Source organism: Neobacillus niacini (genome assembly GCF_036961885.1).
In the GTDB taxonomy this organism is placed as follows: Bacteria; Bacillota; Bacilli; order Bacillales; family Cytobacillaceae; genus Neobacillus; species Neobacillus niacini_H.
On the sequence record NZ_JBALNQ010000014.1, the window covers coordinates 8382 to 66052 of the forward strand.

58 protein-coding genes, 2 pseudogenes and 1 riboswitch (1 of these 61 only partly in view) are annotated in these 57671 nt (G+C 39.3%); of the genes and pseudogenes, 32 read left to right on the plus strand and 28 right to left on the minus strand.

Translation table 11 applies throughout. The features are described from left to right. The 3 genes from V7124_RS07755 to V7124_RS07765 form a co-directional block, all read left to right on the plus strand. A partial coding sequence (locus V7124_RS07755; RefSeq protein ID WP_335487706.1) for a hypothetical protein occupies positions 1 to 319 on the plus strand: 319 nt, incomplete at its 5' end. Positions 320 to 513: 194 nt separating this feature from the next. Then, the gene (gene zupT / locus V7124_RS07760) at positions 514 to 1326 is read left to right on the plus strand and encodes a zinc transporter ZupT (RefSeq protein WP_335411962.1); all 813 of its coding nucleotides are present in this window, start codon (positions 514 to 516) and stop codon (positions 1324 to 1326) included. A gap of 189 nt (positions 1327 to 1515) precedes the next feature. After that, positions 1516 to 2892 (plus strand): S1C family serine protease, encoded by a 1377-nt coding sequence (locus tag V7124_RS07765; protein WP_335487916.1) that lies wholly within the window; start codon positions 1516 to 1518, stop codon positions 2890 to 2892. A gap of 408 nt (positions 2893 to 3300) precedes the next feature. Here V7124_RS07765 and V7124_RS07770 read toward each other — a convergent pair. The 5 genes and pseudogenes from V7124_RS07770 to V7124_RS07785 all read right to left on the minus strand — a co-directional run bounded on the left by V7124_RS07770 (position 3301) and on the right by V7124_RS07785 (position 7915). Then, positions 3301 to 4459 (minus strand): annotated as a pseudogene (locus V7124_RS07770) (IS3 family transposase). Between the two features lie 72 nt (positions 4460 to 4531). Then, on the minus strand, positions 4532 to 4750 hold the full coding sequence (locus V7124_RS07775; RefSeq protein WP_335487929.1) for a hypothetical protein: 219 nt from the start codon (positions 4748 to 4750) through the stop codon (positions 4532 to 4534). Positions 4751 to 4978: 228 nt separating this feature from the next. Next, entirely contained in the window at positions 4979 to 5071 is a 93-nt protein-coding gene (locus V7124_RS26260; protein ID WP_420489508.1) for a transposase, read from the minus strand. A gap of 64 nt (positions 5072 to 5135) precedes the next feature. Continuing rightward, a complete protein-coding gene (locus tag V7124_RS07780) occupies positions 5136 to 6602 on the minus strand; it encodes an alginate O-acetyltransferase AlgX-related protein (RefSeq protein WP_335487709.1) in 1467 nt (488 codons plus the stop codon). A 17-nt stretch (positions 6603 to 6619) separates the two neighbouring features. Continuing rightward, on the minus strand, positions 6620 to 7915 hold the full coding sequence (locus tag V7124_RS07785) for an MBOAT family O-acyltransferase (RefSeq protein ID WP_335487712.1): 1296 nt from the start codon (positions 7913 to 7915) through the stop codon (positions 6620 to 6622). 482 nt (positions 7916 to 8397) lie between these two features. Here V7124_RS07785 and V7124_RS07790 point away from each other — a divergent pair, with 482 nt between their 5' ends. The 6 genes and pseudogenes from V7124_RS07790 to V7124_RS07815 all read left to right on the plus strand — a co-directional run bounded on the left by V7124_RS07790 (position 8398) and on the right by V7124_RS07815 (position 12202). Further along, entirely contained in the window at positions 8398 to 8556 is a 159-nt protein-coding gene (locus V7124_RS07790; RefSeq protein ID WP_335487715.1) for a hypothetical protein, read from the plus strand. Further along, positions 8520 to 8858, plus strand: a pseudogene (locus V7124_RS07795) (transposase); the annotation flags it as partial. The gene V7124_RS07790 and the pseudogene V7124_RS07795, both read left to right, overlap by 37 nt. A 174-nt stretch (positions 8859 to 9032) precedes the next feature. Next, complete coding sequence (locus V7124_RS07800; protein ID WP_335487717.1) at positions 9033 to 9620, plus strand: glycerol-3-phosphate acyltransferase; 588 nt, start codon at positions 9033 to 9035, stop codon at positions 9618 to 9620. Then, complete coding sequence (locus V7124_RS07805) at positions 9613 to 11217, plus strand: aminotransferase class V-fold PLP-dependent enzyme (protein ID WP_335487720.1); 1605 nt, start codon at positions 9613 to 9615, stop codon at positions 11215 to 11217. Before V7124_RS07800 ends, V7124_RS07805 begins: the two co-directional genes overlap by 8 nt. Positions 11218 to 11411: 194 nt before the next feature. After that, a complete protein-coding gene (locus V7124_RS07810; RefSeq protein ID WP_335487722.1) occupies positions 11412 to 11858 on the plus strand; it encodes a DUF6376 family protein in 447 nt (148 codons plus the stop codon). Positions 11859 to 11890: 32 nt separating this feature from the next. Next, complete coding sequence (locus V7124_RS07815; protein ID WP_335487726.1) at positions 11891 to 12202, plus strand: DUF3221 domain-containing protein; 312 nt, start codon at positions 11891 to 11893, stop codon at positions 12200 to 12202. A 77-nt stretch (positions 12203 to 12279) separates the two neighbouring features. Here the strand turns inward: V7124_RS07815 and V7124_RS07820 are convergent, their stop codons facing one another. The 9 genes from V7124_RS07820 to V7124_RS07855 all read right to left on the minus strand — a co-directional run bounded on the left by V7124_RS07820 (position 12280) and on the right by V7124_RS07855 (position 19348). Further along, positions 12280 to 13059 carry an energy-coupling factor transporter transmembrane component T family protein gene (locus V7124_RS07820; RefSeq protein WP_335487729.1) on the minus strand — a complete coding sequence of 260 codons (780 nt, stop codon included), beginning with the start codon at positions 13057 to 13059 and terminating at the stop codon, positions 12280 to 12282. Further along, complete coding sequence (locus V7124_RS07825) at positions 13046 to 14662, minus strand: ABC transporter ATP-binding protein (RefSeq protein WP_335487732.1); 1617 nt, start codon at positions 14660 to 14662, stop codon at positions 13046 to 13048. Before V7124_RS07825 ends, V7124_RS07820 begins: the two co-directional genes overlap by 14 nt. Further along, positions 14649 to 15230: an ECF transporter S component gene (locus tag V7124_RS07830; RefSeq protein ID WP_335487735.1), complete on the minus strand. Its 582-nt coding sequence runs from the start codon at positions 15228 to 15230 to the stop codon at positions 14649 to 14651. Before V7124_RS07830 ends, V7124_RS07825 begins: the two co-directional genes overlap by 14 nt. Continuing rightward, positions 15231 to 15830, minus strand: coding sequence for a YkoF family thiamine/hydroxymethylpyrimidine-binding protein (locus tag V7124_RS07835; protein WP_335487738.1), 600 nt, complete (start codon positions 15828 to 15830; stop codon positions 15231 to 15233). A 90-nt stretch (positions 15831 to 15920) separates the two neighbouring features. Then, positions 15921 to 16017: riboswitch (TPP riboswitch) on the minus strand. A gap of 149 nt (positions 16018 to 16166) precedes the next feature. After that, on the minus strand, positions 16167 to 16640 hold the full coding sequence (locus tag V7124_RS07840; RefSeq protein WP_335487741.1) for a hypothetical protein: 474 nt from the start codon (positions 16638 to 16640) through the stop codon (positions 16167 to 16169). Between the two features lie 146 nt (positions 16641 to 16786). Continuing rightward, positions 16787 to 17308 carry a DUF6241 domain-containing protein gene (locus V7124_RS07845; RefSeq protein WP_335487745.1) on the minus strand — a complete coding sequence of 174 codons (522 nt, stop codon included), beginning with the start codon at positions 17306 to 17308 and terminating at the stop codon, positions 16787 to 16789. 166 nt (positions 17309 to 17474) lie between these two features. Next, complete coding sequence (locus V7124_RS26265; protein ID WP_420490511.1) at positions 17475 to 17771, minus strand: DUF5658 family protein; 297 nt, start codon at positions 17769 to 17771, stop codon at positions 17475 to 17477. A 212-nt stretch (positions 17772 to 17983) separates the two neighbouring features. After that, on the minus strand, positions 17984 to 18277 hold the full coding sequence (locus tag V7124_RS07850) for a hypothetical protein (protein WP_335412008.1): 294 nt from the start codon (positions 18275 to 18277) through the stop codon (positions 17984 to 17986). A gap of 177 nt (positions 18278 to 18454) precedes the next feature. Further along, entirely contained in the window at positions 18455 to 19348 is an 894-nt protein-coding gene (locus tag V7124_RS07855; protein ID WP_335487748.1) for a GNAT family N-acetyltransferase, read from the minus strand. Positions 19349 to 19598: 250 nt separating this feature from the next. Between V7124_RS07855 and V7124_RS07860 the strand changes: the two genes are divergently transcribed. The 11 genes from V7124_RS07860 (at position 19599) to V7124_RS07910 (ending at position 26954) form a co-directional block, all read left to right on the plus strand. Further along, complete coding sequence (locus V7124_RS07860; RefSeq protein ID WP_335412014.1) at positions 19599 to 20102, plus strand: Lrp/AsnC family transcriptional regulator; 504 nt, start codon at positions 19599 to 19601, stop codon at positions 20100 to 20102. Then, positions 20099 to 21310 (plus strand): aminotransferase, encoded by a 1212-nt coding sequence (locus V7124_RS07865; RefSeq protein ID WP_420490512.1) that lies wholly within the window; start codon positions 20099 to 20101, stop codon positions 21308 to 21310. Before V7124_RS07860 ends, V7124_RS07865 begins: the two co-directional genes overlap by 4 nt. Positions 21311 to 21434: 124 nt before the next feature. Next, positions 21435 to 22343 (plus strand): DMT family transporter, encoded by a 909-nt coding sequence (locus tag V7124_RS07870; RefSeq protein WP_335412016.1) that lies wholly within the window; start codon positions 21435 to 21437, stop codon positions 22341 to 22343. Between the two features lie 105 nt (positions 22344 to 22448). Continuing rightward, positions 22449 to 22721 carry an SPOR domain-containing protein gene (locus V7124_RS07875; protein ID WP_335487751.1) on the plus strand — a complete coding sequence of 91 codons (273 nt, stop codon included), beginning with the start codon at positions 22449 to 22451 and terminating at the stop codon, positions 22719 to 22721. 43 nt (positions 22722 to 22764) lie between these two features. Continuing rightward, positions 22765 to 23202 carry a glucosaminidase domain-containing protein gene (locus V7124_RS07880; RefSeq protein ID WP_335487754.1) on the plus strand — a complete coding sequence of 146 codons (438 nt, stop codon included), beginning with the start codon at positions 22765 to 22767 and terminating at the stop codon, positions 23200 to 23202. A gap of 154 nt (positions 23203 to 23356) precedes the next feature. Continuing rightward, positions 23357 to 24586, plus strand: coding sequence for an ATP-binding protein (locus tag V7124_RS07885; protein WP_335487757.1), 1230 nt, complete (start codon positions 23357 to 23359; stop codon positions 24584 to 24586). A gap of 32 nt (positions 24587 to 24618) precedes the next feature. Then, positions 24619 to 25272, plus strand: coding sequence for an MOSC domain-containing protein (locus V7124_RS07890; protein ID WP_335487760.1), 654 nt, complete (start codon positions 24619 to 24621; stop codon positions 25270 to 25272). A 230-nt stretch (positions 25273 to 25502) separates the two neighbouring features. Beyond that, entirely contained in the window at positions 25503 to 25799 is a 297-nt protein-coding gene (locus V7124_RS07895; RefSeq protein WP_335487763.1) for a c-type cytochrome, read from the plus strand. 304 nt (positions 25800 to 26103) lie between these two features. Then, the gene (locus tag V7124_RS07900) at positions 26104 to 26364 is read left to right on the plus strand and encodes a CGCGG family putative rSAM-modified RiPP protein (protein ID WP_335487766.1); all 261 of its coding nucleotides are present in this window, start codon (positions 26104 to 26106) and stop codon (positions 26362 to 26364) included. After that, entirely contained in the window at positions 26349 to 26627 is a 279-nt protein-coding gene (locus V7124_RS07905; protein ID WP_335487769.1) for a hypothetical protein, read from the plus strand. The genes V7124_RS07900 and V7124_RS07905 overlap by 16 nt, the downstream gene beginning before the upstream one ends. 99 nt (positions 26628 to 26726) lie before the next feature. Continuing rightward, positions 26727 to 26954 carry a hypothetical protein gene (locus V7124_RS07910; RefSeq protein ID WP_335487772.1) on the plus strand — a complete coding sequence of 76 codons (228 nt, stop codon included), beginning with the start codon at positions 26727 to 26729 and terminating at the stop codon, positions 26952 to 26954. 66 nt (positions 26955 to 27020) lie between these two features. On the opposite strand, the gene V7124_RS07915 is transcribed toward V7124_RS07910, so the two are convergent. Beyond that, a complete protein-coding gene (locus V7124_RS07915) occupies positions 27021 to 27356 on the minus strand; it encodes a zinc ribbon domain-containing protein YjdM (RefSeq protein WP_335412038.1) in 336 nt (111 codons plus the stop codon). Positions 27357 to 27647: 291 nt separating this feature from the next. On the opposite strand from V7124_RS07915, the gene V7124_RS07920 reads away from it, so the two are divergent. The 5 genes from V7124_RS07920 (at position 27648) to V7124_RS07940 (ending at position 33453) form a co-directional block, all read left to right on the plus strand. Next, complete coding sequence (locus V7124_RS07920; protein WP_335412041.1) at positions 27648 to 28247, plus strand: NADPH-dependent FMN reductase; 600 nt, start codon at positions 27648 to 27650, stop codon at positions 28245 to 28247. A 283-nt stretch (positions 28248 to 28530) separates the two neighbouring features. Next, positions 28531 to 29859, plus strand: coding sequence for a gluconate:H+ symporter (locus tag V7124_RS07925; RefSeq protein WP_335412044.1), 1329 nt, complete (start codon positions 28531 to 28533; stop codon positions 29857 to 29859). 131 nt (positions 29860 to 29990) lie between these two features. After that, complete coding sequence (locus V7124_RS07930; protein ID WP_335487775.1) at positions 29991 to 31055, plus strand: glycosyltransferase; 1065 nt, start codon at positions 29991 to 29993, stop codon at positions 31053 to 31055. Then, positions 31052 to 32449 (plus strand): hypothetical protein, encoded by a 1398-nt coding sequence (locus tag V7124_RS07935; protein WP_335487778.1) that lies wholly within the window; start codon positions 31052 to 31054, stop codon positions 32447 to 32449. Before V7124_RS07930 ends, V7124_RS07935 begins: the two co-directional genes overlap by 4 nt. Further along, the gene (locus tag V7124_RS07940) at positions 32446 to 33453 is read left to right on the plus strand and encodes an NAD-dependent epimerase (protein WP_335487781.1); all 1008 of its coding nucleotides are present in this window, start codon (positions 32446 to 32448) and stop codon (positions 33451 to 33453) included. The genes V7124_RS07935 and V7124_RS07940 overlap by 4 nt, the downstream gene beginning before the upstream one ends. A gap of 51 nt (positions 33454 to 33504) precedes the next feature. Here V7124_RS07940 and purU read toward each other — a convergent pair whose 3' ends face one another. Continuing rightward, on the minus strand, positions 33505 to 34404 hold the full coding sequence (gene purU / locus V7124_RS07945) for a formyltetrahydrofolate deformylase (RefSeq protein ID WP_335412056.1): 900 nt from the start codon (positions 34402 to 34404) through the stop codon (positions 33505 to 33507). A gap of 142 nt (positions 34405 to 34546) precedes the next feature. Between purU and V7124_RS07950 the strand changes: the two genes are divergently transcribed. Next, the gene (locus tag V7124_RS07950) at positions 34547 to 35026 is read left to right on the plus strand and encodes a GNAT family N-acetyltransferase (protein WP_335487784.1); all 480 of its coding nucleotides are present in this window, start codon (positions 34547 to 34549) and stop codon (positions 35024 to 35026) included. 49 nt (positions 35027 to 35075) lie between these two features. On the opposite strand, the gene V7124_RS07955 is transcribed toward V7124_RS07950, so the two are convergent. Together V7124_RS07955 and galE are read right to left on the minus strand one after the other, a co-directional pair. After that, complete coding sequence (locus tag V7124_RS07955; RefSeq protein WP_335487787.1) at positions 35076 to 37169, minus strand: sensor domain-containing protein; 2094 nt, start codon at positions 37167 to 37169, stop codon at positions 35076 to 35078. Between the two features lie 283 nt (positions 37170 to 37452). After that, the gene (gene galE, locus V7124_RS07960; RefSeq protein ID WP_335412062.1) at positions 37453 to 38424 is read right to left on the minus strand and encodes a UDP-glucose 4-epimerase GalE; all 972 of its coding nucleotides are present in this window, start codon (positions 38422 to 38424) and stop codon (positions 37453 to 37455) included. A gap of 219 nt (positions 38425 to 38643) precedes the next feature. On the opposite strand from galE, the gene V7124_RS07965 reads away from it, so the two are divergent. Then, entirely contained in the window at positions 38644 to 40776 is a 2133-nt protein-coding gene (locus V7124_RS07965) for an ABC transporter permease subunit (protein WP_335487790.1), read from the plus strand. 221 nt (positions 40777 to 40997) lie between these two features. On the opposite strand, the gene V7124_RS07970 is transcribed toward V7124_RS07965, so the two are convergent. Then, the gene (locus tag V7124_RS07970) at positions 40998 to 42218 is read right to left on the minus strand and encodes a helix-turn-helix transcriptional regulator (RefSeq protein ID WP_335412069.1); all 1221 of its coding nucleotides are present in this window, start codon (positions 42216 to 42218) and stop codon (positions 40998 to 41000) included. A gap of 314 nt (positions 42219 to 42532) precedes the next feature. Between V7124_RS07970 and V7124_RS07975 the strand changes: the two genes are divergently transcribed. After that, the gene (locus V7124_RS07975; protein WP_335487794.1) at positions 42533 to 43816 is read left to right on the plus strand and encodes an MFS transporter; all 1284 of its coding nucleotides are present in this window, start codon (positions 42533 to 42535) and stop codon (positions 43814 to 43816) included. A gap of 92 nt (positions 43817 to 43908) precedes the next feature. Here the strand turns inward: V7124_RS07975 and V7124_RS07980 are convergent, their stop codons facing one another. Genes V7124_RS07980 through V7124_RS08005 form a run of 6 tightly spaced genes read right to left on the minus strand, consistent with a single transcriptional unit; the run spans position 43909 to position 50922 of the window. Continuing rightward, complete coding sequence (locus tag V7124_RS07980; RefSeq protein ID WP_335487797.1) at positions 43909 to 44826, minus strand: 4Fe-4S dicluster domain-containing protein; 918 nt, start codon at positions 44824 to 44826, stop codon at positions 43909 to 43911. A gap of 31 nt (positions 44827 to 44857) precedes the next feature. Then, on the minus strand, positions 44858 to 45691 hold the full coding sequence (locus tag V7124_RS07985; RefSeq protein ID WP_335487800.1) for a dimethyl sulfoxide reductase anchor subunit family protein: 834 nt from the start codon (positions 45689 to 45691) through the stop codon (positions 44858 to 44860). A gap of 19 nt (positions 45692 to 45710) precedes the next feature. Further along, complete coding sequence (locus tag V7124_RS07990) at positions 45711 to 46253, minus strand: DMSO/selenate family reductase complex B subunit (RefSeq protein WP_335487804.1); 543 nt, start codon at positions 46251 to 46253, stop codon at positions 45711 to 45713. Positions 46254 to 46272: 19 nt separating this feature from the next. Continuing rightward, a complete protein-coding gene (locus V7124_RS07995; protein WP_335487807.1) occupies positions 46273 to 48843 on the minus strand; it encodes a molybdopterin-dependent oxidoreductase in 2571 nt (856 codons plus the stop codon). An 18-nt stretch (positions 48844 to 48861) separates the two neighbouring features. Further along, positions 48862 to 49578, minus strand: coding sequence for a TorD/DmsD family molecular chaperone (locus V7124_RS08000; RefSeq protein ID WP_335487810.1), 717 nt, complete (start codon positions 49576 to 49578; stop codon positions 48862 to 48864). A gap of 24 nt (positions 49579 to 49602) precedes the next feature. Beyond that, positions 49603 to 50922, minus strand: a complete 1320-nt coding sequence (locus tag V7124_RS08005; protein WP_335487813.1) for a radical SAM protein — start codon at positions 50920 to 50922, stop codon at positions 49603 to 49605. A gap of 222 nt (positions 50923 to 51144) precedes the next feature. On the opposite strand from V7124_RS08005, the gene V7124_RS08010 reads away from it, so the two are divergent. The 4 genes from V7124_RS08010 (at position 51145) to V7124_RS08025 (ending at position 55504) form a co-directional block, all read left to right on the plus strand. After that, complete coding sequence (locus V7124_RS08010) at positions 51145 to 52362, plus strand: PucR family transcriptional regulator (RefSeq protein ID WP_335487815.1); 1218 nt, start codon at positions 51145 to 51147, stop codon at positions 52360 to 52362. Positions 52363 to 52380: 18 nt separating this feature from the next. Beyond that, on the plus strand, positions 52381 to 54372 hold the full coding sequence (locus V7124_RS08015) for a molybdopterin-dependent oxidoreductase (RefSeq protein ID WP_335487817.1): 1992 nt from the start codon (positions 52381 to 52383) through the stop codon (positions 54370 to 54372). Positions 54373 to 54615: 243 nt separating this feature from the next. Next, positions 54616 to 55155: a 4Fe-4S dicluster domain-containing protein gene (locus V7124_RS08020; protein ID WP_335487819.1), complete on the plus strand. Its 540-nt coding sequence runs from the start codon at positions 54616 to 54618 to the stop codon at positions 55153 to 55155. Between the two features lie 148 nt (positions 55156 to 55303). Continuing rightward, complete coding sequence (locus V7124_RS08025) at positions 55304 to 55504, plus strand: hypothetical protein (protein WP_335487822.1); 201 nt, start codon at positions 55304 to 55306, stop codon at positions 55502 to 55504. A 36-nt stretch (positions 55505 to 55540) separates the two neighbouring features. Here V7124_RS08025 and V7124_RS08030 read toward each other — a convergent pair whose 3' ends face one another. The 3 genes in view from V7124_RS08030 to V7124_RS08040 are tightly spaced (at most 21 nt apart) and all read right to left on the minus strand, a layout consistent with a single transcriptional unit that may run on beyond the window. Then, positions 55541 to 56542 carry a LacI family DNA-binding transcriptional regulator gene (locus V7124_RS08030; protein ID WP_335487825.1) on the minus strand — a complete coding sequence of 334 codons (1002 nt, stop codon included), beginning with the start codon at positions 56540 to 56542 and terminating at the stop codon, positions 55541 to 55543. A 21-nt stretch (positions 56543 to 56563) separates the two neighbouring features. Further along, positions 56564 to 57394 carry a carbohydrate ABC transporter permease gene (locus tag V7124_RS08035; protein WP_335487828.1) on the minus strand — a complete coding sequence of 277 codons (831 nt, stop codon included), beginning with the start codon at positions 57392 to 57394 and terminating at the stop codon, positions 56564 to 56566. Then, positions 57391 to 57671, minus strand: partial view of a carbohydrate ABC transporter permease gene (locus V7124_RS08040; protein ID WP_335412111.1) — the 3' end only. Its footprint extends 640 nt past the window's final position; only the last 281 of its 921 coding nucleotides appear in the window; its start codon lies beyond the right edge, outside the window; the stop codon is at positions 57391 to 57393. The genes V7124_RS08035 and V7124_RS08040 overlap by 4 nt, the downstream gene beginning before the upstream one ends.

The following is a 57671-nucleotide window of genomic DNA, read 5'->3' on the forward strand; positions in this document are numbered from 1 at the left end:
GCATAGCGGTGGGCACCTCGGTGGCGGACAGCATGGCGGCGGTCATCACGGTGGCGGTCAATACGGCGGCGGACAGCATGGCGGTCCCCACGGTGGCTTTAATTTAGGGAATGTTGGAGCAGGATTGCTTGGTCTTGGATTAGGTTATTTAGGCTCAAGTCTTGGTGGTTACAATCCTGGATTTGGCGGATATGGGTCTGGATATGGGCCAGGATACGGTGGATATGGGCACGGGTATGGTCCAGGATACGGTGTGCATGGACCTGGCACGGGTGGTTACGGTGGCGGGTATGGCGGCGGCTTCGGCCCTGGTTACTAATAATACAATTAAACAAAGCGCGAAAGTACTTGAAAACATTCAAGAAACTTCGCGCATTTTCTTTTTTTGAGATATTTTTACTGTTTTTTTGTTTCGTTAGGTGTAAAATGTTTCTCGAAGGAAACATTTCTGTGTTCACGCATATATAATACTATTCTAAACTTACAACTAAGATAACAAAGGGAGAAGATACTATGACGGAGAATCTGCTATTAGCATTTGGTCTGACTTTATTTGCCGGCCTTGCGACAGGCATAGGTAGTCTACTCGCATTTTTTACATCACATACAAATACAAAATTTTTATCCGTTACCCTCGGTTTTTCAGCCGGTGTAATGATTTATGTCTCGATGGTAGAGATTTTTGTAAAAGCAAAGATAGCGCTTGTGGATGCCATGGGTGTGGTTCCTGGAAATTGGTTAACGGTTGCTGGTTTTTTCGGTGGTATGCTCCTAATAGCTGCCATCGACAAATTTATCCCGAAGCAATCAAACCCGCATGAATTGAAAACCGTTGAGGATATGAAACAGCCACCTACGATCGATGGGAAAAAGCCCGACCTTTTAAAAATGGGGACATTTACGGCACTAGCTATTGGTATCCATAACTTTCCAGAGGGAATTGCAACCTTTACTTCTGCATTACAAGACCCTGCACTAGGGATAGCCATCGCTGTCGCGGTTGCCATTCATAACATCCCAGAAGGTATTGCCGTTTCCGTACCCGTCTATTTTGCAACTGGGGATAAGAAAAAGGCTTTTAAACTATCATTCTTGTCAGGCTTAGCTGAACCGGTTGGTGCACTTGTCGCTTATCTATTCTTAATGCCTTTTTTAAATGATATCATGTTCGGAGTTATCTTTGCTGCAGTTGCAGGGATTATGGTGTTCATCTCCCTTGATGAATTACTACCCGCAGCCAAAAGATATGACGAAACCCATCTATCCATCTATGGACTTATTGCCGGTATGGCCGTGATGGCACTTAGCCTTCTACTATTCATCTAAATAGCAACAAATTCAAAAAAGCCAGCTGCTGCTGGCTTTTTTTTATGGTTTCATTCCAACCACTGTCCGCCTGGGGTGGAATGTATCCACCAGCGGTGATGTCACCCTGGTGACAGGCACCATCAAAAACCTAAGGACATATAGTAAATGGATATTTCTAAAATTTATGGAAGAGGGTGAATTTATTTGATGAAAAGGGCCCTATTTACTATTCCGCTTTGTTTGATACTTATCGGTATGATTGTTACTTCTTTTGTTCTATTGGGTATTAAACCAAGTTCTTCGAATATTCCTCAAGCTCAGAAGCTAGCAGAATACTCAAAGCCTGCGGTTGTCAGGATTCTTGGCTACTCTGTTGTTGGATGGCAGTTTAACAATCCATATGACCCGGAAGTAGAATCCATACTAAGTCAATTAAACTACCAAACTGTTGTGGGGGGCTCTGGTTCCGGTGCAATTATTAGCTCTGACGGCTATATCGTCACCAATGCCCATGTTGTAGAGGCTGCCCAAATGGAAGATGAAGATATTGCCATTGCAGCATTCGATCAACTCGTAACCATTATGGCAGACTATTTTCGGTTAGACTATGATACCGTGTATGATTATATGTTAACGTACACCCAATATACCGGGATTCAAAAAGTTATTAAAGTCATTTTACCAAGCGGAGATACTTTTGAAGGTGATGTTAAAAGCTATGGTGCACCTGTCAATGAGGGTAAAGATGTAGCGGTACTAAAGATTGAAGGAAAAAACCTCCCTACATTGAAGCTTGGAAATTCTGATAATATCCAAAACCAGGATAATATTTGGGTAAGCGGCTATCCAGCTGCTGCCGATTCCAATTTACTTTCACCAGACTCCTCTCTTGTATCTTCCATGAATGCTGGTCAAATTTCTGCTATAGATAAGAAAACGGAGCAAGGTAGCCCTGTTATTCAAATTAATGCAGCTGCCACACATGGTAATAGCGGTGGACCTGTGATCAATGACAAAGGGGAAATCATTGGCTTACTAACCTTTAGAGGTGATACCGTTAATGGTCAAGAGGTTCAAGGTTTTAACTTTTCCGTTCCGGTTAATATCGTAAAGGAATTTACAAACCAAGCTGGAGCAAAAAATACGGCAAGTAACACAGATAAACTTTATAAGGAAGGATTGGAGCTTTATTGGGGCGGCTATTATGAAAATGCGCTTGAAAAATTCGAGGCCGTTCAAAGACTCTATCCAAACCACTCTGAAATCAAAAAGTTCATCATAAATTCTGAGCAAAGAGCTGGAGACAGTAAAACATTGTGGTCCGATTATAAAACCATTTTTTATGTCGTAGGTGGTACAGCAGCCTTATTGATCATTCTACTGTTATTGTACACATTTGCCTTTAAAGCAAAAAAACGCGCCGTAACGGCAGCTTTGGCAGCACACCAGGTACCACCTGCTCCGCCTCCTACACCTCAAAACACCATTCCAGACTTAAACAATGATTGGAAAATTGACGTCCAAGACATCATCCTAGCCCTGCAAGAACAACAAAAGAAACAACAGAAAAAAGACGACGGATAATGCTTGGTTATCATCAAATTATACAAAAATAGCTGTATATATGAAGGAAAATGAATAAATGGTGACAGGCACCCATATCTATTACTAATGGTAATTTTGAAGGGGGTATGTCGTCTGAGGGGTATATTACGATTGGTTGGTTTCCTCATTTTTATTTTTGGGGTATATCTGATTTTTGCTGAACAATTTTTCTTTGGGGTTCTATCCATTATAATAGCGTTTTTAATTTTCCCCAATCGCAGTACTAGCAAAAGTCACCATTATAATCATGACAATGACTTTAGTAACGATCATGCCTTCAGCTCTGACAGCGACTCGGATGGTGGCGACTCGGGTGGTCGTGGGGACTAATAAAAAACATCCTAATAGACTGTCCTAGGCGTTTGAGACAGAGATAAAACACCCTCATTAGGCTGCCATGCTCCCAAATTCAATTGGGGTTTGGTAGCCTAATCTTTCTTGAATACATTCTTCATTATAATGTTTAATATAATCTTTTACATGATTACACACTTCATTTAAGCTCAAGGAATTGAACTTAATAAATTGAAACCCCTCTGATTTCAAGTTTGAGTGAAATAACTCAATAACTGCATTATCCCAGCCATTTCCCCGTCTTGACATACTACTGATTAGGTTATTTTCTTTTAAAAACTTCTGAAAGGATATGATGTATATACACTTCCTTGATCAGAATGCAGAATCACACCAGATTGGTTTCCCCGTGAAATTAAGGCTGTTTCTAGTGTGTCCCTCACTAGCGATGTCCGTTGATGATCACAGACTTTATATGCAACAATTTGGTTGTTAAACAAGTCCTAATGTAGACAAATACAATGTAGATGGACCGTATTGAAGGTACACAATATCAGTGACCCACTTTTGATTTGAAGCAGTGGCCGTGAACTCTCATTCTAAATATTTGGTGCAACGACAACGGACTCTCCTTGCGATTTCCACTTTCGTTTTGGCTTTACACGGCATTGTAAATAATGTTTTTGCATAATACGTTGAACCGTATTGCAATTCAATTTGATCTGATGTTTACAGTATAATAACGCCTTGATTTTACGATGTCCGTACCGACATTATGTCTCCTGGCATAAAGTAATAAATTATTTCTTCCTCTTTGGTCAATACGTATGTACCCACTTTGCCCATCGGTAGTAGGTAGCACGTGGCACCGATAGGGCAGATAAAATTGCCTTAACAGTTTACTTTGTTCGGAACTTCTAAACGATTTGTAGAACTACTTGTTTTTCAACTTCTTTACCATCTCCAAATACTTTTTTAAGATTTCGTTCTCCTGTTTTAAGTGATTATATTTGTGTTCCTTTTTTTCCTTTTCACGCAGGTGGCCTGGTCCAAGCCCATACGTATATTGTTTACCGATTGGCTGATCAAAACGATGTATCTCATTCTCTCGATACCATTTCATCCATGTCTTAATTTGGGAACATTTTTTAATTCCGTACTTCTCCATAATCTCTTGATTGGTTAACTCACCTGACATCTTAGCTTTCACAACCGCCCATTTTGTTTCACTAGAATATACGTTTTTGTCCATGCAAAACACCTCCGATATTAGTACTTAATTTCAGTGTACCATTTCGAAGGTGTTTTATCGTGTCTCATTTAACTAGGTTAGTCTATCCTTTACATCGTTTTTTGTAGAAGAATTATCATCTAATTCTTTTGTCTGTTTTACATGTGCAGGATTAACTACCACGACTTTAATAACTTTTTCCTTTAACTTTATAGACAGGTTGAGTCTCACCAACTCTCTTCCTGTTTGGTAGTCTTCAAACCAAAAGTGAGCCATCTTATCATCGTATTTTAGGTTTGGGATATTCTGCAATTGCAAGTCTAACTTAATATATTCCTGTATTTTTTAGCTACTTTTGCATCCCTCATTCTTTGTTCTGCATTCACGTAAAAACCTTTTGGTATTGCTGATATAGGTCATTAATAAGATTGATATTAGAGCGATTATTTTAAAACCAAGATTTTCAATAAATCGTACAGGACCTTTTGCCAGGTCTTTCATAAATATTCATATGGAATAAACTCGGAAGGAACCTACTCATTATGGACCTTTCGTTTCTAAGACATGAATATGGGGATTAAATTTCGTATCCCGTCCAAATGTTTGAATGACTGTAATTATGCCAACCTGCAGACCACGTTTCTTACTTTTAAGTTGAAAGTAAAATTGGAAGAATTTAGCTACTTTTTTACTTAGTTCATTTGACTATTAATTTCTGAATGATTTTGTTCTCCTCGTTTTCTGGTATAAAAACGATTTCTGCTTCGTGGGTTAGATTCTCGGTAGGTACAGTAACTTGAGCGGAAATAGAACCCTTATCAACTAGAATTTTCATATCGTAGATTCTATCTTTCATCAAGAGGTACCCCGCTTTAGGTTTTTCCGGCATATTAAGCTTCACTGTAACATTTTGCAGTTGTTTATCCTCATCAGGATGATATTCAATTGCTTTATCTGAAGCCTGTATACTCTTAAGATTCTCATAATTGCTATATGCAGGTTGTAAATTTGCAGCTGCCATTTGAGTTACTGGAAACCTACTATCAGTTGTTGCATATTCTGCTGATGTCAATATGACAATCTCAGGATTAGCAATATTAAAGTAATAATCAAAGTTCGTAACATTGATATAATTATGGATAGACATTGTCTCAGCAAAACTATTTACAACAAACTTATCTCTATCTTCCCTATAATAACTTCCATGAAAGAACAATAACTTTGGTGCATTGCTCTGTAAACTTTTATTTACGAAATGTCTATAATGGCGATTCTGTAAATCCAACTGGATTTCTTCAGCATATTTCTGATCATTAACATAATCGCTATCCTTGTGTGTAAATAACGGTACATATTCATTAATTTCAAAATTAGAAACAGGCAGGGAAGTTTCAAGCTTCTGAGTAATTTCATAATCATCCCGCTTTGCAAATTTAATGTCAGGATAATATTCCTTTATTCTATCAAATAATAACGAGGTCGAATAATGTGCACCATACTCATTCCAATGTCCCGCATCATATTGAACATTAAACACTTCCTCTGTCTTTCGTCTTTCAATAAGCGGATCCGCTGTATATAGGTAGTTTACTTCCAATCGATTTAGTTCCTGTATAAGCAACTCGATCCTAGAATTATCATAAGCAAAACCACTTGGCAGTTTATCCTCATAAACTGTTGTTTTAGACGGTATTAGCATGTAAATAAACGGTACATTCCGTTCTTCACAGTAGTCCTGTAATTCACGTAGGAATTTTGCAAATGATTTCATAAAGTCATAATCCTTCGCTGCTCTTCCTAACTTGGTGAAAACATAACCGTCCTGTCCATACATGTATGTAGGATGAACCATTTCATTAAAAATTATATTGTTGAATTTTGAATATGTGTTAATAATCTCATTACGATAACCCAAACGGTCACTGTAAAAGTTTGAAAGGTTTGGAAGAAAACTTTCATCACGCTTAGGAAATTCAGTTAACATACGATTATCAATTTCAGAAACCGCATTCTTTTGTAAATTTAACTTTAAATTTGGAATTAACAAAATTAAGGCAAATAGAAGGATAAACAGTATATTGAGAATACTTAATGTTTTTTTCACTTTCTTCTCATCATCTATTTGTTTTTTACTCTGTTTTGAAAGTCTAAAATTATTGTTCACTTTAAGCCTCCGTGTTATCAAAACTGAAAATAAATAAATGGACTGTATGTACTATTTACCATATATAAAACACCAATAATTAGCATTGCAAGAGCAAAAATATTCTGTACTGCTGTACTTAAAACATCAGCATTCTTATATATACTTCCAAATCTCTCCTTTATCAAAGGAATAACAGGAAAACTCAACACTATTGCAATTAATGTAGTAAACATTATTTTACTTGTAATAAAAAATGACGTGCTCATTTCTGTTGATATGGAATCCTTCTGTCCAAACATAATCGCCATATAATCAATAAAGAATGAGAATGTTGGTGAACGGAAAAGCAGCCATCCAATGCCAATAATGAAAGTGGTTACTAGCCATTTAAGAATAACAGGTGTCTTTTGATAGATTGGCTTATCGCTCATATATTTTTCAAAGATATTACAGATACCATGAATAATTCCCCATACAATAAATGTCCAACTTGCTCCATGCCAGATACCTGTTGCGAGAAAAACAATCATTACATTTACATAGACATTACCTCGTCGGTTTCCTCCTAAAGGTATATACAGATAATCCCTAAACCAGGTGGATAAAGAAATATGCCAACGTCTCCAAAACTCAGTGATGGAGGTTGAAATATATGGATAATTAAAATTCTTGCCTAATTCGAAACCAAAACATAAAGCAATTCCAATAGCCATAACTGAGTACCCAAGAAAATCAAAGTATATTTGAAGAGAATAAAGCAATACGCCGGTCCACGCGGTTGAAGTAGTTATTCCAAATTCCACCTGGGTAAAAATTTCATTTACAACTGCACCTAGTGGGTCAGCAATTATTACCTTCAAAGCGAAACCATAGCAAAAGCGTACCAAGCCATTTCTTACCTTTTCTAAAGTTATTACCCTATTGGATATCTGATCGTAGAAATTTGAGAATAACGTAATAGGTCCCATAATAAGTTTAGGAAAAAAACTGATATAAAGTGCCGTATCAATCAGCCCGGGTTTGAGCTTCCCTTTTTGACGGTAAATATCAATTAAATAAGAAACACTTGAAAAAATAAAAAATGAAATTCCCGGTGGAATGGGTAAATCTAAAGTTCTATAGCTTGAAAAATACCGATCTGGAATAAAACTCATTGCAAAATCATAATACTTATAAACTCCCAGCATCCCAATCAGGAAAATAATACCTACTGCGAGCGATGTCCTTCGATATTTGGATTTTCTAACAAGAATTCCAAAAATATATGTAAAAATAATACTAACTAATAAAATGCCGGTAAGATCCAATGCTCCCCACGAATAAAAAAACAAACTGGCTAAAATAAGATATATGTTTTTTAACTTTCGTGGAAATACAAGATACAAAATAAAACTCAATGGAAGAAACAAAAAAATAAAAACTGTCGAATTAAAAACCATAGCTGTATTCCTTTCCTAGAGGCAGAACTCATTATGAATTTCTTGATTTACGGTTTTCAAATGTACAACCAAAGTTGCCTCCTTCCTTTTTTACCCATTAACCCTGAAGTTTATCAAAAATAACAAAAAAATCCCCTCTAAAACCCATACACAAAAATGCGTGTAAATTTTAAAGGAGTTTCCTTATACCTTTGGGTATTAACACCATTATTATATTACTAATATTTTTACAGCTCTGCAAGTACGATATTTTTTTGTACCTGTCTGCAGCTTTCCGATAGTTTAACTCGCCTCCCTAACTTTCAGCGAATCACCTTGGACGGTGGTTAAAAAAACCAGCTACTGGGGCTGTTGACAAACTAATAGGATTTTTTATGGTGGGTCGTAAAGATGAATATCAAAGTAAGTTAGAGTTTATTGATTTAAATGTATTTGTTCCTTCAAATCATATTCTCCTTCAAATAAATGGAAAAATTGATTTTTCCTTTATATATGAAAAGCCATTGAACGCCTTCATCCAGGTGATCAAGTGATTCTTCATTCAGATAAAGGTTAGCATTATCAAATGGGACAATATCAAAAAATATTAAAACAGCACCAGATTACACAGAGTATATCTCGAAAATCTAACTGTTTAGATAACGCATTTATGGAAAATTTCTTTGGCTTATTTTAAAGTCTGAATTACTCTACTTACAAGAATTTGAGAGTAGAGAGCATTTTGAACGGGAATTAGACGATTATATTTATTACTACAATTTCACAAACGAATGAAGGCAAAATTAAATGACCTAGCCCATTTGAATACCGAACTCAGATCTTGGAAGCTGCTTAAATCTTTTTTTGTCTAACTTAATTGGGTCAGATCAACAAGGGGATGTATTTCTTTGAATTCAAAAAGAGTCAGGCTCTCTTTTATCATTTCAAACGCTGTTTTGACAAATTTTATGTAAAAAAAGAAGAATACATATTATAATGGAAACAAATTCATTTTTTGCACCGACAAGAATTGACAAAGGTTGTGTTCGCAATGATTTGGTTTTATTTTATTTTTTCCTATTTAATTGGAAGTATCATGTTTGGCTTTCTAATCACAAAGATTTTTTATCGGAAGGATATCCGAGTTCAGGGTAGTGGTAATGTCGGTGCAAGAAATGCCGGCCGCCTACATGGCAAAACTGCCTTTGTGTTGATTTTTCTCGGGGACGCACTAAAAGGAGTCCTTGTGATTTTAGCTGCACGTTACTTACACTTTTCTGAAACAATTCAACTAGTGGGGCTGGCCCTAGCGATTATGGGTCATATAAAGCCAATTACTCTGAAATTTAAAGGCGGCAAAGGGATTTCAACCTTTATCGGTGGGATCATTGTCTTTGAACCCCTGATGGTTCCGGTCATCATTCTTGGTTTTTCCATCTTCTACACTTTTATAAAGAGCTTTACATTAGCCGGCTTAGGAGCATTTCTTTTTATCCCAGTAGTTCTTTTTATCATAAATAATGATTGGCTAAGTTGCCTCATAGCATTAGGTATAATAGCAATGCTTTACGCAGCACATGCAGAAAATCTTAAGGGAAGGCTGAAACCTAATGAGTAAGCACGAATTCTTTTTCAAAATTGCAACCTCTGCAGATGAATTTGAACAAATTCATCGCTTAAATTATCAAACCTTTTCAGAGGAAATACCACAGCATCAAAAGAATGAAGAACAAAAGCTAGTGGACCAGTTCCATGCTGAAAATACATATATTATTTGTGTAAAAGAAAATGAAGTAATTGGCATGACTGCGATTCGGGATAATCGTCCATTTTCACTCGATAAAAAAATTGGTCCGGTAGAACAGTCACTACCCTTTCCAGTTCAATCACCATGTGAAGTCAGACTGCTATCGGTCAAAAAAGAATATCGTCATGGACGAGTCTTTTTAGGTCTCGCACAGTTTTTAATAAAATATTGTTTAAAAAAAGGCTACGACATCGCCTTTATCTCAGGCACAGTTCGCCAATTGAAGCTTTATGGACAGTTAGGATTTCAACCATTTGCTAATTTAACTGGCACAGATGAAGCACGCTTCCAGCCTATGTATCTAACGAAGAAAACGTTCGACGAGTCGATTGCTGGCAGGATTCTTCCACCGACCCTTCCATTTTTGCCGGGGCCAGTTCAAGTTTCAGAAAAAGTCATGAACGCATTAGGCAAGGCTCCGATTTCTCACAGGTCGGACCATTATAAAGAAAAACTTGAAAAGGCAAAATCCCTGCTCGGTCAATTAGTGAATTGTAAACATGTCCATCTTTTCCTTGGATCAGGAACACTTGCTAATGATGTTGTGGCCGGACAGCTTTCCTTAGAAAACGGTCGAGGACTTATTTTAACCAATGGCGAATTTGGCAGCCGTTTGGTTGAACAGGCTGGTAGATTTGGTCTCGATTTCGATGTGCTTGAAAAAGACTGGGGACAGGCCTTCTCCCGAGCTGAGATAATTTCAAAATTATCACCTGAAACCCGGTGGATATGGTCTGTTCATAGTGAAACATCGTCTGGTATGCTCAACAATCTTGACCTGTTGAAGGATATTTCGAAACAATATCAGCTCAAACTTTGCCTTGATTGTATTAGCTCTTTAGGGGCTTTGAAAATAAATTTAGATGGAGTATTTTTGACAACAGGTGTAAGTGGAAAAGCCATTCGTGCACTAACTGGGCTTTCGTTCGTTTTTCACAATCACGAAGTACAGCCGTCTCGAACACTTCCGAAATATCTAGATTTAGGAACATACATGGCAAAGGGGAGCATCCCTTTTTCGCAGTCATCCAACCTTCTGGAAGCCCTGTTAACCGCATTAGAGGATATTAATGAGGAAACGTTTGAAAAAGTGGTGACAACACACGCATACTTAAAAAAACAGCTTAAACAATTTGGCTTTACCATCGTTAGTGAAGAGCACAGCTCACCTATCATTCTTACGATTGGGCTGCCAAGGTCCATCTCTTCAGCTACGGTTGGGGATCTTCTTTATAACCATGGTTACCAGCTTCACTATGAAAGTGATTATCTACAACAAAGAAATTGGATCCAAATCGCTTGCATTGACAACTATGCAACAGGTGACCTAGAAAAAATGATCAATCTCTTAAACAAAGTCATAACCTATGAAACCACAGCATTAAAGCAAGCAATCTACGAAACGTAATCTATAGTTAAAGTGTCACTGCCTCTTAATGGGCAGTGGCTTTTTTAATTCAGTGTCCACCTGGGGTGGAAAGTGTCCACGAGCGGTGACAGGCACCCTATCAAGGCACCAATCTAAATTTTATATTATACTATGGTTAATGTAGTAAGATACCTAATACCCCTTTCCTGAAAATTGATAATGGAGGTTTTGATTTGAAAAAGTTACTATTAGTTATGTCGGCAAGCATGTTATTGTTGCTTGGCGGGTGTTCGTTTCTCAATGATGCACAGGATTCACTTTCATATATTAATGATGCAACAGACTATTTAAGTGCGGCTACTGAATTTGCTAGTGATGCCCCAGCACTTGCACAGCAGGCAATTGGTGACATTCAAGCTGCTGAAGATTTCCAAACAATGCTTCAAGATATGCAGCAAACAGTGGAAGCCTTTAATGAACTTCAAGCACCCGATATCGCAGCTGAACTCCACCAGCAAATTATTGAACAAAACAGCGCGATTATTACTGAAATTGAAACATACTTGAACAATTTCAAGGACGGTCTGCTGGATCCTGCCATTCTTGAAAATACAGAACTATTTCAATCCGTACAGGATATTACTAACATAATCGAACAGATTCAACAGCTTGGTCAATAGTTTCTTTCTCCAAAACAAGGGGGTAGAGAGCCGTGAAAAAATATATTCCTTTTGTTGTCATTTTATCCTTCCTCCTACTTGCTGGCTGCAACACGCACAAGGGTGACATAAAAGGAGAATATGATATTAAGGGAACTGTTATCGAAGTAAACAAGGATGGTCGTGGAATTTTAGTAGAGGATGAGAATTTAGGATTAATCTGGCTCACCTTACCAGAAGGAAGCGACATCAAAACCTTTGAAAAGGGTCAGACAGTTGCCGTTTGGACAGACGGAAAAGTTAGAGAATCCTATCCATTACAAGGTACTGCTCTAAATATTGAGATTTTAAAACAGGCTGATTAATATTCAGCCTGTTTTTCTATTGATACCGTAACGCTGCAAGCAGACTTAAATAGGTGTTGAGGACCCTATTTTTGCATTTATAGTTCACCATTATAAAACTGTAAGTATCCTAGTTTCCAAGAGATAAAGGCACTTAGGATGACAGCGCCTATCATTAAAAATAAAAAGATCCAGTCGATTCGAGACACGGTAATCTCGCGGTAGAATATCCGGTTTTTCGCCCCAGTGAAGCCTTTCGATTCCATAGCCAGTGCGGTTCGCTCTGCCTTACGAATGGCCCCAGCAAGCAGTGGAATCACGTATCTTTTTAGTTGCTGTATTTTTTCTGGTATCGTTCGTGCCCCTGCTACTCCCCTTACACGATGGGCATTTTTAAGGGTCAGAAACTCCTCTCTGATTAACGGCAGGAAGCGATATCCGGCCATGATTCCATAGGCAAGCTTTGGCGGCAGCTTACATTGCTGCATTAAACTTAAGAGAAAGTCGGTTGGCTTTGTCGTTAACGTAAACATAATCGATAACGTTGCAAAGCTTAACACTCTCAGACCAAGCGAAAGTCCCCTTTGGAATCCTTCAGCTGTCACCGTCAAAATTCCCCATTGCCAGATGATGTGATCTCCTACTTGAAGCCGTGGAAATAACATCGTTGACCAAACATAAATGACCGCGATAAATAGGAATGGAGTAAATAACAACAACCATTTCTTAAAAGAAACCCGTCCGAACAGAAAGGTTACCGTCACAGACCATAGGATGGTTACGAGTGGTGTAATGGGATCGAAAAACACAGACAGAATTAGGATGGAAACAACCACCGTAAACGCCTTAATACTTGGATTCACCTCATGTAGCGACATGAATCTCTCTCCTAACCAAATCATTTTGCAATCTTTTTCTAAACGGCAGCTTCAACCTTGCCTGTTGGATAATCTCAAGATTTCCCCACAATGACTCGGGTGTCCCAGAGAAAATTAACTCTCCCTTGTCTAATACATGAACCGTATCTGCATATTGATCAACCAGCTCCATATCATGAGTAATCATGAATACGGAACCCTCTTTTTCATTAAGAACCTCCATGATTTCATGGGCGGTGTTGGCATCCTGGCCAAATGTCGGTTCATCAAGAATAAGCAGGTCCTGCTCATGAACAAGCATGGTTGCCACACTCAATCTCCGCTTTTGCCCCTGGCTAAGAGAAAAGGGGTGGGCCGCCGCTTCTTTTTCCAACCCCATTTTTTCAAGAATAGCCGGAATTGCCGCTTGATCCTCCAATCCAAAGCCAATTTCTTCATGCACACAATCCGTAATAAATTGATGCTCAGGATTTTGAAATACATAGCCTAGATGCTTAAACAATTCTTTCTCCTTCCACTTTGAGAGGGGCATCCCTAGAAAGTGAATTTGTCCTTGTGTGAGTGGGAGCAGTCCACTCACACATTTTGAAAGCGTCGTTTTCCCAGAACCGTTTGCGCCAACAACTGCAGTCATTTCTCCCTTATGAATCCGAAGATTAATATTTTTCAAATGCCCTCGTGCATATAGGCCATTGACTTCGAGGATTGGTTCACCCAGGGAAACCGTTATATTATTTTTTATTGAAAAAGCTACCGAATTTTCTAGCCCGGCCAGTAATTCATGATGACGAAGAGGGAGTCTTTCCCCTTTGTAAAAGCCAGCATTTTTAGCCGCTATTCCTGCATTCACTACTTTTGGCAGCCAAATTCCTTCCTTTTGCAGGAAGGGTGCAAATTCACCAAAACATTGACGAGGACTGCCATCAAAAAGGATCATTCCATTGGAATCCAAGACAAGACAGCGGTCTATTATCTCTACCCAATCATCAAGCTTATGTTCAATGACAATGAGTGTAAAAGGGCGCTCTTTCTTTAATCGTGCGATGGTCTCTGCCAATTCTGTACTTGACTGCGGGTCTAGGTTAGCCGTTGGTTCATCAAGAATGATGACCTCCGGCTCTAGAGCCAATACACAGGCTAGAGCCAATTTTTGCTTTTGCCCTCCTGAAAGAGTGTGGATAGTGGATTTTTTCTCGTCATGTAACCCTACCATTGCCAGTGCAGCTTCAATCTTTGCTTCCATCTCAATCCGCGGTACATTGAAATTTTCTAATCCAAAGGCAACTTCCTCTTCCACCGTCAACATGCAGAATTGACTTTCAGGATCTTGAAAAACAATTCCTATTTTTTGGTTAAGTTCTCCCTGATTAAAATCATCCAGGTTTTTGCCCTCAAATAAAAGGCTCCCATTCAATATTCCATCAACTGCTTCTGGGTATAGCTTGTTGAGACAAAAAGCTAAAGTACTTTTTCCAGAGCCGCTTGGACCTAGGAGTAAAAGCGATTGATTTTTTTGGATCGAAAAGGTGAGATTGGTGAAAATATCACGTTCCTCATAGCTGAAGCCTAATCCTTCTGCCTCCAATTGCTTAAACAGTGACATTGCGCTTGTGTTCCTTTCCTAATGGAAAACTATTTAATGCACCTGTTTTTGCTAATCCTTCACTTAAATATTTACCTAGCAATCCAGCAAGTAATGCCCCGCTTGCAAGGCGGACAAAGAACATTGCCGTCACATAACCGGGTGAAAGGGCCGCAAATCCTGAAACATAAAACCCCCAGGCAAAGCTGAATACCGACGACCCCATTCCGGCGGCCATCAATACCCAGGTCGAATAATTCTTCCATTTTGTTGCAGCAAAGACAGCTTCCGCACCTAAACCCTGGATCATACCGGAGATGATCAATCGTGGTCCAACGGCGTTACCTATCATAACCTCAACCATAGCTGCGATGGTTTCTGAAAGAAAGGCAGCCCCAGGTTTGCGGATAATATAAGCCGCGATAATCGAAACGATAAACCAAATTCCAAAAATAAGATCATAGCCAATCAACCCGAACATTGCGAAAAGGACAGTACCAAGTTGAAGGAACAAGAGGTAAACAACTGCGAAAACAACAGCAAGAACTGATAAAACGATCACCTCACGAAGCTTCCATTTTGCAAGCATTTAGTTGACCCCCTTTTTCGAAGGGCTGTTGGCAGACATCACAACCGTCATCACAATATGAGTAGAATCGCTGTCTTGAGCGCCAAGGAAAGCATCTTCAAGTGTTTTGAATACTTTGTTCGCATCTCCATCAAGTCTTGAGGCATAGTGGACACCTTTTGTTAAAGTCCCTTGCTCTTGACCGAGTTTTACCGCATCCATAATGACATTCATATACGTTGGGATCCCCATTGGGTAGAGTGCAAATTGGACGGCAACCTCTTGTTGGATTTGTCGTGATTTTTCTTCGTTGAGACGTTCTGGGTTTTCTGAAAGATAAACATCACCAGCTGAATCGCCAGGACAGCCGTTTGAAAAGGTTGCTTGGAGTACAACATGATCGCCATTTTTAGCTGATTCTAGGAAAATAGCTTTCACAACATCAAATACATGCTCTGACCTTCCTCTAACGCATGTACTCACATCATCACTTTCCAACCAAACCTTTGAAGTATCGACTTCCTTTAACGCTGATAGGATAATATCTACAAACCTATCTGACATCGGATAAATCGAAAAACGTGCCCCCGTAATTTCACTCGTACCGCAAAAATTAGACATCCTGCATTCCCCCATAAAATTTTTTGACAACAAAAAACTGCATCCCGGGGGAATGCAGTCGAATTATATCAAAATAGACGTTATGTCACGATATCTTCTCCTGCACTTCCCCACGCTAGTATTATCTAGATCGGGTCATAAGGGTCGGACAACGTCCTCTCAGCAAAAAGCTCCCCTAGTGCAAAAACCGTATGCAATTTTCATTGTTGTCATAATCTTAAGATAAATTCTCCAACTTGTAAAGTTTGGTGCCTGTCACCACCCGTGGACAGTGTCCACCCCAGGCGGACAGTTATCCACTAGCGGTGACAGGCACCATATTTTTGTCATCCTATTTCACTGATTGTAGTCCCAAACAACCTTCCATTTTTCTTTTTCCTTAACAACATAAGCCTCTTGTTCGAGGTTAAAGTTTCCGTATTTTCCTTTATAGGTTTGGGTAACAAGGATTTTGTAAACGTTTTTCATGGCTGGTCCTGTTTTGGACATTTTCCATTGTTTAATTTGTTCAGGTTCACTCATGGAAAACTCGAAGCTCTCAACACCAAAATGATTCATGAATACATGCGCTCGGTCCTGGATGTAAAAGCCTTTGGTGAATCTTTCCTTCATGGTTGAATGAAAAAGCTGCCACGATGCAGAAAATTCCCCTTTCTGCTCAAATCGATAAAAATCTTCAACCACAGCAACCGCCTGCTTATCCGCTGAAAACATAGCACTCATTTTCAACATAACAACAATAACGATACATATAACAAGCGCCATTGCCAGTATAACTCTTCCTTTACCCTGCGCAGTTTTTCTATACATGCACATCTGCTCCTTTAATACGGACTTTACATACTAAAGGATATGTCCATCAACGGACGAATAGTATAAATCTGCGCTTGCGGAATCTAAACTGTCCACCTGGGGTGGAAAGTGTCCACGAACGGTGACAGGCAACGCAAACCACATTATCTAAATTCTTTTTCTATATATTCTAGTTCTTCTTGTGGATTGAGGAGCCGGGTGGCTTTTCCGATGTTTCCATTTTGGGAGGACCAGATACGGTTGTGAGCGCTCACAGCGTTACTGAAGTCTTTCTTTATCCAGGGTTCTAAGATGTCTAGGAGCATTTGTTTGTTATTTCCTTTTTTAAAGTCTTTGATTTTAATAACATCATATAACAACTGGACTTTACCAGCCGTTATTTCAGATGACCCCCATTTTTTTTCTGCCTTGACCTTTTGATGGGTCATATTATGAACTTCCTGAATTAATTCCCCTTCAGTCATTGTTTCATATTTTTCCGTTACACTGCTTGAAACTGGGGCTTCAAAGCCTTTTTCAATCTTAGTTTCAGCCTCTTTCGTTGTAACGGGATCACTTTTCTTTAAATTCAGTTTGAGTCCTCCATCATCACTTAAATAAAAATAGACTCCTATGATACATGCTAGAACCCCTATGACAGAACCCGCCACTTTAAACTTTTTCATGGTGCATTCTCCCCTTCCATCTATTTATGTATCGATTTATCTCGCATTTGCCAACCCCAATTTTTATAATTATACAAAATTATCTCAAATACATAAAAACATGTGGTTATTTTTGGATAAGGATAACAAATGAAAAGGGTGCCTTCACTTTTAGGGAGAGGCACCTTTACATAAGCATTACTAGCCAGTAGCAGTGGAGAAAGAATATGATCGTGTAAAAACTTGAGGCAAAGACTGTTAATCCCCGTATAAGGGATGAGGTTGGTACTTTTTTAAATAAGATGAACAAGTAAATGGATAGGGAGAACATCAACTTTATAAAAATAAACAACGAAGGATCTGCCGCATAGGCACTGCTCATTAATGGGTTCATTTCTAGTATATATGAGTTTTCTAACCCGAAGTAAGTAATGATGGCATCAAAAATATTCAAGAGAGATAAATAATGAAAGAGCAAAACCACTACACCACCACCTCCAAAACGTTCCTAATAACGAACAAATTATTAAATTCCTTTTTGCCAGTATTATTTCCTGCAAGGTGGGTGGATAATCGTTAGACAAATTTCCTTATATTTCTTCTTTTTCATATGGATTTGGAATAGAAAAAGCTCAGATTCGAAAACTCTGAGCCCTTCATTTATTTCTTAGTCTTCTCATTAGGACTGCTAATTTCTTACAGCTTCCAATCTGGAAAGTCTTTTACCTTTTGTTTTTCATACTCAGTCATTCTAGAATATGAGTTTGACAGCTTCGACAGGATATACCCCTGAGGGCTTTTTGTCTCTTCGACGTCGTTTACCTCTTGAAGTTTAATATTTGTAAACATAAGTGCTACTTGAGCTAAACTCTCAATCGTGTCCATCAATCCAGGGTTATCATTGTAATTTTTCTTAGCAATAGAATAAATATAATCAAGTCTGTTCCTAATGTGCTTTAGTGTAACTTCATCAAATTGGTCTTTTTTCATTACAGTTCACCCCTTATTTATTAAGCATATGGAACTTTAGGGCATATGGAACTTCACAAAATAAATATTTATGATCGAGAATAAACTGCAAATACTAGAAAACTAATCATCAGCTACCATAAAAAAGCACTTAAAAAGGCGCTCCCTCTTTATGAAGAGAAAAACGCCATTAAATACTTATAAGAAATAGTGATAACAAGCAACCGCCTCAACTTGTTTAAAGCCTTCTTTAATATACAGCGCCTGTGCCCGTTCGTTCTCCCCGTTTACACTAAGGATGGTTCGTTTATACCCCTGTTCCTTGGCAAACTTTAATGAGGCTCTAAGCAAGCTTCTTCCTAGACCAAGCCCCTGATACGCCGGAATAATGGCAACCGGACCAATATTCATAATCGGTGAGTTTTCATACTCATCGTCCGCACCTCTAATCACGCCTACTGGATGGCCTTGGTGGAAAAGAAGCATCATCCCACCTTCGAGGTAATCATGATCGGTTAGCAGCTTTGTCACACCTTCTATTGTAATCGGTGTTTCACTGCCTTTAAGTGTTGCGAAAGCTGCATTTCGAACAAGTCGCCAATTTTCTTCATCCTCTCCAGGTCGAAACGGTCGAAGTTCATAGCCAACAGGTAGACCCATCTCAGAAAGGTCTAAATCCTCTCTAACTAGCACAAAGGAGTATCTATCCAGAGTAAACTTTAATCCTTCAATTGCATCTGTTAATTTCTTATTTACAACCGGGATAAATAGAAAAATTTTATCGAGGTCTGACGTATGGTTCAAAAGTGCCTGCAGCAAATGTTGATAGACTTGTATATCTTCCATTTCTGAATGGAAAATTCGAAAGCGCGCCCTTTTCCCGCGTCTATGATAATCATCTAAAACCAGCGAGGCAGCAGCCACGATTTCCTCCTTCTCATTTGTGACGATATAAGTAGGATGATCCTCACTTACCTCAAACTCTTGTAAATCCATATCATACAAATATGAATCATCAATCTCCATTCGATGCTTCTTACAATACAGGACAAAATCACTAACCCTCTCTTTTCCTAAGCCAATTACCTTCATCGATACTCCCCTCTCTAAATTCGTTATAACAATTATACCTAAGCGCAAAAAAATTAGTAAATATTAGTAATTTTCAACTGTCCGCCTCAGGTGGAAAGTGTCCACGAGCGGTGACAGGCACCATCAACGGGCACCGCCAACGATCTCTATCCCCCATCTCCATCAACACCACCTTCCATGATTATATTTAAATTATTCAAACAATGATGTATGATATGTAATATTAGTTTAGGAATGAGAGGGATGTAGGATGAAGTTGTCTGGTGAGGAGCTCGAGGTTTTGTCGATTCTCGAGGATAGTCATAGAATTCCTGTGAAAGATATTGCGTTGATGGTGAATTCGAGTGTTGAGGATGTTAATGCGATTATTAAGAAGTTGGAAGATGAAAAGGTGATTGTTAGTTACCCGGCCTTGATTGATTGGAGCAAGGTAGCTGGCAAGGATAGTATTGTCGCGATGATTGATGTTAAGGTGACACCAAAGCGCGGGGTTGGTTTTGACGAAGTGGCGGAAAGAATCTATCGTTTTCCGGAAGTTACTTCCCTTTATCTCATGTCCGGTGCCTACGACTTGTCGATCACCATTGAAGGAAAAACGATGTCGGAGATCGCTAGATTTGTATCAGAAAAGCTATCGACCATCGATAACGTTATTTCCACAACCACCCATTTTATGTTGAAAAAATATAAACACGATGGCGTCATTTTTGGCGAGAACAATGATCGAGATCGGCGGATGGTGGTTTCTCCATGATGAAGGAACACCAACATTATTTATCTGAAATGGTGAAAGAACTCAAACCGTCTGGAATCAGGAAGTTTTTTGACCTGGCTGCCTCGATGAAAGGTGTTATTTCCCTAGGAGTTGGAGAACCTGACTTTGTCACTCCTTGGAGTATAAGGGAAGCCGCCATTCTGTCGCTAGAAGAGGGCTTTACCTCCTATACAGCAAATCCAGGTTTGCTAGAGCTGCGGCAGGAAATTTCAATCTACTTAAATAAGCGATTTGGGGTCCAATATAATCCGGTCAATCAAGTGATTGTGACGGTTGGTGCGAGCCAGGCAATTGATCTAACCTTCAGAGCGATTCTAAATCCGGGAGACGAAGTATTAATTATTGAGCCTGCCTTTGTTTCTTATGCACCGTTAGTCACGTTAGCCGGCGGAAGGCCAATAACCGTCTCAACACACCCGGATAATGGCTTTAAGCTTACACCGGAACAAATAGAAAACGCGATAACCAGCCGGACAAGAGCAATTTTGTTATGTTCACCAAATAATCCAACTGGAAGTTTTTTAAATAAAGAGGAACTTACAAAAATTGCAGCGGTGATCGAAAAACACGATCTGCTGGTTGTTTCCGATGAAATCTATGCAGAATTAACCTATGACGAAGATTATACAAGCTTCGCCTCGATTGAGGGTATGTACGAACGAACCATCTTAATCAATGGCTTCTCTAAAGGATTTGCGATGACGGGCTGGAGATTAGGTTTCTTAGCGGCCCCGCCAGCTTTCACGGAACAAATGGTGAAAATTTTACAATATACCACCATGTGTGCCCCCCATATGCTGCAGCACGGTGCGATTGAAGCTTTGCGTAATACCTATCATGAAGTGGAAAGCATGCGAAGAAGTTACCGAAGAAGACGGAATTACATTGTTCAATCCTTAAATAACATTGGTTTGGACTGCCACATGCCAGGTGGAGCATTTTATGTCTTCCCTTCTATTAAAAAAACTGGCCTGACCTCCGAACAATTTGCAGAACAACTTCTACTTGCCGAAAAAGTAGCGGTCGTACCTGGAAGTGCTTTTGGTGAGAGCGGTGAGGGCTATGTGCGATGTTCCTATGCCACTTCACTGGAACAGCTCCAAGAAGCCATGAAACGAATCCAACGGTTCGTAGAAGCATTAGAAAATAGCAAAATTCCGTTTGAAGAAATGTATACAAAAAAATAGAAGAAGAACGTCAATCCCCTTAACTCAGGGTTTGGCGTTTTTTTTTTATTTTATAAACTTCCACCTTGAAATTATGTTAAAATTCATTCATGGAAATTTAGTCAAGAAAAGAGGCTAACACAAGATGTCACAGCACGAAAACTCCAGATCAATTGTATTACCGCTCACGATTTCAATTATAGCAATTTCCTTTTCAGCTATTTTTGTAAAATGGTCCGAAGCACCTGCTTCGATTTTAAGTATGTATCGGATGATGTTTGCCAGTATCCTAATGCTACCCATCGTTTGGAAAAACCGCGAGGAATTTAAAAAGATTTCACTAAAAGATTGGGTGTTTTTATTTTTTTCAGGTCTGTTTCTAGCCTTACATTTTGTTCTTTGGTTCGGTTCATTAAAGTTAACAACCGTTGCCAGTTCAACCATCATTCTTGCCCTGCAGCCGATTGTCTCATTGGTTGGCGGCTACTTCCTCTTTAAGGAACGAACGACAGCTTCGGCATTGATGACAATGGGGATAGCGATCATTGGCGCGATGATGATTGGCTGGGGTGACTTAGCCTTAAGCCAGGACGCTATTCTTGGTGACATACTTTCGTTTTTAAGTGTGATTGCTGTCGTGGGCTACTTACTTATCGGCCAAAATATTGTGAAAAAAGTATCCCACTGGATTTATAGCTTTAGTGTGTTTTTCATTGCTACGATTGTTCTAACCAGCTATAATCTTAGCACCTCAGTTGCGTTTTCCGGCTACCCGGCCAAGGAGTGGGGGATTTTTCTTTTGCTTGCAACCGTGCCGACGATTAGTCATATCATTAATAACTGGCTCTTAAACTATGTGAATGCAACCACCATTTCGATGAGCATTTTAGGAGAACCCGTTGGTGCAACAATATTAGCAGTCATTTTGCTGGGCGAACATCTTGCCAGCTGGCAAATTGCAGGTGGAATGCTCGTTCTCCTCGGTGTCTTTTTCTTTTTAATGCAACAGCAAAAAAGGGTTCTTTTTAAAAGAACGGTTAAAACTGGAACATAAGGAATCTCCATCAGGGGGTTCTTTTCCGTTTATCGGGCTTTTATCCCACAAAAAAATATTTCTCTCACATAATATACGTAGAAACTGACAAATGGAGGTGATGATATGTTCAAAGTATTTGCTGGTTCATTCAAGTCACGAGAAAATGCACAAGAGAGAGTATCCTTCCTGCTGTCAAAAGGAATTCAATCCTTTATCGTCCCCACGACCATCTCTGGTGAGCCCTGGTTTCGTGTACAGTCTGGCTCCTTTTCCAGCAGAGAAAATGCAGAAAAGCGAATAACCGAAATTAAGTCGATTACAGGAGTTACTGCTTTCATTTCAGCGGAATCATGTAAACTCCGATGCCAGCACAAGTCCACGCTCGCTTCAACTTGACCCATCCTCAATTTTAGGTCCTACTCAGCTTTCCGCTGAAAAAATGAATGCATATGTAAGAAAGCTAAACCCTAGTGCGCCTTTACTTGGTAATTTTTATAAAACATTGGGAGATTATTACGGAATCAGAGGAGACGTAGCCTTTGCACAAGCCATGCTGGAAACAGACTATTTTCGGTTTACAGGTACCGTGAGAAATGATCAAAACAATTTTGCTGGAATCGGAGCAACAGGAGGTGGAGTGCGTGGAGCAAGCTTCTCTACTCCGGAGAAAGGTGTTCTAGCACATCTCCAGCATTTATATGCTTATGCATCAACAGCTCCGCTGCCAAACCGTTTTCCCCTCGTTGACCCTCGCTTTCATCTTGTCAATAGGGGCTCTGCCACAACATGGATCGCTTTAAACGGAAATTGGGCTGTACCAGGTACGAGTTACGGACAATCAATCCTGAATTTGTATAAAAGAATGACTGAATCCTAATTTAAAAATTGTGCCTTTAAAAAGCAAAAAGCAGCTGACTTTTTGCTTTTTACATGGTTAAAGGTAATAACATGACAATTGTACTAATTTTCTATTATTTAACTATTTATTCGTGTTATGATAAAGAAAAATTAGATAATTTGAGGGCAAACGGATGAATAAATCGGGACAAATTATTCTGGTATTAATTTCGGTATTATTTTCGACGTTTCAAACATTTGTGGAGCATGACCGTTTTTTTACATTAGACTTTATCATTTTCACTGCGATCGCCTGGGTGGTTGGCTGGCAGTATGACCGAACACGATATTATGGGAAACAAGCACGTGCAAGTGAAGAAAGCTATAAACAATTAATAGATTCATTGCCAAAATCAATTTTTATTCATCATAACAATAAAATTATCTATGCCAATCAGGCTACAGTCACCATGCTTGGTGCTGCTGGTATGAATGATTTAATTGACAAGTCCCTTTATGACTTTATTTTACCCGAATATAAGGAACGGTTGACTGAACGACTGAAACAAGTAAAAAGAGGGAAACTACCATTAATAAACATTGAATATAAAGCAACACGATCAGATGGGAACCTTTTTTTCTTTGAAGGCTCCTCAATGTGGATAACTTTTGAGGGGAAAAATGCTGTGCTTTCCATCGGAAATGATATCACTGATCGAAAAGAACAAACCGAACAACTCCTGCAAAAATCTGAAAAGCTGGCGCTTCTAGGTCAAATGGCTGCGGGCATTGCACATGAGATTCGGAACCCACTTACCTCCATTAAAGGCTTTATACAATTATTCAAAGTCGAGAAACACCAAGATGAATACTATGATATTGTATTATCAGAGCTTGACCGCATCAATAACATTGTTGGAGAATTTCTTGTCCTCGCCAAGCCAACTGTGGCTGTTTTTGCAGAAAAGGATGTCAAGGAATTAATAAAAGATGTTGTAACCTTGATAAATACACAATCTATTTTAAGCAATGTACAAATTTTCGTAGAATTCGAATCAGACTTACCTAAAATTAGCTGCGAGGAAAATCAGTTAAAACAGGTTTTTTTAAATCTGCTTAAGAATGCGATTGAGTCGATGCCTAGTGGTGGAACCATTGATGTTAAGGTCCGGGAAAAGGAAAAAGGGAAAATTTTGATTCAGATTATCGACCAGGGCGTCGGAATTCCAAAGGAAAGAATACCAACCCTAGGTGAGCCTTTTTACACAACTAAAGAAAAGGGGACAGGTCTCGGCTTAATGACCTGTTATAAAATTATCGAAAGTCACAATGGTGAATTGATCATTTCTAGTAAAGTTGATGAAGGAACCACGATTGAAATTCTTTTGCCAACGATCACTCAACCTGTATTTATTCTTGCGTAAAAGTAATAATCATCAAGGAGGCGAAGAGAGAATTGAACAGTCGTGAAATAATTTTTGTAAACAAGGGTGTGCCTAAATATAGAATGTATAAGGATGAATCCTATGTATCCGGAATTTGGAAAGAACCATGCAATGAGATTTATGCTGGCTTCGATCAAATAACTGGCGATCAGGTGGCGAATCCGGAGTATCATGGTGGATCCGACCGCGTCGTATGCGTATATCCCTACGAACATTATGGCCATTGGGAAAGTGTGTTTGGCCAAGCCTTGACGCCTTCAGCATTTGGAGAAAATCTAACCATTGCAGGCATGACAGAAGATCAGGTTTGTATTGGCGATGTCTTCCAGATAGGCGAGGCTGTTCTGCAGGTATCCCAAGGGCGGTATCCTTGCTCAACCATCAATAAACGGAATAACAACCATCTTTTATTAAAAAAAATTATACAAACCGGCTATACGGGTTACTTTTTCAGAGTGCTGGAGGAAGGAGTGGTAAAAGCCGATTCGCAAATAACGAAGTTGTTTGCACATCCCGAACAAATTACTGTTTCCTCCATTCATCATCTTTACTTTCATGACCCAACACCGTCCATGGAGATGATTGAAAAAATAGTAGGTGTGAAAGAGTTAGCCCCGCAATGGCATAAATACCTGCTTGATTTAAGAGAGAAACACCTGAAATGAGAAAACTCCCGGGGAACCTGGGAGTTTATTTCTTGCTATACGTCAGTAAGCCTCTTATATATGCAACTAACCCTCTGCCATAAGCAACTAAACCACGCCATACGTAACTAATTCCATCACCCTTCGCACTCACCCAACCCATTTAAGAAAATATTAATCTTTTCTTTAGAAATATTTTAGTTTTATACCGTAAGCTTTCTTTAAAGATATTCATATTAGGAGGCGACATCATGAAGCAACTTTGGATTATATTTGCCCTCGCATTATTAGTACTAACAGGATGTTCATCTGAAACTGCTACCGCAGAGAGACCAACTGATGGCGAAGGACTATATAAATTCGGCTGTTTATCCTGCCATGGAGAGAACTTAGAGGGAACCGTTGGACCGCCGGTGACGAATATGAAGGCTAAATATTCAGAAGAAGAAATAATGAAATTAATCAATGATGGCGTCGGGATGATGCCCGGCGGACTTTTATCCGAAGAAGAAGCTAAAACAGTATCAAAGTGGCTAATAGAGAAATGATAGAAAAAGGCTGTTTTCGTAACGATTGTTGTTAAAGTCTTAAAGCCGACTTTAACGTGGCAATAGTTATTTTTGCGCCTTTGAATTTAGTTTACCGGCTCTTTTCTTATCAAATTTATACTGTTTTATGCAAAAACACAGCACAAGTATTAATTTTTTCACCTAAAAGCAACAAAGTTTAAGAAAAGAGCTTAGAAAAAAGGTTAGGAACGTCCTAGCCCTTTTTCGACTTTATTCAATTACAGTGACAGCCATCACCACACATAGGCAGGATTCCTTTTAAAATAAGGGTGAGGTGAAACATATGGATAAGAATTGGTCGATTTCACTTGAACACGAAGAATATGAAAACGATAAGGACTTGGTTATTAAAAACGCCATAAATGCAGTTGAACAGACTGGTCCTCAATTTTATGTAAATATTGTAACTCCTGCTGCATTTGGGGAACCGGATTCCTACCTAGCACCAGCCTTAACGAATTACTTTGGGGAAACGATAAACCAGAAATTTATTGATCAATGCGGTTGCGGGGGGTTTGTGTTGCGCGTATGGAAAAACAGTTGAGTAATACAGCACTATTTGCAACCTATCAACATCGCCAAGTGATTCTAAACTATTATCAAGACGAGGATATTCTCTACAAACGAGATGGATTTTATTTTCTCACCATTCAGGTCACTGACTCAGCCCTTACCTTTTTGATGAAGGATAGTACGTTCACAACCATTGATCTTACTGAATATCCCCTGGTTTTCATGAGCGCTGACTTCCAAAACTATTATATTTTGCGAAATAGTCTTGAAAAACTAGAAATATACTTCCCATAGTTAAGGTACAGTCAGCTGTCATAATCCTAATTTTACACGAATATAATTCTCCTTTTAGTAAATTCTATCGATATCGCATGCTAAAAGGAGACCGCCCTAATGAATACATACGAACTAACGAACATGATAATTGATGATGATTTTGACAGTGAGGAATATGTAACCGTAGAGTTTACCCACGATCATCTGAATTATAGCATTACGTTTAAAAAAGCAGACCTTGAAATCATTAATACCTGGGAATATAAAAATGGTACATCGCTTCCAGCAAACTTATCGGATTCACTGGTAGAGGCCATAAGGGAAGAAGTCAAAAAGAGAATCTAAACTATTTATGTTCAGTAGTTTTATTGAAAAAGTAAGGCGCTTCCCATCAAAGGGGAGCGCCACTTTTTATATCTTTTTTACATATTCAGATTTTAAACTCATTGAGCCAAAACCATCGATTTTACAATCGATATTATGGTCTCCATCCACCAAACGAATATTTTTTACTTTTGTTCCTTGCTTTAACGTTGATGAACTTCCTTTTACTTTAAGATCCTTGATAACCGTTACTGAATCACCATCATTTAAAACATTGCCATTGGCATCTTTAATCACTTTTTCTTCTTCAGTGGCTGCAGCCTCTAAACTCCATTCATGACCACATTCCGGACAAATTAATAAACTTCCATCTTCATATGTATATTCAGAATGACATTTTGGACAATTTGGCAAAGTAGACATACTTTATTTCCTCCATTCGTTCCTTCATTGTGTATATTGTGGCATAGTCTTTTCAAACAGACAAGCCCTCCAAAAATAACCTTTTCATGCCTTATAGAAACATTATTCAAAATATATTTTAAAACCAGTTTATTAAAATCATTTTTTTAGTATCAATTGCTTGACATCGATTGAAATTTGTAATATATTTATCTCGAATTAAAAATAAATTAATTTATACTATTTTAATTCAAAACATACAACTAGAAAAAGCCTATATAGATTCAAAAATAACAGCAAGGGGTGCACAGCATGGGTTTTTTAAACAAATTATTTGGTAATAAAACCGAGGAGGAAAAAACAATGACAAATACAAAATTAAAAATCGGTATTATCTTAGGTAGTACTCGTGAAGGCCGCGTAAGTCCACAAGTAGGCGAATGGGTAAAAGGAATCGCTGACCAACGCGGAGATGCAGATTATGAGATCGTTGATATCGCAGATTTCAAATTACCATTCTTAGGTACAACTGATGGTTCTGAACCAGGAATCGCTGCTTGGAACCAAAAACTTGCTAGCTTAGACGGATTCGTATTCGTTGTTCAAGAATACAACCACAGTATTACTGGTGCATTAAAAAATGCTCTTGATTTTGCACGTGAAGCTTGGTACAACAAAGCTGCTGGTATCGTAAGCTACGGTTCAACTGGTGGAGCTCGTGCTGCTGAACATTTACGTGGAATTCTTGCTGAATTGAAAGTGGCCGATGTTCGCACACATCCAACATTGTCTTTATTCACAGACTTTGAAAACGGATCTGTATTCAAACCAGCAGATTTACACCAAACTAATATGACTGCAATGCTTGACGAAGTAAACGCTTGGAGCGGCGCTTTAAAAACAATTAGATAATAAAAGTTGTCCCCGACTACACCAGTCGGGGACATTTTTTCTCCTTTTCCATTAACCACCTTAGGCTGGATGAAATTACACGTACAACGCTTTCAAAAAAACTATTGACGAACCTGTTTTAGACATGTTATCCTTCTTGTTGTTATTTAATTAGTTTAGTGAACTAATTAAATAACTGTTAATTGTAAACCCTTAATCTTTTACGTAGTGCTCAATTTTTATAATTTAAGTAAGCGATGTCAATACTACTAACACATCTGCAAACATCAGGAGGAAGTAAAACATGGAAAATTATTTACCAATTATTTGGGTAGCACTGGGTGTTGCCTTGCTTCTATTCTTAAACATGAAAGTAAAACTTAATAGTATGCTTGCCCTTTTAATCTCTGCTATTTTTGTAGGGATTGCAAACGGGTTGGAATTACCTGATGTCATTGCCTCCATAAAAGCCGGATTTGGAGGTACTCTCGGAAGTCTCGCCCTCATCATCGGTTTCGGTGCCATACTCGGTAAATTGATGGTCGATTCAGGCGCGGCTCAACGTGTTGCAACAACACTTTTAAATAAATTCGGAGAAAAGTATGTGGAATGGGCGATTCTTCTTGTCGGAGCCATCTTCGGTATTTCCGTGTTTTATGAAGTTGCCTTTATTATCTTGGCTCCACTTGTTGTAAGTATTGCTGTTGAAGCGAAAACACCGTTTTTACGTCTTGGTATGACTATGGTTGCTGCGGCTACCATGGCTCATAGTATCTTCCCGCCACAGCCTGGTCCGGTAGCACTTGTTGATGCATATGGTGCGGACATGGGTATGGTTTATATCTTAGGACTTGTGGTTGTAATTCCAGCGGTAATTTGTGCGGGTATTATTTTACCAAGATTATTACGTAACTTAGACCGCCCAGTACCTACTTTATTAAAAAAAGAAAAGGAATTTACGGATGCAGAAATGCCATCCTTTGCAGTAAGTTTACTTGTTCCATTAACACCAGCAATCATTATTACAGCTGCAACCCTTCTTAATTATGTTATTGAAAAAGGATCCACTGCTTATCAAATCGTAAACTTCTTCGGAAGTGCGGAAATCAGTATGATCCTCGCGGTTTTAATTGCTATTTATGTATTCGGTATTCGTGTGGGTCGGACAATGTCAGAAGTCATGAAATCATTCTCTGGAGCAATTGAAGGAATTGCGATGATTGTCTTCATCGTTGGATCTGGCGGTGCTTTTAAACAAATCATCTTAGATTCCGGTGTTGGTGACGCAATCGCGTCTCTAATGCAAAATACAAATGTTTCACCACTTATTATGGCTTGGTTTATAACAGCTTTAATTCGTATTGCAACAGGAACAGGCGTAGTATCCGCGATCACAGCTGCTGGTATCGTTGGTCCGCTTATTCATACCTTTGATGTAAACCCTGTTTTAATGGTACTTGCTACCGCAGCAGGAAGTAACACCATCACTCACGTAAACGACGCTTCTTTCTGGTTATTCAAAGAGTATTTTGGATTAACCATTAAAGAAACATTCAAAACATGGGGTCTCCTATTGTTGGTTAACTCTCTTGTTGGTCTTGGAATTGTATTACTACTAAGCTTGTTTATCTAATATTAAATGCGCCAGGGTCTAAATCAGACTCTGGCGCTTTTTTGTTTTTTCCATTTTGTCCAAGCCTCCCCATTCAAGTTGCATACGCTATTTTTAGAGATAAATTAGTTATGTGAAAGGAGAATGGACAATTGTCAAAAGTTATCCATATGAATCTTAGAGTTGACCCAACTCAATATATTCCTCAGATACGCGATATTCCTGGCTATGATTATATACATTTGGTCAGGCAGCCTAAATATATGGTTAATCTTTCTCTTCTTAATGAGAAAGTTCACTACTATAGTGAGATATTTTCTCCAAAAGAATATGTAAAAAAGAACAATGCATCTCTGATCCACGCACATCACGGTCAATTGGGACTATTACTGCTCCCTTTTAAAGAAGAAACCCGTCTTCCGCTTGTTACCAGTTTTCGCGGGAGAGATGCAACCCTTGCCAATCAGCCTATTGGCTATTTAGACGGCATGAAATTGCTTTTTGAACAAGGAGAACGTTTCTTTCCAGTGTGTCAATATTTGGCGCAGCAAATTAATATGTGGGGATGTCCTCCTGAAAAAATCAGAGTATTGTATGGGGGTGTTGACCTTGACCTATTTCCATATCGAGCACCCCATCTAAATGACACTCAAAATATTATTTCGATTGGAAGACTAGTGGAAAAGAAGGGTCACCATATTTTAATGCAGGCATTTAAAAAAATTAAAACGAAATTTCCAAAGGCTACACTTACCATCATCGGCGGCGGTGAACTAGAAGGCTATATTAAATCTCTTGCCACGCAGCTGAACTTAGGTACCTCCTTTCGTCTTTTAAATCATGTTCCCAAGAGTCAAATACCAGAACTTATGGCAAAAGCAGATTTATTCTGTGCCCCAAGCTTAACGGCTTCAAATGGGGATGTCGAGGGGATTCCGAATACGATAAAAGAAGCCATGGCCACTGGCATTCCGGTGCTCGCAACCAACCATGCGGGTATTCCAGAAATTATTACCCATAACCGTGAGGGAATATTGGTGCGGGAAAACGATGTCAATCACCTTGCACAGGCCTTAGAATATATGCTATTGGACAGGCAGTCTTGGTTAAAATTCTCATTAGCCGCACGCCAAAAAGTAGAGCAAAAGTTTGACCAGAATAATCTGCTGTTGTTGCAGGCCAAATATTATGATGAATTGTTAGGGGGATCACGATGACAGACTTTACATCCATTAAAGTAACTAAAGGCATAAAAACCTTAAATATCGATAACCCCACTAACTATTCTTTAATCGGAATGGGTGCACAAGGTGCAGTCTTTAAACTTTCAGAGGAGCGCTGTGTAAAAATCTATACCAACCCTCTTCAAGCGCAAATGGAACTAGAAGCACTGAAAGCAGGTCAACACTTAAGCTTTTTTCCGCGATTATATAAGCATGGGGAAAACTATATCGTCATGGATTACTATAATGCACCAACGTTAAAGGAATATCTCCGAAATTGCACCTATATTCCAGATTCCATTACGCGAAAACTTTTGGATATATTAAGTGAAATGAAAAAGGCAAATTTCACGATGGTTGATGCCCCGCTTAGACATATTTTTGTCCTTGAAAATGAGGAGCTAAAAGTAATTGACCACGTAAATGCCTTCAAGCGCATTCACCCCGTCCCGCTTAAATTATTAAGAGATCTAAATAGGATGCTCCTAAAAGAATCCTTCCTATCACAGGTTAAAAGATTAGAACCAGAGACTTTTGAAATGTGGCAGAAATATTTTAATGAAAACAAATTGGACTATCGAAATATTCCGGTCTATTCGGGTGGAGATGGTGAAGGAGTTAAAGTCGACAGCGCCATTTCACAAACCTTAATTGGAGCTGGTCACCAAGGGGCAGTCTACCGTATTTCAGAAGATAAGTGCGTAAAGATTTATGGAAAATCGAAACATTGTGAAATGGAAAAAGACATTCTATTGTCTAATCAAAACCTTACTTTTATTCCCAAAGTCTATGAATCGGGAGATAATTATGTGGTCATGGAATATTTGGTTGGGCCCGATCTAAATACCTTTCTAAAAAAACAATCTACCCTACCACCGGTTGTGACAAAACTCTTACTTGAGATTTTAACATCCCAGAAACAGGCTGGCTTTAAACAAATCGATGCCCCATTAAGACATGTGTTTGTAACCAATAGAGGCTTTAAAATGGTCGACCATGTGTACTCATTTTCACGCATCCAAGAAAGACCTTTAGAGTTGTTTCAAAATCTCCACGAACGAGGATTCCTTGACGCCTTTCTTGAGCAAGTAAAAGTTCTGGATCCTGACATCCATGCACAATGGACAAAAACACCAATTCCATTGACGGATGAGGAGGCTCAGTTGGAAATCCGCAACATTGAGTACCAAGGTAGAAGAGTGCATAATCGTAAAAAAGAACATGCTCATAAAAAGGGGCATGACCATCGAGGCCGTAAAAAGGAACATGACCACCAAGACCATAAAAAGGGACACGATCGTCAAGACCGTAAAAAGGGAAAAGGCCATTATAAGGACCGGAGCAATAAAAGGGAGCATGATCGTAAAAAGGGTTCGGATAAAAAATGAAGATACTCGTGACAGGTGCTGCAGGTTTTATTGGGTTCCATCTTTCTAAACGTCTGTTGGATCTCGATTATCATGTGATTGGTGTGGACAACCTTAATGAATATTATGATATTCACTTAAAGAAAGATCGGTTAAAAATACTAGAGGCGAAGGAGCAATTTAAATTTTATAAAATGGATTTGGCTGATTATGATTCATTAGCAATACTTTTTGAGGAGCATAGCTTCCCAATTGTCATCAATTTAGCTGCTCAGGCTGGCGTTCGCTATAGTCTTACCCATCCACAATCCTATGTTCATTCAAACCTAGCAGGTTTTGTTAATATTCTTGAAGCATGCAGGCATCATCAAGTGAAACACTTAATCTACGCATCGTCCAGTTCCGTTTATGGGGCAAATACCAATACTCCCTTTTCTACCCAAGACGCAGTAGATCACCCAGTCAGTATGTATGCAGCCACTAAAAGGGCCAATGAATTAATGGCTCACACCTATAGCCATTTATTCACTATTCCCACCACTGGCCTTCGATTCTTTACCGTCTATGGCCCATGGGGAAGGCCCGATATGGCCTATTACTCTTTTACTAAGGATATCATCGAAGGGAACGCAATAAAGGTGTACAATAATGGGGATTTGAGTAGGGACTTTACCTTTATCGACGATGTTCTCGAAGGAATCATTAAACTGCTTGATCAGCCTCCTACACCCGACCCTACCAGAAATCTAGACCCGAGTACCAGTCATGCTCCCTACAAAGTTTATAATATCGGCAACCATAATCCCGTAAAGCTAATGGACTTTATTAATATGTTAGAAAGGCTGCTTGGCATGAAGGCAAAGGTAAAATATCTGCCAATGCAGCCTGGAGATGTAAAGAAGACCTATGCAGATATTACCGATTTTCAAAAGGCAACAGGGTTCTCTCCTTCTACACCATTAGAAATTGGTTTAGGTCATTTTATAGACTGGTATAAAAAATACCACTTAATCCTCCCCAACTAAATAATTGAAAAGGATGACTCAATAATCGAGTCATCCTCTTTTCTTTCCGCCTTAGAAAACAATCGTTTTATTCTGATGGACGATAATCCGGTCCTCGATATGCCATTTTACCGCTCGGGCCAATACACTTCTTTCTATCCGACGGCCGATTTTTTTCAAACTATCGACATCATCATGATGATTAACCCGAGCAATATCCTGCTCAATGATCGGACCTTCGTCAAGGTCATTGGTTACATAATGGGAGGTTGCACCAATTAACTTTACACCGCGGGCATGTGCACGTTCATATGGTTTAGCTCCTACAAAGGCCGGTAAAAAGGAATGATGAATATTAATGATTTTGTTTGGATTGGCAGCGACAAAATCAGGGGTTAGAATTTGCATATATCGCGCTAAAATCACAAAATCAATCTCATGCTCTGTTAACAGCTGAAGCTGCTGGGCTTCAGCTTGTTTTCGGATATCCTTATTTGCAGGAATATAATAAAATGGGATATTTAGCCCCTCTACCGCATCCCTTGCATCCTCATGATTGCTAATAACAAGCGCAATTTCCGCCATCAAATCACCGCTTTGCCATTCCCATAAAAGTTCGAGCAGACAGTGAGGCTCTTTTGATACAAAGATCGCAGCCCTTTTTACCAGATAAACATGGGATAATTTCCATTCCATCGAAAACTTCTCGGCAATATTTGCAAACTGCTTCTCCATATCCTTGGCCTTTTCTTTGAGATCCGGACATTCAAATTCAATTCGAATAAAAAATACTCCGCCTTCTGGATTGGTTGAATATTGGCTGGATTCGATGATATTGGCCTGATACGAAAACAAAAAATGGGAGACGGCCGATACAATCCCAGGTTGGTCCGAACAGCTAACCAATAACCGTCCTCGGTTTTTATTCACTTCCTGGAATTTCTCAATATGTTCTTTTATATAGGTGTTCATCATCATAACCTCACTTTTATTATTAGAAAAAATTATACCGCAGCCTGGCTCTATTAGCTAAATATTTTTTAGAAATTTCAGAAATTCGATTCTACGAACAAATAATGGTAGAATTTTTGCAAAAAGGAGATGGGGTTGGAACATGCAGTTAGTTGTAGGGAATATGAATGAAGGATTTGCAAAGCAGATAATAAATTGGAAATACGAACCACCCTATGATTTTTATAATAATGAAGAAAGCTCTGAATCTCTTAAGGAATTACTAGAGAACCCCTATTATGTAGTCTTAAATAACAAAAACGTACTAGTTGGCTTTTTTTGTATTGGAAAATCTGCACAGGATCCATTTGGTGTTACAGTTGGTGCCTACTCAGATGATATAAACGATATCGGAATAGGAATGAATCCTGCTTTCACGGGCCAAGGTTTTGGTGCTGCATTTTTCTCTTTCATCCTTTCTTATATCCAAGAAAACAGTAAGGATGTTTCAATCCGATTAACCGTGGCATCATTTAATGAAAGAGCCGTTCATTTGTATACAAAACTTGGATTTATACAAAGGATGAAGTTTAGTAGAGAATCAACTGAATTTATTACAATGGTTAAGGATTTTATCGAATGATGAACGGCCGTCGACATGAATGTCAACGGCCGCTCTATTAGTCTAACACTTATTGAAATTTACCCTGCATTCCTTGCTGTTCAGATGTAAAAAACGACTCGATTCGTTCAACCCCAGCCGGTCTGCTAAAATAGTAGCCTTGCATGTTATGGCAGCCAATACTGCATAAGTACTGATATTGTTCGATCTCTTCTACACCCTCAGCTACCACATTCATCCCTAAGTTTCTTCCCATTGCGACTAATGTTCGACAGACGGAACGCTGATTTTTTTTGTCTAAGCCTTCAATAAAGGATTTATCAATTTTGATCGTGTTAAAGGGATATTGAACAAGGTAACTAATCGAGGAATAGCCAACCCCAAAATCATCGAGGATAATATCGACACCAATGTCCTGTAATTCTTTGATCGTATTCAACGTACTTTGAACATTGGTCATGGCCGTTCTTTCTGTGATCTCAATCTTTAGAAGATTGGATGGCAGCTGAAATTTCTCCAAATTGGCTTTCACAATTTCCAAAAATGACCCAAGATTAATTTGTCTAGCTGGTACATTGATCGATACATAAAATGGCGGTAAATTCATTTCAATCCATTGCTTTCGCTGTCTACAGGCGGTTTCCAACACCCAGTTTCCTAATTTTATAATCAAATCCGACTCTTCGGCAATTTGAATAAACTCTCCTGGTGGGATCGCACCCAATACAGGGTGATTCCAGCGAAGGAGCGCTTCTAACCCTATCACTTGTTTACCGTAAACATCAACAATCGGCTGATAATCCAAATATAATTCATTCTTTTCAATGGCTTTATGTAAATATTGTTCAAGTAGCAGCTTTCGTGAATGACTTTTGGACATTCCCGCTTCATAGGACCTAATTCCGCCACCGCTGCCTTTCGCTAAATACATCGCATGGTCAGCTTTTTGAATTAACCCTTCAGCCTCGATACCATGATCAGGAAAAATACTCATCCCAATACTGGCACTCAGTACATATTCATTTCCTAGCAGCCTAATAGGTTCTGTGATAATACTATTAATCCTTAGTGCCGCTTCCTCAAGATCCGCCCTCATCGTCATATTTTTTAGCAGAATAACAAACTCATCGCCGCCTTGGCGTGAAATAAGATCATCATGTCTTAAACTGCCCTTTAGACGTTCAGCAATAGCTTGTAATACTTTATCCCCCATTTTATGACCAAGGGAATCATTAATATATTTAAAGCGGTTAAGATCCAAGAATAAGATCCCTACCAGCTTTTCCTTTTCTTTTGCTTCTATTAACGCTTTATGGAGCTCATGGTCTAATTTTCGTCTATTTGGCAGGCCCGTTAATGTATCATGGTAAGCTAAATACGTTAACTTTTCCTCTGCCTTTTTCCGCTTCGTTATATCCACTACGATCCGGTCAATCCTGACAGGCTCTTGTGTATAATCAGAAAAAATAGGAACGATAAAATCAGAAACCCATTTATGATCACCGTTTTTTGTAACAATACGGTATTCATGCAGCGACGAATTCCCATTCCTAACTACCTCCATATGCTTTAAGGCACCCTTTTTATCAATAGGCAGGATGAGTTGCTCCCACAAATGATGTTGCTTAAGGAAATCCTCTTCACTATACCCAAATACCGCCTGACATACAGGCGAAATGGAAAGAGTTGTCATGGTATTTGCCTCCAATGACCACAAACAAATCTCAATCCCAGTGAAGATATTATCCCAACTACTAGGAATAGACTGAGGAGTTTGATGCTTATCGTTTATGGACTCAGTAATGTAGCCGCAAATACCAAGAATTTCCCCATCTACTTCTATCGGGATGGAAAGAATGTTTACTAACAATCTATTACCGTTCCTATGTCTAAGCTTTGTTTGAAAGCCCGTACTTTTCCCTTTAAGAACAGTATTAATATGTTCAATTGACCGATCAATTTCCTCTTCTGCCAAAACCGAAACAAAATTTCGTTGATAATCCTCATGTCGCTTATACCCTGTTAACTCCTGAACCGCTTCATTTGAAAAAACAATACTGCCTTCCAAATCCAATAAATAACATGGATAAGGGACACCTAACAGTAAAGGCTTATAAATCTCAATAAAAGAAAACAAATCTGACACTTTAATCTCATTTCTCAAAAGAAAGCTCCTTCCACGATCACTGAGATCCGAACATCTTTCCTACTAAAGTGAACATATCCTAAACGAAAAGAAACTTCTGTGATAGATATCAACAAAATCAGACACTTTATGCGTATTTGTTGACTAACCAAGCGATTGATTAAAACTAGCCCCACTCCTATTGAATAACGAACTTATGACAATTTTTCAAAATTTTTTTGTCGGGGAAGATTCGTTGTTTTTTGACAGAGAAGACCGAAAAACCCCCTTGCCTTTTTTGACTAGGCAAGGGGGTTTTTTACTAATACTTTTTACTGTTATGCCATTTCCACGCATCTGAAATAATCTGTTCCAAATTCCGCTCGGCTTTCCAGCCTAATTCACTGTAAATCTTCTGTGATGAAGCCACAAGTCTGGCAGGATCTCCTGCACGCCGGTCAGTCATTTCAACATTCGCCGTAACACCGGTTACCCGCTCACATGTCTCAATGACCTCTTTCACCGAAAACCCGAGACCATTTCCTAAATTATAGATCTCCGTACTTTTCTTCTCTGTCAATAAGGCCTCTAATGCAAGGATATGGGCGCTGGCTAAATCCGTAACATGGATGTAATCGCGGATACATGTGCCGTCTGGTGTATCATAATCTGCGCCGAAGACAGAAACCTTTTCGCGTTGACCTAATAATTGCTGAAGGATAATCGGAATTAAATGCGTTTCGGGATCATGGCTTTCACCAATTTTTGATGATTCATGTGCACCTGCTGCATTAAAATAACGAAGAACCACATAACGCAAACCATATGCTTTAGAAAAATCAGCAAGCATTTGTTCAATCATTAATTTGGAGTGACCATAAGGATTAATTGGAGCTGTTACCGTTTGTTCATCAATGATTTCAACATTCGGTATCCCATATGTAGCTGCAGTTGATGAAAAGATAAAGTTTTTTACATTATTTTTCATCATGACGTTTAATAGCGTTAACGTAGCTGCTACATTATTTTGATAGTATTTGAGTGGATCCACTACAGACTCTCCTACCAAGCTAAAAGCAGCAAAGTGCATCACTGCCTTGATGGGATAACTGGAGAAAATCATTTGTAGATCTTCTTCATTTCCAAGATCACCCTTAACAAAGATCGCCCTGCGATCAATCGCTTCACGGTGGCCTGTAGACAAATTATCTAATACAATAACCTCTTCTTTTTCTACTAATTCCTTTACTAGATGACTGCCGATATAACCAGCACCGCCAACAACGAGAATCATAGTCATGTCTCCTTAAATAAAAGTTTCTATCCATTAACATTTTATCACATTTAATTGTAACAAATTTAAAACCACTTTCGTCTAAATTTTGTACCTTGAAATTTTTGGTATTTTACAGGTTGAAGGGTTTGAAAATTTAGAATATAATTTCTTTTATGTGCACTGGTTCTGTATTATACAAATGTAGTAATTTAACGAGGAAAAAACAGGGGGGACAATATGAAGGTAGTTAGATTAATTACATACTACTTACTAGGAATGATTTCCATCTTTTGTGTAAGTATTTTTCCACAATATTTTTCAACTAGAGGTGTCGCTGATTCTTCGGGCTACTTCGAGCAACTACTTTCTTTCGGCAAGGAATTATTTAAATCTGATTCATGGATCTATAAAATGGAAGTTTCAAAAGCAGGCGGGGCTCCGATGATGGAGATTATGGGACCGGCATTTATTTATTCCATGCAGATTTTAGCAGGGGCACTATCAATAGGATTTATCATGGCGATTATCTTGGCATTAGGGTCAGCCTTCTTGCCTCCATTTATGCTTAGTCCGATTAAAAAGGTGCTGGATATTTTGGAGTCCGTACCAGACTTAATTGTCGCCACACTTTTACAAGTATTATCGATCTTTATATTTAAGACGTTTGACGTTGATATATTTAGTGTTGCCAGCTTTAAGGAAAAAGCTTATTTTGCACCTATCGTCACTTTAGCCATCCTGCCGCTCGTATCCATGTACAAGATTTTGCTCCTCATGATTGAGGAAGAGTTTTTAAAGGTGTATGTGACCTTTGCTAAAAGTAAGGGGATAAACAAGTTACATATCTTATTAAAGCATGTGATAAAAAATATCATGCCGATTTCGTTTCACCATATGAAAATTATTATTTGGGGAACGCTGTCTAGTCAATTTATTATTGAACGAGTATTTAATGTCCACGGACTGACACACTACTTACTTGAAAACTTTCAACCGATAACCGTATTCGTGACACTCATGCTTATTTTTACACCCTTCTACTTCTTATTCCAATTGATCGATATCTGGTTAAAAGAAGAACAGCCATTATCGTATGAGACAAGAAGGGGTACCTGGTGGCAGAAATGGCGAGTACAAACGCTACTAGCATGGTCAAAGCGTTCGATTGAAAATATCCTTTATACGATTAAATCTATCAATCTGCGAAAATTATCACCATTTCGTCCGTTGATGAATTTTCTTTTTTTATTTAGCCGGCACATGAAAAATTGGAAGTTTGCACTTGGAGCGTTATTTTTTATGGCAGCTATCAGTTACAGTATGATTTATTCGGTAACTACCAATAATCACGTCGATCAAGTACGGCTTCATTATTCAGAAGACGGTGTGAAACTGCTTGGTGCGGCGCCGCATGCACCAACTGAACCATTTTTCTTTGGTTCTGACAAGTTAGGATTCAGCCTTTTCGATCAGTTAGTGATTGGAGCAAAATATACGTTGATTTTTGCCTTATTAATTGCCTTGCTGCGTGTAGCAGGTGGGCTATTATTTGGTGTTTTTTATGCCTTCCACCTAGGCCCTCGCACCCAGCAGTGGCTTGGCAAACTAGTAGATTCTATTCATTTTTTACCGTTAAGTCTAATTGCATACATCTTACTTGCACCTATCTTGATGCCGGCATTTACAGGTTTTGGCTATGAGTTTACCTACTCATTTACCGAACGAATTTTATTAGAAATGTTCATTTTAACCATCCTGGTCGTTCCGTTAACAACGGTTTTATTAGGAAAGGAAATAAAGCGTGTTCTCGACTATGAATTTATTGCCAGTGCCCGCGTTTTAGGCGGCAGTAAATTTCATCTGTTTTGGCGTCATATCTTCCCGCACATCGGACCGCGCTTAACGATTCTTTTTGGAACTCAATTTATTCAAGTCCTGTTAATCTTTATCCATTTGGGCATATTTAAATTTTTCTTTGGCGGGACAAAACTGAGCTATGATCCGATGGGGGCAGATCCGCCAACCTCTATGACACAAGAATGGTCAGGACTAATAGGGGAATTAGGAAGAACTACCATCGCTTCTGGTCGCTACTGGTACTTATGGATTTTAGCTGCCTTCATGCTTGCGATCTTTGCCATGCAGCTTATTATCCAAGGGGTTAAAGAGGTGCAGCAAGTTAAAGTCGGCGTGTTATACAAACTTCCAAAAGCACGTAAACGTAGAGTGGCGGCAAATACCCGTGATCTCCTAGACTATCAAGTAACGAAGGATAGTTTTAAAGTATTGAATCCTGAACCTGAAAATAATCGTGAAATGGATGCTGGATTTAAAACAACATTTAAGCAAAGAATTGAACGGTTAATGTAAAAAGCGCAGGGAGCCCTGGTCAGCGGCAGCGATTCCTATTTTGGGGCTTGATGGATGATTCATGAGGACCATTTTCTATTGCGAATCCTAATTTTGGGCTTCATGGACGGTCCATGAGGCCCATTTCCTATTGCGAATCCTGTTTTCGGGCTTCATGGATGATTCATGAGGCCCATTTTCTATTGTAATTCCTAATTTTGAGCCTCATGAAAACCATTCAGCTACGAATTCTTTAAATTTTGATAGACATCATTCGTAAATTCCTTAAAAGGTGAATCGGGTAAAGGGTCAAAATTGTTCATAGCTATTTGGGCAGCTTGAAGCGCTTCTTCCTTTTCTCCTATTTCCCAGTAGCAAAGTGCTTGATAGGGATATCGAATATAATAAAGTGCCAAATCAAACGGATGGTGTGTGGTAGCAGATGTCTCTACTTTATCGAAATAAGTAATGGCTTCCGAAAAATCCCCAAGTCCGTATAGGGCTTTTCCTTTTTCCAATTGGTACAAATCCTCTACCACTTCCTCCATCTTTGGTGCCGCTAAGTACTGATTTATAATCTCAAGTGCCTTGACATAATCCTGCTTCACATTTATTAGCGACATAACCACTATGAGATCATGAATAAGAATGGAAGGTAAATCATCCGCAAATTCCCCATATTGTTTTAGTTTCCGCAAATACAATTCCAACTGTTCATCATTTTTAAACATAAGTGCCTGTCCTGCACCAAGACGATATAAATCATTAATTCGATAAAAAATTCGATGCTCTTTTGAAAAATCAATCGCACTTTCCATTACCTGGCTGGCAGCCGCATTATCGCCAATTGCAAAATGCAAAATCGCCTCATGGTAGTCAAGGTCAACGCGTGTCATCGGATCAATGTAGACATGGTTCAATTCAATCTCGGTCCGTTCTCTTACCAGTAGGTCTAAGGCATTGGAATAATCATGTTTAATGAAGTATACCATTGATCTGAAAATCGTAATTTGCGCGCGCCTGGCTGTCAGATTCATCTTGTCATACATAACTGCAGCTTGATCGGCAAGGGCCTCCCAGCCATCTATTTTTTCCTCATATAAACTGCGGCTATAAATATCCAGCAATCGTGCCGACTCATAGCCTTGGGTAAGGTTTTTACTATAAGGAGTAATAAGGGCTAACAGTTGTTTATATTTATCTGGTACCGCAGCAGATTTCTGATTATATAGCTTTTCAGCCCTTTCAAGGACAGCTCTTACCTCCTCTGTACTGATTTCCTCTAATAATTCAGTTACATCGACCCCGAGCCCATCCGCAATATAGGCAAGGCTCTCCATGGAAGGCTTTGCTTTATTGTTCTCGATTAAGCTAAGCATCCCCTTTGTAAGGCCATCCCCGGCCAGTGCTTCAAGTGTCAGCTTTTTCTGCTTTCTTAATTTACGTATTCGGTCTCCTAACATAAGTGGGGCACCTCTTCCAAAATAACCATTTGTTTAATTATATTAAACTTACCCTAGATTTGGAAGATGTAAACTTCACTATTGTTATCGAATGTCTACTCATCTACTTTTACAGGCACTATCCTCACATTATTATTACCGTAATTTTACTCCTTCACTTTTACAGGCACTATCACACCGCATCATAAAAAATGTTTAATTTAATTAAACTTACCTATTGATTTGGTAAAACCTTCATGTTATGATTTGTTTAATTAAATTAAACTTTTCAAAATAATCCTAAGAAACGGGGAGATTTTATGAATAATAGTAACATGTTAAAAAAAGCCACCTATCATCTTTGGACATTTACCATAAGCAAGCTAGTTGCATCCTTTGGTTCACAAGTCTATTCCTTTGCTATTAGTTTTTATATCCTACAAGCAACTGGATCCGCGAAAAGTTTTGCCTTGAATCTGATTTGCAATATATTACCACGCACCATCGCAGCACCTTTTGCAGGCTATATCGTCGATAAATATCCACGGAAGAGGATTGTGATTATCTCACAAATCGCAACCACCTTAGCGATTGGCGGTTTATTAGTCGTCAGTATTACCTTCGGATTATCCTTAACCGCTATTTATATCACTTCCTGTATTTTGTCGCTTACCTCCATGTTTTCAAGCGTAGCATTTACCTCATCCATTACAGGCCTGGTGGATGAAGCCAGAATACAAAAAGCCATGTCCTTAAATCAAATGTCGATTTCATTTGCGGCTATTGCCTCTCCAGCCGTGGGAGGACTATTGTATGGAGCGGTTTCCTTGCCACTATTTCTCATTATCTATATGGCTGCCTCTACCGTTGCTGTCGTACTTGATGCAACAATGAATTTCACTTTGTTCGTCAATCAAAAAGCGGAAACAGTTAAGCAAGTGAAAGAATCCATGTGGCAAGGTATGAAGGCCGGTGTATCTTATTTAAGATTACAACCGCTGTTGATGACAATTATCTGGATAGCATTATTAGTTAATTTCCTTTTCAGTGCCTATCAAGTTGGTTATTCCTTCATTCTGATTGAAAAATTGAAAATGGTTTCCCAGCATTTTGGTTTTACAGAGGGCGCCTTTGCCATTGGTATGCTACTGTTATCGATTTACCTATCAGTCCGGAAGGAGATCGAATTTCCGTTGCTCGTATCAAAAAGAGGAATTATCCTTATGGCAGTGATTATGGGAGGTACCACTTTACCTTTACTATTCACCATGTCTTATAACATCATGTTTGGCTACTATATACTACTTGAACTTGGCTTAGGAGCATGTATTGTTTTCGTCAATACACCAACACAAGTGATGATGCAAAAACAAATTGCGGACGAATTTAAGGGGCGCGTTTTTTCTCTCATTGAAACAGTTGCCATGGCTTTATCTCCATTAGGAATGGTGCTTTATGGATTTCTATACGATGTCTTCCCAGCTGAATGGGTTCTGCTCTTGTCATCTGGATTATGTGTGGGTGTAGTCCTTGCTATGTTAAGACCAGCTGTCATTCGAAAGGTTCATCCAGAACTTGCTAAAGAAAAGATAGTGAAGAAAAGTGTGGAGGCATTTTAGATTGATTAGGTGTCTATGTGACTGGTTTTCCTGTTTTAAGAAAAGAGCGTAATTAAAAAACCCGCCTTCTCCTTATGGGAAGGCGGGTTGCTTTATGCTTTACTGGTTAAATAACCAACTTTTCTTTTCGAACAAACAGGACATTTGTTATCCTGCCTTGCGAGGGTTCTAAAGCTTGTATCACAATTCTCACATGTGTTTAAAAACGTTTCATGTGTGGTTGGCATGGCTTTAGTAACTCGGTCATTAATCATAATCGCCTTTTCCGGGCAGGCATCACTGCACAGCTTACAATCCGAACATGCCTGTGGTGCGATCATAAAAGCGTCATCCCTCATGCTAAAGACTTGCTTTGGGCATAGTGCTTCACATACACGACATAGGCTGCACTTTTTTGTATCAACAATAACATCGAAAAATTGATAGTCTGGATAATAGCGAGACAATTCCAAATTGCTATGATTGAATCTCCATTTTGCCGGAGTCACTTGTTTAACAAGTGATTTACTCTCCTTGCCCCAAAGAGAAAACAAGTCTCTCCTTGAGTAGGAATCACTTTTTTCCACTTCTAGCTTTCCTTCTTGCACCGAAAATGGCGATTTTCCCATTTTTAAAAGAATGGAATTGGCCGCCGAAATTTCCCTTTTCCAGTCGTCACTCAATTTTTCCGAAACCGAAAGCATCGAGGTGATCCCTTTTGCATAAAAAACGAGTAGTTCCTTCATTGAAGGGATATGTCCCTCTTCTGCCAGCAGTTGATTTTGAAGGATAGATCGTTTTGGAAAAATTCCTTCGACTGCCTGAACAGGGCAAATAGCAAGACAACTCCCACATTCCACACATTTTTCAGCATTAATAATAGGCAGATTATCTTTAAGCGTGATAGCCTCTTCTTTACATGATTCGATACACTGATTACAGGCTGCCCATGGACTTTTACTACGGATACAGGAATCAGATACACTAAATTGATAATCAAGACTTTCCACCCATTTATCGATAATCCCCATTTTGAATCACCTCAACCTATTCTACCTGCTTTTAAGCACCTAAAACATAAAATACATATCTGCTCATGCCTTCTGCCGCCACAAATACAAGTAGCGCTGCGTAGACAAGGGTAAAGCTGACTTTTGGTTTTGAAGATAATGCTAGATAACCCATCACGCCAAGGCCTAGCATTTCAATCGCCCAACGGAAACCAATCATCCCTGAGTACGGTTCTAGCTTCGCGGCAGCACTTTCACCTGTGATAAGCTGAATCTCTGGTGTATAGCCAGCAAACATCGCTGCACCGATTACCTGAATAGCCACACCGAATATTCCGATGAGAAATGCCCATTTGACGATTTTCTTCATTTGTTCCTCTTTGATAGTTCGAAGCATCATGCTTGCTCCAAGAACCGGTCCGAGTGAGAAAGCAGTTCCATAGAAAACAACATACGTATTCAAATGATCCCAGCCATTCACTCGGGTGACAGCATATGCAGATGCCATGCAATAGATATCAGCCAATCCAACAAGCCCTGTGATGATCAAAAGAGTCGGATTGACTTTCTTTTGAACAAACAGCAAGCCAGTTGTTAAACAGACAAGAGCAATAAATGCACCTGTAAAAACAATTTCATTACTCATCCATGACCGCCCAAATCCTCTTAAAACATTAAAGGCATTTTCTGGACTGCCGAGATGAAAGAATGATGCAATTAAACCAACAAACGATACCACCACGGTGACTAGCAGCGGTAATTTCAAAACAGTAAGACTATCCCCGCTAGACTTTGTAATTTTTCCATAGATCAACCATAGAAAAAGCACACTGCCGACTGCAGCAGGAATCGTTACAGTAAATAGTAATAATGGCCATTCATGCATTGGAATCCCTCCTCTTTTTTTATAAGTTTGCCCCACCAATTACTAAATTTGGTTTTGTGATGGAAGAACTTGGTAAACCCCTGATATCCGCATTGGCACCATGTTTTGCACGCAATTCGTCAATCGGTCCAAACTCGATGGCACGCATAACACATGAAGATACACAGACAGGGTCTTCACCTTTCTCCCTTAAGTCGTAGCATGTATCACACTTGGTCATTTTACCAAGTTCTTCATTATATTGTGGAGCACCGTATGGGCAGTTCCATTCACAATACTTACAGCCAATACACTTGTCATGATCAACAAGGACAACGCCGTCACTTTCACGCTTAAACATCCCGCCCGTTGGACATCCTTGGACACATGCTGGCTCATCACAGTGATTGCATGAAATTGATAGATGATAAAGCGTCGGCTTTGGAAAGCTTCCTTCTTCAAAATCATAGACTCTACGGTAGTTTCTTCCCACTTCTAAAGAGTTTTTATCCTTACAGGAAACGGTACATGTTTTACACCCGATACATTCTGCAACGTTTATATAAAATCCCATTTGCACCATGGATTAAACCTCCTTCTTCTTAAAATTTAATGATGCGCTGAGCCCACTTAACATCTTCTTTTAGAGGTTCGCCATCCCATTTTTTGATGTTACAAACAGCTGTATTCCAACCAGAAGTTCCCAAACCAGTTGCAATTGGTCCTGTTAGCATATTGTCTGCTCCCGCTTTATCGACTTCTTCTTTTTCATCCAATTCCACCCAAGCACCATGTGGGAGTGCAACAACTCCAGGTGTCATCGTTTCGGTTAAGTGAGCAGGACGCAAGGTTTTCCCGTATTCATTAAAGAGAAGCACGGTATCACCCTCTTTGATTCCTAGGCGCTTCCCATCATTTTTGTTGATAAACACTGGGTTTGGCCAGGCTTCCCGCAGCTGCTGGACATTATCAAAGGTACTGTGAGAACGTCTTAAATAGTGTGGGTTATAGACTTGGAAAGGATATTTACCTTTCTTTTTAGACTCCCAGTTTTCAAAAGTGTCTTCAAACCCTTTTGTTTTTGGTACGTATTTAGGAATCGGAGCAATTTCAGTCCAGCCGCCCTTTGACTCTTCATGAATCGTATTACAATGGATCTCAAATTTTCCACTTGGTGTTTTCAGCGGTTTGCCTTCTGGGTTTTCAACAAAGTCTTTGTAAGCAATAAAGCCAAAATTGTCTCCAGGTTTGCGTTGTACCTGATAGACACCCTGATCGATTAACTCTTTTAACCCAATTCTTCCTTGCTGCGGTGTACCAGCCACGCCCCACTCTTTAATGTCTTGTCCGGTAATCGTCACTAATGGCTCATAATCGACTCCATTTTCTGCAATCACCTTACTTGTTGCCAGTTTATTAAAGAAGGCTTGTTTTTCACTAATTGGATAGAGTAAATTAGAATCTAAGCCGAGTTTTGCTGCCAACTCTTTTGCAATTTGCACATCACTCTTCGCTTCATATAATGGAGCTGTAATGTTGCTGTAGACAATATACATTTCACGATTGCCCTGGAGCATTCCGCCTTCCGTTTCCCACTCTGTCGTTACTGGCAGAACCACATCCGAATACTTTGCATTTGTGGTTAAGACATACGCATGAGAAACGACAAATTCAACCTTTTTATGTGCTTCAATTCCCATTTTCATCGCACCGCGAGTCTGAAGTGTGGCATTAAATTGGTGATAGATTAATTGAATATTAGCCTTGCGCTCACCTTCACCCTTTTGATGGAACTTTCCATCTAAAACGGCTGTGAAGATTTCATTATGATTCAACAGATTGGTCACAGGATTCTTAACAGATAGATAACCATCTGTTCCTGCCTTTACTAACCATGGACCGCCATTACCGGCAGCTCGATGGCAGCTAACGCCTGTCATACTTCCTGAACGTCCCATGTTCCCAGTCATCATACCAAGTGTTGAAAATGCTTGAACCCAGCCTTCACCATCGTTAATTCGTGCTGGTCCCCATCCTGTTAAAAGAGCCACTCTGTTTGTTGAGCCAATTTGACGAGCTAACTCACGAATTCGGATTGGTTCTACTCCACAAATCTCTGAAGCCCATTCAGGTGTTTTTGGAAGATTGTCATAGGTTCCTAGAAGATAATCTTTAAAGTTTTCTTTTGGATCCGCATCCTTTGGCATATGTTCGGTATCAAAACCTACCGTACAGCGATTCAAGAAATCCCAGTCAATTAATGGATTTGTCATCGGATCATCTTCATCTAATAACGCATTCATTATTCCAAGTGCCAGCGCATGGTCTGTTCCAGGTCTTACAGGAACCCAATCGGCTTGGAAGGTTCTTGCTGATTCAGTATAGGAAGGATCAATCGAAATAAACCTTGCTCCAGCTTTTTTTGCCTGCATAAAATTATAAGTAGGACTTCCTGGGCTGCTCCAGGCCGGATTTTCTCCCCATAGAACAATTAGCTGTGAATTTCGAAGGTCAATCCGGTCATTAATACCAAGATCGGTCCAGCCCTCTGCTACACCCATCATCGTTGGCGCCCAGTACCATGCACCCCAAGAGGTTGTTCCATAGTCTGTTGTGCAGCCTCCGTTTAAGGATAATACCTTGGTAATTTGACCAGCTCCGGTTGCCCATAATGCTTCATTACCATATTTTTTAGAAATTCTCGTAATCTCACTCGAAACAATATCAAGAGCTTCATCCCAAGAGATTCGTACCCACTGGTCTTTACCGCGAAGCTCTTTTTTGCCTCCGCCAACTGCCCAGTTTTTTCTCTTCATTGGATATTTTAAACGGTCAGGGCCAAATACTTGATGACGCTGTGAACGTCCACGTAAGCAGCCTCTTTGTTGCGGAAAATCAGGGCTATCCGCATGGGTGTCATCTGTTTTTTGACGTACCACAACTCCATCCTGGATAAGAACCTTGTTCACACAACGGCCGCCACAGTTGTGCCAGCATGCGGCTGCCTTCCATATTCCCTCGGCACTCTCGCCTGCCTCCGTTCCAGTTTCTGCTTTTACTACCAAACCTCTAGAAACTGGGATCACAGCCGTAGCCGCAGCTGCACTTGTCCACCCGATAAATGATCTTCTTGTCATCTTAAAGTCCTTAACTTTTTGCACTAGATCCAACATTTTTGAACCTCCTCTTCCTTACTTTTGGATCAAATCTATATTCAATAGTTCTGTTAGAACTTTTGAATCAATGGTTAAATAGTGTCGCAGCAGGGCTGCCATTCCTCGAAAGAAATCTGTTTCCGCATGCTCATCGACCATTTTTGCTAACATCGGAACAAACTTCTCCAAATGGTCCTCGATAAACTGTTTTTGTTCCTTCAGTAAATAGCGGATTTCCTGGAGAGCGGTTGCTGCCTGTGACTCGGCAGACTCAATGCATAGCCGATTTAAGTGAAAAATAAAATCTAGTTCCAGCCCGATATGGTCATCCGCTTCGATATTGTAATCACCAGCTTGAAAACCGTATTTATTGTAAAGCTTCCTCACATCCATGGTTGTCTGTTGAAATAGTAATTTGTCTTTTCGGACATAAACAGATTCCCAAGGGGAAGCCTGTACCTCAAAGGGACCAATAAACATTTTCGTGTAATCCCAATGTAAGTCTTCATAATGTTTTTCAATCATTCCTGGATTAAACACCGCTAAATAGTCTTTTATTTTTTTTACACCTGCACGAATCCCTTCTGACTCTTCTTGAAAGGGAAATAAATCAATCATATTCTTTTGTATAAACAGCTTTACATATTCTCGTGGTGGTTCTTCAATAAAGAATCTCCTTAATATGTCATAAGCAAATTCTCTTGCATAAAAAATATCCACTGCTTCCTCGATGGTTAGTGATGGTTTTGTCATTTCCATCCTCCTCACTCCTTTTTGTTACATATTCTCAAGGCTGAATTCTGCCGGGGTTGTCAAGTCAAGATGGACTTCCCTAATCGTTTGCTGACCACTTTCCATTTCTACCACGTTTGAAGAAATGACAATCGTTATTTCCTTCTCCTTTAATTGTGGAATTGCCTTGATAGGAAACTGGACGTAATCATAATCCGCATTCGGAAGATACGGAAACCCTTTACGTTCCAAAACCTTTACAACTTTTCGTTTATCAGGGCCGAAAACCTTCGCTGTTTTAAAGTAATAATCGACAGCAGAAAAGTGATAGGTTTCGTCCATTTTTTGATCGTGATTTTGTTGATAGATTTGCCCCGTAAATTTATTTTCTAGTGAGCAATAATGGACACCCAGTTTCAACTTCTTTTCCAGCGCATATTGAACCAATTCAAGACAAAGCTTCTCGCTTTCCGCCACCGCTAGTCCACCTGCATACCAGAAGTTGTAGTAGACATCGTAAGGGGGATTTTTTAGCTGTAATCTCTTTTCCCTGAAGGCTTTGGCATTTTCAAGCGGGAAGCAAAATTCCAATAGATTAATCCCAAAAATCTCAAGGGCTTCTAAATCAAGAAGAAGTTGTTTCATTTCCTCGTCTGTTCCTGGGATCACTGGCATTTCCACTAGAACATTGGGAATATAGCTTTTCGCCATGGCAATTTTTCCAAGAATATGGTTCCGCTTTTTTTCGGTATCTTCTAATTTAATGCTGAACCGAATTTCTTCTAATCCTTCCTCGTTTAAACCATGAAGGACTCTTTCCGTTAGTAGGTCCCCTGCCGTATACAGTCTTGTATGAGCCTCCGGGAACAATTTTTTCGCCTGTTGGAAAAAGGAAATGGTTTCATCTGGATGTAACAACGGCTCCCCGCCAGTCAAGGCAAGGTGTGTGAGCTGGATGTTTTGATCAAACAAGGATTGCAGCTCCTGATTCACATTTTTCTGGTTTTGCAGATAAAATTGGTAGTTGTCCTGATTTTTGTTAAAACAGAAATAACAGTCCCGATGGCATTTTAAGGAGACAAAACTGGTGTAGCTGCCACTGCCTTTTTGGCAGGCCACACAAGCACTCGAGATTTTTTGATTAGATAGGACACTTTTTCCATTATTTCTAAATGTAGCTCCATTTGCTTTAAGATCTTCCATTTGCTGCACTAGCTCTTTATGGTTGTTCCGGTCCTCAAAGGGGAGACCGAATGCTTCAATTTGATTGATGGTGCCTTGTTCAATATTTTGATAGATCGTTGTATATTTATTTAGTGATGGATTATTCACTTTCTTCACTTTTTCATCCGTGAGAGTCTTCATCTTATCCACCTTCCTATATGTGAATCATTTCACTTACTACTATTAGTATATAAGGACTAAGGATTCAAAGATATGTCCCCGGTGAACGAAAAAAACCATCATTTTTTGTGCGTCATGGACATGAGGATATTACGAAACTGTGACTTTCATTGTCCTTCCTTCGTAAATGAGATACCATGAAGGTAACAATCATGAGTATGATAGAAAGGATGGGTACGTACTATGAACGAATCTATGGTCATCCCTAATTTTGTACATCAATTGCTTACTACTACTACAGAAGACGCGGCACAACTAACAAACAAACTGTGCCAACTTATCTCACACCCTGTCCTTATTACCGATTCCTACTATCAAATCCTTTCATCGTCCTATCCTGCCGGCTGTTCGGCTCTTACTGAAATTTTGGCAATTCAACCAGTAGATTTAATTGAAAACTCCATCGCTTTTAGCTGCCAAATGACCACAACCGTATCGGATGAATATGGTCTTGCTTGCCCGATAACACAAGGAAATACTATGCTAGGATATCTATTTATTTTGCTTAGTAAAAAGGAAAAGCCGCAAATCTACGCATCAATCCTTGAATTTTCCGCTTCACTTGCTAGTATTCAGCTTCATAGAAAGCTAGAAAAGCGACAAGAAAAAATGAAGTTCAAGGAACCATTCTTATTCGATTTACTCTATGGAAATCTCAAGCAACTAGAGGACATCTATGAATATGGAAATGTGTGGAATTGGGACTTTCACCTTCCACAAACCGTTTTAGTATTTTCATTGACTGACTTTAATCATGTGTTGACCGACAAACAAATGATCAACCATCTTCTCTATATCGTGGAGCGAACCTTAATCGAAGGAAACATAAAGCCGATTACTTTAAAAAGAAAAAGCCAAGTGATTGTGATTTTCCCTATGGAAGAGGATCAGCAAAAGCAGCATCGAGCTGTTATTGAAGATTTTTCTACTACGATCATCAACCAGATGCAATCACTTCACCCTGGCCAGCCTCTATCCTGTGGTATCGGGAAGACTTACAAGAATCCTGTCGAGTTATTTCGAAGCTTTCAGGAGGCAAAGGTAGCTTTAGAGCTTGGGGAATTAATGGAAATTACGATTCCATTTTTTTCAGATTTAGGCTTAGAAAGAATTTTATATAAACATGATCTGCAGGATTTAAAAGAATATTACCAGGCAACCCTAGGGGAATTGCAGCTATATGACGAAACGAATAGCGCGCAATTAATGGAAACACTTGAAGGTCTGGCCGCCAATCAATTCGATATGACAGCTACTTCAAAAGCCCTGTTCCTTCATCGAAATACCTTACGATACCGGTTGAAAAAAATTGAGGAAATCCTTAATCTCAAGCTGGATGATTTGAACAACAAGCTAAATATTACGGCCGCTTTAAAAATCAAACAGCTTAGAAAAATTTAAATGTGAGGAGGGGTTAGCTTGAAGGAAGCCATTTATCATAATACCTGCCCACGAAATTGCTATGGAACCTGCGGCATCCTCTCGCATGTTAAGAATGGGAAACTGATCAAGGTAACGGGAGATCCTGAGCATGGATATTCCAAGGGGAAGCTTTGTGCGAAGGGGTATGCCTTTACAGAATACGTATATAGTCCAAACCGACTTAAATATCCGATGCTGCAAAGCCCTCGAGGCTCAGGCAATTGGAAACGAATTTCATGGGATGAGGCCTATACGATCATCGCGTCAAAAATGGTTGAGCTAAATCAGCGGTACGGCTCCAACTTAGCAAGTGGCTACAATAAATATTCCGGTAATCTTGGGCTGCTTCATTATGCAACAGAAGGGATGTTTAACAGTATTGGACCACATACCAAGCCAATTGGTAACCCTTGCGCTCTTTCTGGGAAACATGCGATGAATCACTCCTTTGGTAAGAATTTCAGCTCCATTCCTGAAGATATGGCAGGATCGAAACTAATTGTTCTTTGGGGGGCAAATCCTGCGATAACGAATGTGCATCAAATGAAATTTATTTATGAGGCTCGGAAAAAAGGAGCAAAGCTAGTCGTTATTGATCCGGTTTTTACCCAAACGGCGAAAAAAGCAGATCTCTATATTCAAATTAACCCTGGTACGGATCGGTTGCTAGCTCTCGGGATTGCGAAACTTGTTATCAATAGCAAACAGCACTCTATTCAATTCCTTGAAGAACAAACCGAAGGCTGGCTCGAATATAAAAATTATCTTGAAGACCATTTAACGATTAAAGAAGTCTGTAAGCAAACAGGGGTTTCATTAGAGGCACTCAAGGAACTGAGTGATTTATACGTAACCATTAAACCCATCGCAACCTGGGCGGGTTTAGGGATACAAAGGAATAAACGCGGGAGTGACAGCATCAGCGCCATCAACAGTCTCGCCGCCGTCACCGGCAACCTGTTTATTCCAAATGGCGGGCTTTACTATATGCATTTTGATGTTGAGGATTTTCCGTGTGCTCTCCTCAATCATCAAGGACCTGAGCACCCGTCGATTCCCGCTTCACGGGAAGTGGATATCAGTGATTATGCAGCAAATGCCTTTCAACTTTCTGATCCGCCACTTAAGCTGTTATGGATAGCATCGAGAAACATAACCCAGGATCAAAATTTTAATGCATGGGCTAAATTGTTTCAGCATCTAGAATTAGTGGTCACGGTCGATCTTTATATGACAAAAACAGCTGAAAGATCGGATATTGTTCTGCCTGCAGCCAGTCATTTTGAAGAAGAGGACTTAAATGTGGGGTATTGGCACTATTGGTTATCAATCAATCAAAAGGCGATTCCCCCTTATTATGAAGCAAAAAGTGACCTCCAGATTGCCAGGGAGATAACCATAAAATTAAATGAGCTATCACCGGGATTTTCAAATTTCCCGGCTTCCAAAGAGCCTGTTGATTGGATTAAAGAAGAACTAACACCGGAGATTAGGGACTTATATTCATTTTCAAGCTATGAAGAACTTCTTCAACGACCTTATCAAAAGGATAGGACGAAGGGAATCCCAGAAGACAGAAACGTATTCCGCATGTTCACACCTGATAAAAAGAAGATGAAAGACCAGACTGGGTTTGATAAAGTAAATGAATTTAAATTGCTCACACCGCAATCGTTATTAAAAATACATTCACAGTACGCATCGTTAAATTGGCTGAATAGCCCGCAGGATGAATCCTGTATCGAACTGTCCAGTCAAGCAGCACAAGTGAATGGTATTAAGGAACGGGAAAAAATTGAGGTATATAATGCCCAAGGCAAAATCGTCGGTGTTTCCAAAATTAATCCGCATTTGCCCAATACTATCATCCTTGCCCACCAAGCAGGCGATAATCCAATTAATCAATTAATTTTACAGTCAAATGAACAGAATGGCAGTACGTATTTCTATGACAGTGTCGTTTATATTAGGAAAGCGGAAGCGCCCTGATCAGCGGCGTATGGCCTCCTCGAAAAAGCTAACGCTTTTTCTTCGTGCGAAGTCTATGCTGCCGAAGCATTCCTTGTGGAGCGCTCCAACTGAGATAAAGGAAACACGAAGAGCCGAAGGCGATTCGATGTTGACTTATCGTAGGGCGGAGAGCAAAGGACACTAGCCGTTAGGGCGCTGGAGCTAGACAGTAAACTAAGTTCAAAGCCTTATAATTTTTATATAGAAAGTGGAGGGAGAATGATGTATAAACAATTGGGCTATTCCTTTAATGCCGATGATTGTATCGGCTGCAGGGCATGTGAGATTGCCTGTAAAAATGAGAACCAAACTCCCTCCCATATCCGATGGAGAAAGGTTAATAAAATTGCACCTGATTTATTCCTATCTATTTCTTGCAATCACTGTGACACTCCCGAATGCTTTAGAGTATGTCCGGAGCGGGCATTTACAAAAAGACAGGATGGCATTGTCGAAATCGATGAAAGCCGCTGCAATGGCTGTCAATTATGTGTTTCCGCATGCCCATACAATGCTCCACAGTTTGATCCAGAAACACAAAAAGTGAGTAAATGCCAGATGTGCTATCCACGTCAGGATGCTGGACTCCCACCTGCCTGTGTCGAAGCCTGCTCAACAGGCGCGCTTTCGATTTTCGACCTTAACAAATTTTCAGACCCAGAAGCAGTTATGACACTTCCAGGTTTTCCAGACATACGAGTAACCAGTCCATCCATCGTGTTCTATCCAGTAAAGCCGAGAAAACGGTATTTTATAAAGTAATGGAGCGGATACGCTAATGATTGGCCCTCCTACGCTATAGGGATATTCTTCATATCCCTAGTCAAATTATCCTAATTTATAACTTTAATACCTAACTCATGCCTCTCACGAATAGAATGAGGTAATCCCAGAAAGGAGTGAGCAGACGATGAGCAGTTTGTTGGATCGCAGTCCATTTTTATTTTTAACCTGTATTATCGCTGGTTTTGCCTTATTAAGGGTACCGTTAACAGGATTTTTCGCACCGCTTAGCCCGCTAGTCGTTCTAATTGGTATTTTAGCTATCCTTTTATTCTCTTTAGTCTTGATCGTCCAGGGATTACTTTGTTTAGCAGGAAAAAGAAAATAACGGGCATCAAAAAGAGAGCGAAATTCTTCGCTCTCTTTACTGTTTATTCTGCGGTTTAGCCGCACTTTCTCTTACAATCAACTTCGTATTTATCGTGATTTTCTTACTAACTTCCCTTTTTGAGGCTAATCGCTCCAACAATAAATCAACAGCCGTTTCACCCATAATCTCTGTATATAATTTAACAGTCGTTAACGGCGGAACCATATATTGCGCAGTTGCGACATCATTAAACCCGACAATGCTCAACTCATCGGGAATTTTAATTCCTAACTCATAGGCAGCTTTATAGCATCCGACCGCAATCGTATCATTTGCAACAAAAACAGCTGTCGGCTTTGGATCGGCTGATAGCATTTCTCTTAGATTGGTATATCCATCCTTTGGGTCATAGCCGCCAATTTTGACTAATTCCTCTTTGAAAATACCCTTTTCCTTTAGATAATTTTCAAAAACATCCTGCCGCAAATCCTTAAACCGGTTACCATACATATCGGTTTCCACCCCGCCTATAAAACCGATATTTTCATGACCTAATTGGGTTAAATAATTAAGAGCATTTTTGGTTGCGGAATTGAAATCAATCACAACGGAATCAAAGTAATACTCATCAGGATTGGAATCAACAAAGACACATAGTTTTTGAAAATCCTTAATATTTTCAGTCTCCCTTTTTTTGAATGTTCCAAGGCATATGATTCCATCGATTTTTCGGAGATTCTCCTCATTGCCTTCCTGTTCAATTCTGAAAAAATCAATGCATTTACTTTTTAACTTTTTTTCTAAGGCAACCCTTATAGACAGGTAATAAGTGTCTACTAATTCTTCTTCGAGTGAGAAAGAATCGTATAACCCGATTCTCCATTTACTCTTTGGCTTTTTCTTTGGAGTTATCACATAGGCTAATTCCTCTGCCGCTTCAAAAACTCCTTTTCTTGTTTTGGGTGAGACACTTAATGTTTCATCATAATTTAATACACGAGAAACGGTAGTGATTGAAACATTAGCTAAATTGGCAATATCCTTTATTGTCGCCATTATTTCTCCCTGCCTACCTGCTTATTCTTTAACAGCTCCACCCAATATCCCAGAAATAAAATGTTTTTGCAGCAAAAGGAAAAAGATCATAATTGGGACAGTAGATAGGGTAGTTCCTAACATTAACTGACCATAATCAATTCGCGCCATTCCGATTAAACTGGATAATGCAACAGGCAAGGTAAACATATCTTTCGAATTTAACGTGATAAGCGGCCAGAGTAAGCTATTCCATTGGGACATAAAAAGAAAAATAGCAACGGCAGCCATTGCAGGCCTTGTTACAGGCAAAATAACCGTAAAGAATATTTTTAATTCCCCTGCCCCATCCACTCGGGAAGCCTCTATAATCGAATCTGGAATCGATTTCATATTCTGCCTCATTAAATAAATCGCAAAAGGGGAGGCAAGCGTTGGTAATATAATTGCTTGATACGTATTTAACCAATTAAAGGTAACCATCATTTCAAACAAAGGAATCAATGTCACCTGAGAAGGAATCATTAATGTGCATAAAATGATAAAAAAGAACAAGTTCTTTCCTTTAAACGTAAATTTTGCAAAAGCGTACCCAGCCATTGAACTAATTAGCGTGCTAACCACTGTATAAACGAGAGCAATAAATAAGGAATTCCAAAAGATTTTGGCAAACCCTAATGACTCATTCAGCGATTGCAAGTTCTTTGCTAAATAATCACCTGGAAGAAGTTTAGGAGGTAAACGAAAAATCCCTCCTGATGGCATGGTAGAACCGACGAGCATCCAGTAAAACGGTGCAATGGATAAGAGCACACCTGCTACTAATAAACAATAAATCCCTATTTTTGTGGATAATTTCTTAGAATGGATCATGATTCATCACCTACCAGTTTCATCTGAACCCATGAAATGATTGCCGTTATGATGACAAGCACATAAGCAATCGCTGATGCATAACCAAAGTCAAAAAATTTAAAGCCTGCTTCATATAAATAAAGTGTAATGGTCATCGTGGCATTATTTGGTCCGCCTTGTGTCAAAATAAACGGCTCATCAAATAGCTGAAGGGTGCCTATGGTTGACATGACAACAGTAAAAATAAATACAGGTTTTAATTGAGGAATCGTGATCATGAAAAATTGCTTTACTT

Excerpts from the sequence above, each read along its gene's own strand:
- V7124_RS07790 (WP_335487715.1), top strand. The coding sequence starts at position 8,398 with ATGGTGGGTCGTAAAGATGAATATCAAAGTAAGTTAGAGTTTATTGAT.
- V7124_RS07975 (WP_335487794.1), top strand. The coding sequence starts at position 42,533 with ATGTTAAAAAAAGCCACCTATCATCTTTGGACATTTACCATAAGCAAG.
- V7124_RS07855 (WP_335487748.1), bottom strand. The coding sequence starts at position 19,348 with ATGAAGGTAATTGGCTTAGGAAAAGAGAGGGTTAGTGATTTTGTCCTG.
- V7124_RS07985 (WP_335487800.1), bottom strand. The coding sequence starts at position 45,691 with ATGCATGAATGGCCATTATTACTATTTACTGTAACGATTCCTGCTGCA.
- V7124_RS08020 (WP_335487819.1), top strand. The coding sequence starts at position 54,616 with ATGTATAAACAATTGGGCTATTCCTTTAATGCCGATGATTGTATCGGC.
- V7124_RS07850 (WP_335412008.1), bottom strand. The coding sequence starts at position 18,277 with ATGAAAAAAGACCAATTTGATGAAGTTACACTAAAGCACATTAGGAAC.
- V7124_RS07830 (WP_335487735.1), bottom strand. The coding sequence starts at position 15,230 with ATGCTTGCAAAATGGAAGCTTCGTGAGGTGATCGTTTTATCAGTTCTT.
- V7124_RS07905 (WP_335487769.1), top strand. The coding sequence starts at position 26,349 with ATGGAAAAACAGTTGAGTAATACAGCACTATTTGCAACCTATCAACAT.
- V7124_RS07990 (WP_335487804.1), bottom strand. The coding sequence starts at position 46,253 with ATGGTGCAAATGGGATTTTATATAAACGTTGCAGAATGTATCGGGTGT.
- V7124_RS07885 (WP_335487757.1), top strand. The coding sequence starts at position 23,357 with ATGAATAAATCGGGACAAATTATTCTGGTATTAATTTCGGTATTATTT.
- V7124_RS07995 (WP_335487807.1), bottom strand. The coding sequence starts at position 48,843 with ATGTTGGATCTAGTGCAAAAAGTTAAGGACTTTAAGATGACAAGAAGA.
- V7124_RS08025 (WP_335487822.1), top strand. The coding sequence starts at position 55,304 with ATGAGCAGTTTGTTGGATCGCAGTCCATTTTTATTTTTAACCTGTATT.
- V7124_RS07820 (WP_335487729.1), bottom strand. The coding sequence starts at position 13,059 with ATGTCGCTACATGAGGTGAATCCAAGTATTAAGGCGTTTACGGTGGTT.
- V7124_RS07880 (WP_335487754.1), top strand. The coding sequence starts at position 22,765 with ATGAATGCATATGTAAGAAAGCTAAACCCTAGTGCGCCTTTACTTGGT.
- V7124_RS07860 (WP_335412014.1), top strand. The coding sequence starts at position 19,599 with ATGAAGTTGTCTGGTGAGGAGCTCGAGGTTTTGTCGATTCTCGAGGAT.
- V7124_RS07925 (WP_335412044.1), top strand. The coding sequence starts at position 28,531 with ATGGAAAATTATTTACCAATTATTTGGGTAGCACTGGGTGTTGCCTTG.
- V7124_RS07915 (WP_335412038.1), bottom strand. The coding sequence starts at position 27,356 with ATGTCTACTTTGCCAAATTGTCCAAAATGTCATTCTGAATATACATAT.
- V7124_RS07845 (WP_335487745.1), bottom strand. The coding sequence starts at position 17,308 with ATGAAAAAGTTTAAAGTGGCGGGTTCTGTCATAGGGGTTCTAGCATGT.
- V7124_RS07940 (WP_335487781.1), top strand. The coding sequence starts at position 32,446 with ATGAAGATACTCGTGACAGGTGCTGCAGGTTTTATTGGGTTCCATCTT.
- galE (WP_335412062.1), bottom strand. The coding sequence starts at position 38,424 with ATGATTCTCGTTGTTGGCGGTGCTGGTTATATCGGCAGTCATCTAGTA.
- V7124_RS07980 (WP_335487797.1), bottom strand. The coding sequence starts at position 44,826 with ATGGGGATTATCGATAAATGGGTGGAAAGTCTTGATTATCAATTTAGT.
- V7124_RS08030 (WP_335487825.1), bottom strand. The coding sequence starts at position 56,542 with ATGGCGACAATAAAGGATATTGCCAATTTAGCTAATGTTTCAATCACT.
- zupT (WP_335411962.1), top strand. The coding sequence starts at position 514 with ATGACGGAGAATCTGCTATTAGCATTTGGTCTGACTTTATTTGCCGGC.
- V7124_RS07900 (WP_335487766.1), top strand. The coding sequence starts at position 26,104 with ATGGATAAGAATTGGTCGATTTCACTTGAACACGAAGAATATGAAAAC.
- V7124_RS07870 (WP_335412016.1), top strand. The coding sequence starts at position 21,435 with ATGTCACAGCACGAAAACTCCAGATCAATTGTATTACCGCTCACGATT.
- V7124_RS07765 (WP_335487916.1), top strand. The coding sequence starts at position 1,516 with ATGAAAAGGGCCCTATTTACTATTCCGCTTTGTTTGATACTTATCGGT.
- V7124_RS08035 (WP_335487828.1), bottom strand. The coding sequence starts at position 57,394 with ATGATCCATTCTAAGAAATTATCCACAAAAATAGGGATTTATTGTTTA.
- V7124_RS08005 (WP_335487813.1), bottom strand. The coding sequence starts at position 50,922 with ATGAAGACTCTCACGGATGAAAAAGTGAAGAAAGTGAATAATCCATCA.
- V7124_RS07970 (WP_335412069.1), bottom strand. The coding sequence starts at position 42,218 with ATGTTAGGAGACCGAATACGTAAATTAAGAAAGCAGAAAAAGCTGACA.
- V7124_RS07910 (WP_335487772.1), top strand. The coding sequence starts at position 26,727 with ATGAATACATACGAACTAACGAACATGATAATTGATGATGATTTTGAC.
- V7124_RS08000 (WP_335487810.1), bottom strand. The coding sequence starts at position 49,578 with ATGACAAAACCATCACTAACCATCGAGGAAGCAGTGGATATTTTTTAT.
- V7124_RS07805 (WP_335487720.1), top strand. The coding sequence starts at position 9,613 with ATGAGTAAGCACGAATTCTTTTTCAAAATTGCAACCTCTGCAGATGAA.
- V7124_RS07965 (WP_335487790.1), top strand. The coding sequence starts at position 38,644 with ATGAAGGTAGTTAGATTAATTACATACTACTTACTAGGAATGATTTCC.
- V7124_RS07825 (WP_335487732.1), bottom strand. The coding sequence starts at position 14,662 with ATGTCACTGTTTAAGCAATTGGAGGCAGAAGGATTAGGCTTCAGCTAT.
- V7124_RS07835 (WP_335487738.1), bottom strand. The coding sequence starts at position 15,830 with ATGTCTAATTTTTGCGGTACGAGTGAAATTACGGGGGCACGTTTTTCG.
- V7124_RS07840 (WP_335487741.1), bottom strand. The coding sequence starts at position 16,640 with ATGTATAGAAAAACTGCGCAGGGTAAAGGAAGAGTTATACTGGCAATG.
- V7124_RS07895 (WP_335487763.1), top strand. The coding sequence starts at position 25,503 with ATGAAGCAACTTTGGATTATATTTGCCCTCGCATTATTAGTACTAACA.
- V7124_RS07865 (WP_420490512.1), top strand. The coding sequence starts at position 20,099 with ATGATGAAGGAACACCAACATTATTTATCTGAAATGGTGAAAGAACTC.
- V7124_RS07950 (WP_335487784.1), top strand. The coding sequence starts at position 34,547 with ATGCAGTTAGTTGTAGGGAATATGAATGAAGGATTTGCAAAGCAGATA.
- V7124_RS08010 (WP_335487815.1), top strand. The coding sequence starts at position 51,145 with ATGAACGAATCTATGGTCATCCCTAATTTTGTACATCAATTGCTTACT.
- V7124_RS07935 (WP_335487778.1), top strand. The coding sequence starts at position 31,052 with ATGACAGACTTTACATCCATTAAAGTAACTAAAGGCATAAAAACCTTA.
- V7124_RS07875 (WP_335487751.1), top strand. The coding sequence starts at position 22,449 with ATGTTCAAAGTATTTGCTGGTTCATTCAAGTCACGAGAAAATGCACAA.
- V7124_RS07920 (WP_335412041.1), top strand. The coding sequence starts at position 27,648 with ATGGGTTTTTTAAACAAATTATTTGGTAATAAAACCGAGGAGGAAAAA.
- purU (WP_335412056.1), bottom strand. The coding sequence starts at position 34,404 with ATGAACACCTATATAAAAGAACATATTGAGAAATTCCAGGAAGTGAAT.